Genomic DNA, 56585 nt, shown 5'->3' with positions numbered 1-56585 from the left:
CACTATTTTGCCGCTCAGGACTGCCAGCATATATTGAGCCATGCTAATATTCGAAAGCCCCGCGACAATATTTACGACTGCCGAAGGAGTAAACGGAAAACAGAGCAGGATGAACAATGGCCCAAACCCATGCTTTTCCACCCATTTCATAAGCCTCTGTACCTGCTTATGCTTCTTCAAAAAACGGAGTATTCGTTTCTGGCCATATTTCCTGACGAGCAGGAAAACGAGCAGCGCTCCTGCGACCGCGCCGAGCCAGGAGTATAAGAAACCCAGCCAAAGACCAAATGCACTCGCATTTGCCATAACAAACAAAACCAGGGGCAGAAAAGGCAAAAATGCTTCTAGCATTGGAAGCAGTATACCGGGAAGCGGCCCAAATGAACGATATTCCCGAATTAAATCCATTATATGATCCAATGTAAACCAATCTTTGAACAGTTCAAAATCCATTTAGTATCTCCTTGTCCAATATGCAGCAAAATCCTATTAGTTCGATTATCATGAAAGGGAAGTTTCCCCTAGTTTTACCACTTCCCCTTTTATTGTACACCTAATCCGCCAAAAACTGTGTTTCTAACTTTTTATTTCGAAAGAAACTCATGGATTGCTGATTTGTTCGCCTCTTTATCTATGCCTAATACAGCAGCACCATTAATTCTCTGGTTTTCAAATGTTCCATCAACAGGAACACGAAGAGTCTCTACATTTCTGTTATCCTTAGATAAGAAATCTTTCCCAATATACAGGATATCGCCGGTATTCATATTGGTATTTACAAAAGGAGTCACCACCCCGATGAGTTTTGGAAGCTTTGTAATGGTCTGAAGGCTTGTAAACTGGCTTGCTACTTCTTTCATTACCTTCTGCTGGCGTTCTACTCTTCCAAAATCGCCTACGGCATCCTGCCTAAACCTGACATACCCAAGGAGATGCTCACCATCAAGACGCTGCAGACCCGGTTCCAGAGTAACACCGATATTGGCAGACATTCTTTTTTCCACATCAATTTCTACCCCTCTTGGAAAAGCTTCATCAATTAAATGGACAAAGCCTTCAAAGTCAACAATTGAGTAATATTTTATATCTATATCAAAGTTTTCCTTGAGCGTCTGCCTTAATAATTCAGGACCACCATAAGCAAGAGCGGAATTTATTCTGTTTTGCCCATGTCCCGGTATGTCCACGTACATATCTCTCATAAAAGAAATAAGTTTATATGTTCCCTTTTCAGGATGATACTGGGCAACCATGATGGTATCTGCCCTGGATTTCTCTTTTCCCCTTGCGTCACTTCCAAGGATCAGGATATTTGTTCCTCCATATTTATCTTTTTCACCGTTAAATTCAAACTCTTCTGTCTGTATATTTGCCTCTCCCTCTGTCTGGGAAACACCTTGCTTGAACTGAAAATACGAATAGCCAAGGGTTCCTGCAATTAAGAGAAACAGAATCAGGAGGACGGACTTCCATTTTCTTTTCTTTTTCTTCTTTTCATGTCTATCTGATCTCATAAGAATAAGTCCTTTCTTTGCAGTAAAATTATAATTCTGCCGCGGGTATGAAAATACCTTCACCTATATTCGACTGCGGTTTCCATAAAAAAGTTTCGATATCACTGCTGGTATATCCTGTATACCCTTATACTTTGCAGATGAATTGGTTTCGTTGCAATTTATTTTAAATAGTTTCTGTACGCTGAATGAAAACTGATTTTATGTTATATCGGCAATTTTGATGTTACTTTACAGCTTTATTAGAAAAGAGGAAGCGCCTCGCCACCCCCGACAAGCACAAGACGGCCTTCCTGGCAGGTGTTCTTTGCCTTTTGGGAGGATCGGCATGTGACCTCGAGGGGGTACTGGAGCTAGACAGCTCTTGAAGTACAAAGATATAAATTCTGATATTATCAAATAAACCGCAAACCCGAAGGCCTGCGGTAACATTTTAGAGATATTCATCAAACCAGCCGGCAATGTAATTCAGGCGGCTGATTCTTAAATTCGGTTTTCCGCTTCTGGAAAGCTCATGGTTGGCTTCAGGGAACCGCACAAATTTTGCTGTTTTCTTCCGATGCTTTAAGGCTATGAATAATTGCTCTGCCTGCTCAATTGGACAGCGATAATCTTTTTCGCTGTGCAGAATCAGCAGCGGTGTATTCATATCATCCACATAAGCAAGCGGCGAATGTTTCCAAAGCTTTTCTATATCATTCAAATCACTCTTGATTTGCCAATCAGTAAAATAGTAGCCGATATCACTAACTCCATAAAAGCTGATCCAGTTGGAGATGGATCGCTGAGTGACTGCTGCCTTGAAGCGGCTGGTGTGTCCAATAATCCAGTTGGTCATAAACCCGCCATAGCTTCCTCCCGTTACGCCAAGCCGGTCTTTATCGATAAAATCGAAGTTTTCAAGCGCATAATTGACTGCATCCATAATATCTTCATAATCCTTGCCCCCGTAATCTCCTCTTACAGCGTCTACAAAATGCTGGCCATATCCATGGCTTCCTCGTGGATTGATAAATAAGACCGCATAGCCTTTTGCTGCGAGACATTGAAATTCGTGGAAATATGAATTGGCATACATGGCATGAGGGCCGCCATGTATTTCGAGCACAAGCGGTGCTTTTTCGCCCTCTTTCAGATTGGCTGGTTTCATGATCCAGCCATGCAGTTCCCAATTATCCGAAGATTTAAACTGAATTGGCTCCGCATCTGCCAGCTCAACTCCGTTCAGGAACTCTTCATTCACTTTTGTCAGCTGTTTTAATTCCCCTGATGGGACATCAAGCAAAAATAAATCCCCTGGATATGACGGCTTGCTAATGGCTACAACAGCTTTATTCATACTTCCTCCTGTTGTCAATCCATATACATGCTGCTGATCCAGCAGCGCAGGATATAACTCCCCATCTAAAGAGCCATAATAAACAACTGTATTGCCATGATCAGTTGCCAGGAAATAAAAGCTTCTGCTGTCCTCTGCCCATAGAATTCCCGGTGTTACTGCACCCTGCTGAAAATCTCCGATGGCATAATCACCAGCCAATATATCTGATTCTGCAGTCAGGCACTGCAGATTCCCAAATTCGAGATTATACACCCAGACCTTTGTATGCGTAGCATTTTCATATTCCCTTTCATGCCCGAACAATCCTATGTATTTTCCATCCGGCGACCATGTGGCGCTTCCAAAATAACCTTTTCCATTTGTAATCCTTTTCATGTCTTTTGTTTCAAGATGGATGATGTAGACATCGCTTAGAAATGAGAAATCTTTGTCTTCACTTAAATCTGCCGTAACAGCAATCCATTTTCCATCAGGTGACCAGTCCTGCAATTGGTAGTCGTGTTCTCCGGATGTCAGTTGCTCCATCCCGCCAGATTCAATATCTATTAATGCAACCTGGCTGTACCTTCCGCTCCAAAAACCCTGGGCGTCTGTTTTGTGCTTCATTTTTTCAATTTCAAGCGGAACGGGCTTGTCTGCCTGTTTTTCCTGATTTTCCTTTGTTTCTGCATCTTCCCCAGGTTTTACTGAAAGATTGAAAACAATCTTCTTCCCATCAGGTGACCAAACAGGATTTGAAGCGCCATTTGCACAGTGTGTCAGCTGTCTGGCTTCTCCGCCTGCTTTGCTCATCACATAAATCTGTGATTTTCCGTCTCTGTCGGATACAAATGCGATTGACTCCCCATCAGGAGACCAGCGGGGTGAATGATTACGGTGTTTGCCGTAAGTCCACTGAACCGGCATATTGCCTTCAATGGTGTTTAAGTAAAAAATATTTGAACTATATGTATTTTCCTCATCAAGCATTCTGGTCTCAACAAAAGCTAAGTCATTTCCATTCAAGGATAGCTGCGGATCAGCTACTGATTTTAACAGATAAAGGTCTTCCGGTTTAATTGTATTTTTTTGCGTCATTTATTCCATCCTTCCTAACTGTGCTGTTCTACTTATTTCGACATCAGAAATAAAATCCCTTCTCAATAAGCTGCTGGCTGAAACTTTTTTTAATTATTGGAAATGATGAAGAATAACAGCGTTTCGACAAATATAGGCTCTTGCAAGAAAAAACATTCCTTTGTAAAATTAAACAAGAACACTTGTTCTGTAATGCTGACAGGATACTATTGATTAAGGGAGCAGAAAAAACATGACCAGAATTCCTGAGGAAGACCGTAATATCATGGAACAGGCTATTTATTTGCCAATGGTGCTAACCATTTTAAATCGCGACTCCATCGTCATTAATAAAAGCCCATTTAAACTAAAACAGCCTTATCTTGATTTGGTTGAAGAAACAATGAAGGTCATTCAAAGTGAACTCTCTGAGGTAAAACGCTATATGAATAAACACCAGCTTAAGGTCCAGGAAATAAAGAGAGATGAGGCATTTACTATGTTCATGTTCCTTTACAAAGGATATGAGGAGCACCATAATTACTTTAACCCCCGCATCCGCAATAAAGTCCAGGAGCTGATGACATATTATCTTATTAAAAAACCTATACCTGGACCAGGAAAAAATCTGAAGGCAAATTAATATTTGTAATAAGAAAAGCCTGCAGCTAATAATGTAATATACACACGGAAAACAGAAGCATGAAATTCCGCATGCTTCTTATTTATCCTTTCCCTTCTCTATTGGTAGGCTCCAGTTCTCTCCGAAGCATTCATTATTTTGGAACCATTCAAAAAGTACAGTGCCTTTCTCTCTGAATCCTCTATCCTCCTTATCAATGTCGTTTTTAGTAAAGCTGTTCTGAGCACCTGATTATTAAGAGTAGTATAAGATACTGGAATGATGAAGCTTTGCTTATTCTTGAAAACCACTTCAGTATGTGCGTTTTCCGCTCGCTTAAAATAATTGATATGATCCAATGCAATCCAGATGCATTCAGGATTGTTTGGAGAAGCCGTCGGGAAAAAATAAATGAAATTTGTGGGGTCGATCGTTATTGGAGCTTTATGGGTAATGCCGGTTAATTGGCGTGTACCCTCTTTTCTGCCTTCATAGCTTGATCCAAAATATCTGCAGCTGCTTTTAATTATATCGATTGGCTTAAAAGGGGAAGTAACCTCATCATCAAGCTCCCAGATTTGCGAATAAACTTTCAGCCCATAAGCGAGGGGTTTGATAATCATTGTATTTGGATTGACTTCATACTCTTCAATCATTTGGGTATTATGGCTCATAAATTTTCATCTCCTTTTCTATTTCGCTCTCGCTTTTCCATATTAACACCAATTTATCTAAAAATTACTAATTTATTTAATAGTTTCTAATTTGTTCACAATTTCGGCATCCCGAAAATATTTTCTAAAAATTTAAAAAACTTAGTTGAATATTTAGAGGCAATTCCATATAATATTAAAAAGCTCAGGGGTGATTTCCATGAAGGAAAAATCATACACCGAATTGATGAAAACCAATGGGATGAAACGGAAAAACCATAAGGATTCTTTTGTTCTTGATCTTTATATTGATATGCTTGTTTCCGAGATTCTGCTGAATACCGAAAAAGAAAAGCTGATGAATAAAATAGACGCAGCGATTGATGAAAGAAATAAACCGTCATTTATGCATTTATCAAAGAAGTACAAAGAACTTTCCAAACGTTTTGGCACTTAGTAAACCAGTTTGCCCCCGCCAATTGGCGGGGTATTTTATTTTTATAAGGCAGGAGAAAATTTATGGACAGCAGGCATTTATTTTTAATGGGCGGAAGCCCTCCATTCGGACAAAGGCTTGGAAAAAAGTTTACAGAGCTGGCTTCCGGAGCTACTGGCAAAATAGCTATACTCTTTTTGGAAAGGGAAGGCTGGGAAGGCTATATGAATAAGTATACTGCTGCCTTAACTCAAAATGGCGCAAGGAATTTCTGTTATCTTCCGCTTTCCCCTGCACCATCAGAATCTTTTTTTCAAGAGTTGGTGTCCTGTTCCGGCATCATCATTGGAGGCGGTGAAACGGAAAAATACAGAAGTTTTATTGTGGATACTAAAGTGGGAGAATACATTGGCAAAATGTATATGAACGGTATACCGGTAGCAGGTTTTTCGGCAGGTGCCCTAATCATTCCGGAGCATTGCATAATTCCCCCTATTGATACACCTGAAAAACAGCATCTATTTCTAAAAGGTATCGGGTTAATCAGGGATTGTGTCATAAGTGTCCATTACACTAAATGGAATGAAGGGGAAAATTTAAAGAGGGCAGCCGGGAAAACCAATGTCGCGGCTGGTTATGGAATTGATGATGATGCAGGCATTTATTTTTATAATGAAATTCAGAATGTTATTGAAGGCCGCATACATATTTATAAGAATGAAATATAAAAAAGCAAGCCACATGGCCTGCTTTTTTCTCATATTTTTGTCAAATCAGTCTGCCGCCTGCTTCCTTTCATTTTGCCTCTGTTCCATTTCAAATTCTTCAAGCATGGAAATACGCTCCAGCATGGTGGGATGTCCATACCTGAATATTTTTACGAGAAGAGGCGGATTAACCTGGCTTAAACCGGCACGTGTCAGCTCCTGAAATGATTCTATTGCTGCTATTGAGTCCTTCGTCATTTCGATGGCATAGCGGTCTGCCCTTGTTTCCTGATAACGTGAAACAAAATTGGAAAGAGGGCTTGAAATAAAGAGCAGCATCGAAAGAATCATCAAAAACAGCGGCAGGGACCTAATATCATTTACCGCAGGAATTTTTAGCGCCCTTCCCCATTTATCGACTGCTTTCTCCATTAATTTGGCTGTCAAATAAAGTCCCAGCAGGGAAAGCAGCAAGTAACCGCCAATTCCGATATATATATGCTTTTCCACGTAGTGGGCCATTTCATGTGCCATTATAAACAGGATCTGATCTTCAGTTAATTTATTCAGGGTTGTATCCCATAGAACAATTCTTGAATTTGATCCGATACCTGTCACATATGCATTCAGCGCATTTGTTTTCTCTGCCATATCGACTTCAAAGACATGTTCAGCAGGTATTTTAGCCTGACTTGCCAAATCAAGAATTTTCGTTTCAAGTTCCTTGTTTTTCAAAGGATAGAAATCATTATACAGAGGGTCAATGACAACCGGCTGCAGGAACATCATAAATAAGGTAAATGGAACAGACAATAGCCAGGCATAAAGCCACCATCTCTTCCTGCTCTTATTAATCAGCCAGTACAATACAGACACAATGAGAACCATCATTCCATAATTAATCCAAAAATCAATGAGCTCATCCTTCATCCATCCGCTGAAGCTCTGAGTTGAGATATTATACGTTTTGGAAAGTGAAAAGCTGATATAGCTTAATGGCATAGTGGCAATAAACGCGAAAAAAGAAAGCCAAATCAAATAGATCGCCGTTTGCAGGAATTTATAAGGTGCAGTCTGCTCAGCCCACTTCTTAAAAGCCTTGGATAAGCCAAATAAAAGAATGAATAGATAGAAAATCCATTCAAAAGGTGTAGAAATAAAAAACAGCAGGTTTCTTATTTTAGAATATTCCTCACTGAGCATCAGTTCCCTTCCGTTCAGGAAAGTAGCCGGATCTGCCCGAGAGCCTTCATACTCAAAGGGCAAACTGCTGTCAGCAAAATAGAATAAATACCAATAAAAAAATAAACCGTATACGAAAAAGGCCAGCGCCCCGTAAAAGCCTAATTTTCGCGCCATATGATCCCCCCTTATGGTACAACCTTTCTATATTTAGTTTAGTATAAAAATCTGAAATTAGAACTATTTTGATGGGACAATCCAAGTTATTAGCCTATTACAGCAGTTCTATTGAAAAAGCCGGTTCTAGAAGGAACCGGCTAAAGAACATCAATAATAATCTTTTCTAAAATAAGAAAGAATATACAGATAACACAGCAATCGACCCTAATACAACAACAATCACATTTGCACCTAAAAAGGCTGCCAGAAAAGCAGCAGCTGCCCCGAGCAGCCCAAACCAAATATCCTCATTTATAAACAGAATGCCTGGAAAAATGAGTGCCCCTAATGTCGCATACGGCACATTCTTTAATATCCCCTGAACAAACCCGGGAAGCTCCTTCCCCTTAAAAAGCACGAAAGGCAGCAGCCTTGGGATATATGTAACTGCTGCCATCCCAACAATCATCCACACGATATGGCTACTCATGCCGCTGCCCCCTGTGCCTGTTTTTTACATTTTCAATCCATTCTACTATTACAGCTGATAAAAGCGTGGCCAGTACAATTGCCCAGCCAGTCGATAGCGTATTAGTCAAAGTGAAAATTGTGTTAAAACACGCTGCCAGTGCCGCAAGAAATACAACTTTTGCACTCTTTTTCATAGACGGAACGAGAAGGCCGACAAACATGGCATAAAGAGCAACAGACATGCTTTCCTGCAAGGTTTGCGGAAGGCTCGCACCAATTAGGTGCCCAAGCCCCGAGCAAATGACCCAGCTTGCATAGGAAACCGAGATAAGCCCAAGCATATAACCGCTTGTTACCTTTTCTTCACGTACTGCTGCAACTGAGAAAGTTTCGTCCGTAATCCCAAAAGATAAAATTACCTTGTTAGCAGCCTGCTCATCATCCCACGTTTCATTAAGAGAGGTTGACATCAAGAAGTGCCTGATATTCACGATAAAAGTTGTCAAAACAATTTCAAATATGCCCGTTCCCAATGAAAGAAGGCTCAGGGATATGTACTGTGCTGCACCTGCAAATACGAGCAAACTCATTAAAGCTGTTTCACCAATTGAAAGACCAGTTGCTTTGGCGAGCAGCCCAAATGTTAGAGCGATGGGTGCATATCCTATCGCGATGCTGATTCCCGACTGCACCCCTTTCCTATACTCCCCGGAAGGCTTGCCGACTGCAAGTTCTGCCATAATGCTCACCGCCTTAAAAAATATAATAGCAGGCCTGAAAATTATACTATAATAGACTTAATATTGAAGAATGACGCGTTGATATAATATATTATACATTTGTGCGTTATATTACACAATAAACTTGGAGGATATAATGGAGAATATTCAAAAAAGCATTGGGGAAAACCTGAGGAATATTCGAAAAACAAGAGGTTACAGCCTGGATGCAGCGGCAGAAATAACCGGGGTCAGCAAGGCTATGCTGGGGCAGATTGAGCGGGGGGAATCCAACCCGACTGTCACCACCCTTTGGAAAATCGCGAGCGGCCTTCAGGTTTCATTTTCCTCACTTATTCACGAGGAACCATCAGATGTCCAGCTCATAGAATTGAAGACTCTAACTCCAATAATGGAGAGCATGGGCAGCTACAGGGTTTATCCCGTTTTCCCTTTTGACCCCCGCAAGAAATTCGAAATCTTCACAGTCGAAATTGAACCGGGATGCCAGCATACATCTGATAAACATAATGAGGGTGTTGAAGAATATATCACTGTCATGTCCGGAACGCTTGAAATAGAAATCGGAGACCAGCGAATCACTGTCCGCCCCGGCAATTCAATAAAATTCTCAGCAAATAAAGCGCATACGTATAAAAATATCGGAGACGAACTGATTCGCTGCCAGGCAGTTATGTATTATCCATGAAAAAGCTGGCATATCGCTGCGGGCGGTAGGCTTTTTTACTGGAATATTTCCAAAACAAACAAGCCGGACAAAGCCAAAAGCCTTTTGTCCGGTCTCCCTTTAGATTAATACAGCCTTATCGCTGCTCATTTTCTCTCCACGTATTTTTTGGAATTCTTCAAGCAGTTTTTCGACAGTCAACTCTTTCTTTTGGTCTTCATTTGTTTCAAAAATGATCTGGCCCTTATCCATCATGATCAGCCTATTTCCCAGGTCAAGTGCCTGCTGCATATTGTGGGTCACCATTAATGTGGTAAGTTTATATGTTTCCACAATCTCTTTCGTAAGGCTGGTAATCAATTCTGCACGAGCTGGGTCCAAGGCAGCGGTATGTTCGTCTAAAAGCAATATTTTAGGTTCTGTGAAAGTCGCCATCAACAGGGATAACGCCTGCCTTTCCCCGCCTGACAACAGTCCGACTTTTGCCGAAAGCCTGTTTTCCAATCCAAGATGCAGCATTTCCAGCTTTTCCCGGAAAAAGTCGCGTCGTTTCTTGGAAACTCCTTTGCTAAGGCCACGCGCCATAGTTCTCGAATAAGCAATGGCAAGATTTTCTTCAATCGTCATGGAAGGGGCTGTTCCTGCCATCGGATCCTGGAAAACACGTCCAATCAGTCTGGATCTTTTATGTTCTTTCACAAGAGTGACATCAGTGCCATCAACCAGCACTTCTCCTATATCAGGAATCAATTTGCCGGAAATCATATTCATAAGAGTAGATTTTCCCGCTCCATTACTGCCGATAACCGTCATGAAGTCTCCTGGCTTTAAATGAAGATCGATTCTGTGTAGTGCTGTTTTTTCGTCTGGAGTTCCCTCATTAAACACTTTATGAATCTGATTTAATTGCAGCAAGATGTTCACCACTTTTCCCGTAAGCATTAGTTTTTTTTGCTTCCGCTAATCTCCGCCGCTTTCTCTGCTTTTCTTTTTGCTGCTGAATAAGCTTTGGCAGAATAAGCGCACCAATCACGATTACTGCTGTGATTAGCTTCATATCTCCCGTTTCAAGGAATTCAACTCTCAATGCAAGAGTGACTATAATACGATATAAAATGGCTCCTCCAATGACAGCCAGTGTTGCTCGTACAATTGTTTTTGCACCAAAGATTGCTTCTCCAATGATTACGGATGCAAGTCCGATGATAATCATCCCGATTCCCATTCCGACGTCACTGAATCCGTTATACTGTGCCACTAATGCTCCAGAAAAAGCAACCAGTGCATTTGAAATGCCCAAGCCAGCTATCTTCAGAAGATCTGTATCAGCAGAAAAGCTTCGGATCATTGTCTCATTGTCGCCTGTTGCACGTATAGCCAGTCCAATATCTGTCTTTAAGAAAAGATCAATCAATACTTTCGCAGCAAAGGCTAGTATTAACATTAAAATCAGAATACCCCAGGTCTTTGGGATGAAACCCATTCCTAATGCCCCAATCAGGCTTTGAATAGCCTGGTCAATCCCAAGCTCCTGCCAGAATGCTGTAAGCTTTGTGATAGCCGTTTCCTCAGACAGCAGCGGAACATTTGACTTGCCCATAATCCGGAGATTGATAGAGTATAATGCGATCATCATTAATATTCCGGACAAAAGGGCATTAATTTTTCCTTTTGTATGAAGAAGGCCTGTAAGGCAGCCTGCTGCAAACCCCGCAAGCAAAGCTGTCATTGTTGCCAAAAATGGATTGTATCCTCCTACTATCATGACAGCCGCTACAGATGCGCCCGTTACAAAGCTTCCATCCACCGTCAGATCGGGAAAATCCAGTATTCTGAATGATAGGTAAACCCCTAATGCCATTAAGGCATAAATTGCTCCTGCCTCAATGGAACCAAAGATCGCTGTTGGCATAGTAATCTCCCTTTCTATTAGAAAAGCGCAAGCGCTGGTGGTTATTTAAAGGTATTACTCCACAAACTCAGCAAGATCGCTCCATTCCTCTTTTAAGTCAATGCCCATTTCTTCTGCAGCCTTTTTATTGATTACCAGCTTTAGATTCTGCGGATATTGGACAGGAAGTTCGGATGGCTTCTTGCCGTCTTTTAAAATTTTTGCAGCCATTTCCCCAGCTTCATATCCGATATCTTCATAGTCAAATCCGTAAGCAGCAAAGCCCCCGCGTTTAACAGAGTCCAGCTCTCCCACGAAAAGCGGGATGTCATTGTCGTTTGAAACCTGAATGACGGATTCCAAAGCGGAAACGACAGTATTATCCGTAATAATATAGATGGCATCAGCTTTTCCGACAAGCGATTCTGCAGCCTGTTTCACTTCAGAAGAATTGGATACGGTAGCTTCAGCCAATTTCATATCTGTACCTGAAAGAGCTTCCCTCACCTTTTCAATCTGCACCTCTGAATTTTGTTCTCCAGAATTGTAAATAACACCCACTGTGCCTGCCTCAAACTGTTCATCTATAAATTTAACCATGTTGGGTATCGCATCAGGATGCGTATCTGTTGTACCTGTTATATTTCCTTCAGGAGAATCCATTGATTTTACTAATTGCGCACCCACTGGATCAGTTACTGAAGTAAATACAATTGGTATATCCTTCGTTGCATTCAGTGCACTTAATGCACTGGGGGTGGAGTTGGCAAAGATCAGGTCTACTCCATCTCCAGCAAAATTGTTGGCAATGGATTGATTATTATTCTGGTCCCCTTGTGCAATCTGGACATCGTAGCTTGCTTCAATACCAGAATCCTCTAATGCCTTCTTAAAGCCCTCGAGTGCCGCATCTAACGAGGGATGCTCGACAATCTGCGTAACTCCTATGTTAAATGATTCTTCCTTTTCTTTCTCAGAAGAACCTGCATCTCCATTTGTACTTTCACTCCCGCAGCCGCTTAGCAGCAATGTTCCCATAAGACCTGCTGCAGCTATTCCTTTAAATGATTTTAATCTCTCTAACATACTAGATGATCCCCCTTTTATCTCTATCTTTCCACTTCATTACTTTTACGCTTTTATGCTTTTATTCACTAAATTATATAGTTATTAGCCACACTATTCAAGATATTTTTTAATAATTTTCTAAAAATTTATTATTTTAATAGAAAAGACACAGCCAAATAATGCCGTGTCCCAATACTAGCTTATTCATTTTATTTCCCTTTAAACTCAGGTTTTCTTTTTTCAGCAAAGGCCGCAAGAGCTTCAACTCTATCTTCCGTTGGGATAATGACTTCATATGCCTTCCTTTCAATCTGCAGCCCAGTCTGCAAATCAACACCCATGCCCTGTTTTACAGCAAATTTAGCCTGCTGCAGGGCAAGCGGCCCGTTATTAAGCATTTGTCCGGCAAATTCATAACAATCATTTAAGAGATTATCTTTTTCAGTCACTTTTGTAAGGATGCCGTATTCAAGCGCTTCTTCAGAAGTAAGCCTTTTCGCAGTCAAAATTAATTCCAGGGCTTTGGCCTGGCCTATCAATCTTGGAAGTCTTTGAGTGCCGCCTGCTCCTGGTATTATGGCTAAACTTGTTTCTGTAAGTCCCATTGAAGTACCTGAAACAGCGATGCGGAAATCGCAGGCTAGGGCTAACTCCATCCCGCCTCCGAAGGCAAAACCGTTAATGGCAGCAATAGTAGGCTGCGGAAGCTGATCAACCAGTGAGAATACCTCACCTATTTTATATATATTTCTGCGGACTTGCTCTTCAGATAGTGTTCTGCGCTCTTTTAAATCTGCACCAACACTGAATGCTTTTTCTCCAGCCCCTGTAAAAATCACTGCACGAACATCAGGGCTGGTTCGCAGTTTCTCAACTGATTCCTGAAGCTCCGATAAAGTATCAAAATTAAAAGCATTCAATGCATCAGGGCGGTTAATCGATACGACCGCAATATGGCCTTTTGTTTCGACTGCAATAGAACTCATATGTATCTCTCCTCTTTCAAGTACTATCTAATAATTCGACAAATTTAGTGAAAACCCTTTCAAAATTAGTCATTTTGAAATCGGAATAGAAAAGGACAGACACATCCCATGCCTGTCCATAAGAACCTATTTAGTCTGTAATACCTGATTCCTCAATGCTCTCCGCAAAATTTTACCAGTTGTGTTCTTTGGCAGCTCCTCTAAAAACTCAATCGATGACGGCACTTTATATTTAGCCAAATGCTCAGCACAGTATTCAAGCAGTAACTCTTCTGTCAGCTGAGGATTTTTAGATACAACATAGCACCTCACAGCTTCTCCCAGATTTGGGTCAGGCACGCCCAATACAGCAACTTCAACTACATCCTCTTGATTATAGAGCACTTCTTCTACCTCCCGCGGGTACACATTATATCCGCCGACTAAAATAAGGTCCTTTTTACGGTCAACAATATAAAAATAACCTTCCTCATCCTGTTTTGCGAGGTCTCCTGTATAAAGCCAGCCATCGCGAATAGTGGCCGCGGTTTCCTCGGGCAGCTTGTAGTAGCCCTTCATCACGTTGGGCCCGCGTACAGTCAGTTCACCTACTTCGCCAACGGAAACTTCCTCACCCAGTTCATTTACGACCTTATTCTCAACATTCATAATAGATTGCCCGATTGAGCCTGCCTTGCGCGGCTTATCAAGCGGATTAAAGCAGGTAACCGGTGAAGCCTCTGAAAGACCATATCCTTCTGAAACAATGACATTGAATTTTTTTTCAAAGCCGTGAAGAAGTGCAACAGGCATGGCAGCACCGCCCGAAATGCAAAGCCTTAGCGATTTAAGATCTTCCGGATTGCCATCATCAAACTGAAGAAGGAAATTGTACATGGTCGGTACGCCGGCAAAAACAGTAGGTTCATATGTTTTAGCGAGTCTAAATATTTCTTTCGGGCTGAATTTTGGATCTATTAAAATAGTAGCCCCATTCATCAGCGGTGCATTAAGAGCAACCGTTAAACAGAAAACATGAAACATCGGCAAAGTAGTGATAACCCGGTCTTTTTCGTTCATATGCAAATAGTCGCTGACATCCTTTGCATTGCTGTAGAGGTTTTTATGTGTCAGCATGGCACCCTTTGGCTTGCCTGTCGTACCTGAAGTATATAGGATAACGGCTGTTTCATCTTCTTCGAGCTCAGGGCCTTTAAAATCTAAATCTCCTGAAGCTATTACTCGTGTAAACGATTTCATTTTTGAGAAAGCTGATAATGCAGTTGGGTCCGCCTTTGAAGCCTGTCCCTGCGGGGTTTCACAAATAATAAAGTTTTCCACCTTTGGAAGAGCCTGATGCATCTTCTCAATCAAAGGCACTAATAGGTCAAGCGTAACAACCGCTTTTACGTCACCATTATTAACAATGTAGCCAATTTCATCCGGTGTATAGATTGGATTGATTGGTATAACAGTTGCTCCAACCCTCAGTGCTCCATGCAGGCCAATGACAAAATGCGGTGAATTCCCGAGTAAAAGAGCAATATGATCTCCTTTTTTCACTCCCAGCTTTGAGAGCCCATCTGCAAATTTAGTCACAGCACCATCAAGCTCCGCATAGGTACTGGACTGATCCATAAAATAATAGGCAGTCTTGCTGCCCATCTTGATTGCCGTTTCATGGAGCTGCTCTGTTAAATTCATTTACACTCCCCCTATAATGAATGAATAGTCATTCATTTTTATTAAATAAATTTTCTAAATATATTATATTGAAAGAAATTTTTGTATTCAAGTAGGAAAGCGAATTGTTCACAATTTCTTTTTTATAGCGGACTGCCTTTCGCAAGACTTTATATAAATATAAGAAAAGCCGGCATGATGCCAGCTTTCCAGTAAATTCCACATTAATAAACCAGGTTGATAAATTCGGTCTTTGTCACATTTCCGAAGTAATGCTTAATGTCCACTCCTTCAAGAGCACATTCAATCTCTTTCTTTTCATAGCGAATTCCTGTAAGCTTGTTTTCAATTTCGCTTACATCGCCAACCCCAAAGAAGTCTCCATAAATTTTACATTCCTCAATTTTTCCTTTTGTGACATTAAGTCTAATATCAATTTGCCCCACTGGAAAACGATGCGAGTGCTGAAGATCAAATTTGGGAGATTTTCCATAATTCCAATCCCAGTTTTGATAGCGCTCCTTGGACAGCTGGTAAATTTTTTCCCAATCATCATTCGTAAGCTTGTACTCTGGAATTTCATCTAAATCACCAAAAATATTCTTAAGCAGCAAAGTGCGAAATTCTTGAATTGTGATTTTTTTATCCAGAAACTCTAAGATATTAGCAACCCGGCTTCGAATAGATTTAATCCCTTTCGATTCAATTTTATCTTTCTTTACCTTTAGTGCCGAAACGACACTTTCTATTTCGGAATCAAACAAGAGGGTGCCATGGCTAAACATTCTGCCTTTAGTAGAAAACTGGGCATTCCCGGATATCTTTCTGCCTTCTGCCATCAGGTCATTTCGGCCGCTCAATTCAGCATTAACTCCCAGCTTCTGCAAAGCTTCTACCACTGGTTCTGTGAACTTTTGGAAGTTATGAAAGCTTTCTCCATCATCTTTTGTGATAAAGCTGAAATTGAGATTGCCTAAATCATGATAAACAGCTCCTCCGCCAGATAGCCTTCTGACTACATGGATACCATTGTTCTCGACATATTCAGTATTAATCTCTTCAACGGTATTCTGGTTTTTTCCAATAATAATGGAAGGTTCATTAATATAAAAAAGCAAATAGGTTTCTTCAATATCAAGATTTTTTAGTGCATATTCCTCAATAGCAAGGTTAATTCTGGGATCTGTGATTCCCTGGTTGTCAATAAAAAGCATCTGTTTTCCTCCTCAAAAAGTATGGGACCATTGATAATCCGCAATAGAAATAGGACCGGTATATTTTGTTGAAGCCTCTTCCTTCAGCTTTCGAAGTTCACCATAATGAGGCAAATGTGTCAGCAGCAAATTTTTCACCTTTGCTTTGCTGGCCAATGTTCCAGCATCCAAGCTTGTCATATGCCCTGCATTTTTTCCATTTTGATGACCATAAAAATTGCATTCGCAAACTAATAAATCAGCATTTTCGCTAAATGCTGCCAGCTCTTCTTTATATGAGGTATCAGCCGTATAAATAAGTGTTTTGGCGTCTGCTTCAATTCTCATTGCATAGCATGGCACTGGGTGATTAGTCTTTAAAAAGCGAATTTGAAACGGCCCTGCAGAGAGAGTGACATCAGGATCATAGCAGACTCCCTTTGTGATATCCTTGTATGTAAATTTGGCAAATTCATGCTGATCAAGGGAATGACCATAAATTGGGAGTGTACCTGTTTTCCTTCCTAAAAAACCCTGAATGAGCCTGGCATGCTGCAGAACCCCTATATCCGCAATGTGATCTGGATGGTAATGCGAGATAATTACTGCGTCTAATTCTTCCGGCTGAAAAAAATTCTGCATTTTTGAAAGAACGCCGCTTCCACAGTCGATCAGCAAATGAAACCCATCATGCTCCAGCAAATACCCAGAACTGGCCCCATCAGCTTTAGGATAGCCGCCCCAGCTCCCAATTACAGTTAACTTCATCACGTTTCCTCCTTGTTAAAAAAGCGTAAGCTCCTACGCTATGACTGATAACCAGACTCGCCAAGAATGGCCCAGCTTTACTATGTCCAATATACTCGATTATGCCTATTTTTTCACTTTTTTAATATTGTATTGAAACAGAAGTTGACATACCGATACTGTTATAATACAATTAACTTAAATAATCAAACTATTTAGAACAAATCCACAAATCAGGAGGCTTCAACATGATTCAAAACATTATGGAGTTTTTCAAAAACCTGCCGGCAAAACAATGTTCAGAATGCGGGAAGTCTATCGAAGAGCAGCATGAATGCTACGGAAACAAGTGTGATAAATGCATGGGAATAACAGATTTATAGAATAATATTTTAAAAGCCAGCCCTGTGGGCTGGCTTTGTTTTTTGCTTATAATCAATCAGCCTGCCCTGCAGCAGCTGCAAATCTTTTCTTGTGCATGGCAGTAAAGTAAACAAAAGTTCCTGCAATGAACAGGGCAGCGAAACTCAATAGAATGACTGTATTCTCCCACATGAAATCAAAATTCCCGCTAGAAATAACAGCCTTTAGCCCGGAAACAGAATAGGTCATAGGCAAGTATGAACTGAATGGCTGAAGTGCATTAGGAATCAGCTCAAGCGGGAAAGTACCAGCACTTGTTGTCAGCTGGAGAATTAATATGATAATGGCAACAAACCTGCCAGGATCACCCATGACGGTGACAAAAAATTGAATTAGCGCTATGAACGTAAGGCTGGTTATGATGGTAAACAGAAGAAACAAAGGTACACTCTGCACTTCCAGGCCAAGTCCCAGCAATAGAATCATGGCTGCAATGAGCCCCTGAATAACGCCTATTCCTGCAAGAATCCCAAACTTGCTTGCAAACCAGCTAAATCCTGACCGCGGTACGCCAGCCGGTTCACGAAGCGGGAATACAATAGAAAGAAGCAGAGCACCTACGAAAAGTCCAAGAGACAGAAAATAAGGCGCGAACCCCGTACCATAGTTAGGAACTTCAGTAATCTTCTCATTATCTATTTCTACCGGATTTGCCATCATATTATAAGTTTTATCGCTGGCATTTACAGATGAAGCATTTTCAGCGCCATCCGCTAATTTATTTGCCAACTCAGAAGATCCTTCATAAATTTGTGTATTACCTTCAGCTACTTTGCCTGCGCCATCTTCAAGCTGCTTTGTGCCATCTGCAAATGCTGCTGAACCTTGGGTCAGTTTGCCAAGGCCTCCTGACAAATCTGCTGCACCGCCTGATAGCCTGTCTGCTCCGGCTTGGGCTTCACCAAATTTCTGAGCAAATGTTTGCATCCCAGCACTGAAATCTTTATGGCCCTGTACTAGCTGCTGCGAACCAGCTTCCAGCTCGGATGCCCCTTGGGCTAGCTGATTTATTCCCTGCTGGAGCTGCAGCTGTCCTTCATTTAGCTGCCCCATTTTTTTGGACAATTCGGCTCCTCCCGCAGATAGTTTACCAGCTGACTCAGCAAGCTGGGCTGATCCAGCCTTCAGCTGGGCAAGCACAGTCTGAAGCTCAGCTTTTTCAGGAGATCCATCAGGAAGCTGCGAAATAAAGCCCTGCAGTTTTTGCTCTAAAAGAGCAGTGCCTCCACTGAGTTTTTGTGCCTCCGTTTGCCATTGTTCCAAAGATGAAGATAAGGTTTTCGCTCCATTTTCCAGCTGCTCAGTTCCATCAATCATAACAGGAAGTTTTTCCTTTACTGTAACAATCCCTTCTTTTGTTTGTGTAACACCTGCTGAAAGCTTTTGACTTCCAGATTCCAGCTGATCAGAAGCTTTACTTAATTCTGATTGGCCTTCAGCCAATTTCCCTAAACCCTCTGAAAGGGATTTAGCACCTTCTGACATTTCTTCTGAACCTTTTCTTGCTGAGCTTACACCATTATTGAACTCAATTGATTTATCGGCCAAAAGCGCCAGCTTCTCATGCAGCGTGTTAGAACCAACCTTTAAATCTGCAGCTCCTTCACTGATTTGAAAGGCCCCGTCACTTGCCTGTCCAATGCCATCTGCCAATTCCCCTACCTTATCGAACATTGTTTCAGCATATGTTTCAGTCACTTTTTCTGACAGAGACGCTTTTATTTTTTCTACAGCTGTTCCGCCAATTTGAGCTGATAAAAAATTGTAGCTCTCATTTGGAACGTAAATCAGGTTCATTTTCTCCGGATTGTCTTCCAGGAGAGTGGTTGCATTCTTGGAAAAATCCTTAGGGATTTCAACAAGCATATAATATTGCTGATCATTTAGATCTTTATATGCTTCCTCTTTATCAACAAATTGAAAATTAAAGTCCTTGCTTTCCTTTAATTTATCAACAAGATCATCGCCCAGATGCAAGTCATTACCTTCAAATGCAGCACCTGCATCCTCATTAACGATAGCAACAGGCAGGTCATCTAGATGATCGTATGGATCCCAAAATGCCCAAAGAAACATTCCGCTGTATAAAATAGGAATGAACATTACTGCGATAATAGGAATCAGCAGCTTTTTGTTTTTTATAATTGCTGAAAACTCCTTCAAGAAAAGTTTGTTTTTCATCGTAAATCCCTCCGTTATAACTTAATGACTAAATCCCTCATTTGGTCATTTTTCTGAAAAAATTTAGGACTATCTAATTCGATAATCCTTTCATAATGTATTGTTCAAACAGCATAGCTATTTTTTCTTTTTCCAAAGGTTCATGACGCTGCTCCCAATCAAATATGAGAGCAATATAAAGCTTCAGCATCACAAAAGATGTCAGCTCCGGATCGCATTCCCGGATTTCTCCTTTTTCAATCGCTTGTGCAACTTTTTCTTTTACATAATTTAATATCGCATCCTCTACTTTCCCAATTACCTCTGTAACAGCAGGAGTTCCCATTTCCTTTGCTTCCTGGAAAAGCTTGATGGTCAGCTGATGTTTCATGCGGAATTCAAGTATTTTATACAATCCCCGATGAACATTTTTATGAAAAGGCAAAGAAGGATCAAGCGCTTCATCAGCTGCGCTTTTCATTTCCACGATGAGCGTATGGATAATTTCATCAAACAGCTCTTCTTTATTTTTAAAGAAATTATAAATAGTGCCTTTTCCTACATTTGCAAGCTTTGCAACCTGATCCATAGTGGTTGCTTTATATCCAAAAAGAGAAAATGATTTAGTGGCCGCCTCAATAATTTGCTGTTTCCGATCTGCTGACATGAATTCACCTCATTAGGAAATGACTAAATGAACAATTTGGTCATTAGTACAAAAAGTAATTTATCATACTCCAAATGAAAAAGCAACCTGAAATGATGCCAATATAAAAAGCTGTCACACACGGACAGCTTTTTGCTTGTTGCTTTTCAAGTATTCAACTGTATTTCGAACTGCCTCTTCTGCCTGATCTATGCAGTCAGGAACGCCAAGACCTTCAAATGAACTTCCTGCCAGAAAAATGCCCGGCAGCTTTTCCTGTGCCTGCTTCTTTGCCAGCCCGACTCGTTCTTTATGTCCTACAGTATACTGTGGCATTGAATCCTTCCATCTTGTTACATAAACAAAGTCCGGAATCATTTTAATATTCATCGTTTTATTTAAATCATCAAGTACAACTTTAACAATTTGATCATCTGAGAGATCCACCACTGCTTCATCGCCGGCTTTGCCAACGTAACAGCGCAGAAGCACTTTTCCTTTTGGGGTCGAATGGGGCCATTTCTTATGTGTCCAGGTACATGCAGTAATGGTGAAATCACTATGGCGTGAAACAACAAAACCGGTTCCGTCAATATCCCTTTCAATCGCTTCCTCCGGAAAAGCCAGCGCTACAGTTGCCACAGAAGTGGACGGCATGTCTTTGAACTGCTCAAAAATTCCCCAGCCAGAGAAAATGCTGCACAGAGCATGATGGGGAACAGCCATAACCATGCAATCTGCCTGAAGGTTTTCTCCGCCATTCATTTCAATTGTATAGCTTCTGCCAGTATTCTTGATTGATTCAATTCGATGGCCTTTCAGTACAGTTCCAGGTTCAAGCTTGTTCTCTAGGGCATCGACAAGCGATTGAAGCCCCGATTTGAAAGTAAGGAACATCCCCTCTTTGCTCTTGCCGTTTGCGGCCTGTTTTGGCTGAGAGCCTGTGGACTTTTTCATTCCCAGAATTAAACTTCTATACTTCTGCTCAACCTGATAAAACTGCGGGAAAGTGGCCATAAGGCTTAATTGATCAATATCGCCAGCATATATTCCAGAAAGAAGCGGATCAATCAAATTATCGACGACTTCGTCACCAAGCCTTCTTCTAAAAAAGGCACCCAGTGACTGATCATGGGAAGGATTGGAGCGCGGCAGCACAAAATCTGCCGCAGCTCTTGCCTTCCCTGCGGGAGAGAATAAGCCGGTTGTAATAAAGGGAGCAATTTGGGTAGGGATGCCCATGATTGATCCGCCCGGCATTGGAAATAGACGCTGTCTTGCAAGCACAAAGGACTTACCGGTTGTATTTCTCACAAGCTCTTTTTCCAACCCTGCTTCCTTGGCAAGCCGGGACGCACTTTGTTTACGGGCCAAAAAGGAATCTGGCCCTCTTTCGATTACAAAACCGTCCCGTGTTATTGTTTGAATCTTCCCGCCAAGTCGATGTGAAGCTTCTATGAGCTTTACATCCAGGGCCATTCCTTTTTCTTTGGCTTCCTTCTGCAGATAGTAAGCTGCAGCAAGACCAGTAATTCCTCCTCCGGCAATAACAATTTTCTGTCTCTCTCCCTGCACGGTAAATCGCCTTCTTTTCTAATTTTTTGCTTATCTATTCAGCAATTTAAAAATGGCATCTGACATCGCATCAATAAACTCTGGCTTAGAATTTGGCATTTCGGGACGGTAATAGCTTGCACCAAGCTCATCAGTGACAACTTTGCATTCATAGTCATTGTCGTACAGCACTTCAAGATGATCTGACACAAAACCTACAGGAGTATAAACAAATGCCTTGTAGCCCTTGTTTTCAAAAAGGTCTCTTGTCAAATCCTGTACATCAGGGCCAAGCCAAGGCTCAGGTGTGTTTCCTGCACTTTGCCAGCCAACGGCATAGTTTTTAACATCAGCCTGTTCGGCAATGAGGTCAGCTGTTTCCTGCAGCTGATGCGGATATGGATCTCCTGATTTCAGAATTTTCTCCGGCAAACTATGCGCAGAAACAATTAACACTGCAGAATCTTTTTCTTCAGCAGGCATTTTATCGAAGGTTTCCTTTACGCGATCGGCCCAATATTTGATAAACTTAGGCTCTTGGTACCAGCTTTCAACTGATTTTATTACAGGACCGCCAAGCTTCTCAGCCTCTTCTTTGGCTCTGCCGTTATATGATTTTACACTAAAGGTTGAGAAATGAGGTGCAAGAACAATGCTGACAGCCTCTTCAATCCCATCCTCATGCATTTGTTTAACCGCATCTTCTACGAAAGGTTCAATATGTTTTAATCCTAAATACATTTTAAATTCATAATCGTCCTGAATTTCATTTAAATGCTGTTCAAGTTTTTCAGCCTGATCTATAGTAATTTCTGCAAGAGGAGATATTCCGCCAATCGCTTCATATCTGCTTCTTAAATCTTCAAGCATTTCCTCCGAAGGCTTTCTTCCCCTGCGGATATGTGTATAGTAACGCTCAATGTCTTCTTCCTTATAGGGAGTTCCATAAGCCATTACAAGTAAACCAACTGTCTTTTTACCCATGTCTTCCACCTCAAATAGTTTTGTCTCCAGTCCTTATTGTGCCAAAAATTAAATTGATTACCAAAACTAATGCTCAAGCAATGTGCCAAACCGTTTGCCAGACATTGCATAAGGCCGTCTAAAAGGTTACTTGTTTAGTTTGGAAGCAGAGTACTCATGAATGAAAGCAGTTAATTTCTTTAATGTGTCCGGATTAACCTCCGGGAAAACACCATGCCCAAGATTAAATATATAACCAGGCCGGGCCATTCCCTGATCGAGAATAGCTTTTGCTTTTTCCTCTATAACCTCCCATGGTGCGAGGAGAATAGCCGGATCAAGATTGCCCTGGACTGTTTTGGTGATGCCTTTTGCCCTTGCTTCCTGAATCGGAAGTCTCCAATCCAGCCCCACTACATCAAGCGGCAGATCATGCCACTCCATAGCCAGGTGGCTAGCGCCAACTCCGAACATAATCAGCGGGACATTCTCTTCTTTTAAGGCAGAGAAAATGCGATTCATTGCTGGCTTAATAAAATAGCGGTAATCCTCCACATTTAAGGCGCCAACCCATGAATCGAAAATCTGGATGGCTTTTGCACCTGCTTTGACCTGGGATTTCACATATGTAATAGTCATTTCCCCAAGCTTGTCCATTAAAGCAAACCAGGCTTTAGGTTCTGCATACATAAATGCTTTCGTTTTGTTGTAATTCTTTGATGGCCCGCCTTCAATCATATAACTGGCAAGAGTAAATGGAGCCCCTGCAAAACCGATTAGTGGCACAGTCAGCTGTTCTTGAGTAAGAAGCTTAATAGTTTCCAGGACATATGGAACGTCCTCTTCCGGATTGATTTCCCCAAGCTTCTCTACATCCCCTATGGAACTGATTGGATTTGAAATAACAGGGCCGATTCCTGATTTAATTTCCACATCAACCCCAATGGCAGGAAGCGGTGACATAATATCTTTATAAAGAATGGCAGCATCATTGTTATATTGCTCTACCGGCAGCCTTGTAACATAGGCACAAAGCTCAGGCTGGTGTGTAATTTCAAATAGGGAATATTTTTCTTTTATCGCTCTATATTCCGGCTGCGAGCGGCCAGCCTGGCGCATATACCAAACAGGAACATAATCTGTCTGTTCCCCCCTAGCCGCCTTCAGAAATGTATCATTAAATGAGTTTGTCATTAAATTTTATCCACCTTTCAAGACTTGTCTGCGTATAATTGTAATATATATATACCAAAATTAGAAATCGCCAGTATCTATCCTTTATGACTATATCCTGTTTTCTCTGTTTTTGTATAGATTTGAAGGCTAAATGTCAAAAAATTGACGTTTTTAACTGTCTAAATGAGGGAAAATTAAAGATTGTAAGGATATTAGCACATTAAAAATTTCAATTTATGAATGAAGTGTTTATAATGAATTTTCTTTCAAAAAACACTATAAAACTTTTCCAAGTGGAGTGAGAAAAAATGAAGATTTATATGGCCAGAGGAACTTACGATTTTTTGAAAAAAATTGAGGAAAAGCACTCCGATGAAAATATGGTTACAATGCAGAATACAGAGAGCGCCTTATTAATCCATGAAACAGCAGGAACCTCCATTTTTAAAGAACCCCGTTCCTATGAAGTAATTGATTCTGCCGGGGTATTCACGGATGCAGGGTTTGCAGTTCTGAACAATATACCTGTTACAGATGAAGGCAGGCCGCTTTTTGAGCACCGATTTAAAAACAGGGCAGGGCTTATTGAAAATGAACCGGGTTTTGCGGCCATCCGGGTTTTGCGGCCTCTTGAATCAAACACATATATCATTCTAACATTATGGCGGGATGAAAAATCCTTTAAGAATTGGCAGAATTCCAAAGCATATGAAAAAGCACATGAAAAACGCGGGACGGAAAGCGGCATCGATAAGACACCGAATATATTCTCCAGCCCTTCATATGTGACCCAATATTATATCCCTGAAGAAGAGTAATAGAAAAGGATGGGCTGCAGCGGCTCATCCTTCTTTATGCCTGCTTTTTAATTATACCATTTCGATTGGCATAAACTGCTGCCTGTGTACGGTCAGTAACGCCCAGTTTACCGAGGATATTGCTTACGTGTGTTTTGACTGTTTTGATGCCAATGAACAATTCTTTACTTATTTCCTGGTTTGTCATCCCTTCCCCAATGCAGAGCAGGACATCAAACTCCCTTTCCGTTAAATCATCATGAGGCTTTTTTTCTTTTTCTCTAAAACGGCTAACCATTTTCCCTGCAACCTTTGATTCAATAACGGGCTCTCCTTGTGCAGCTTTCTTAATTGCATTCACAACCTCGGCCGCATTTGCTGTCTTAAGCATATAGCTGAACGCACCCGCTTCAATTGCCGGGAAAACTTGTTCATCATCGTAATAACTGGTTATAATTATAATTTTGCATCCAGGATAGCTTTTTAAAATCTCCCTTGTCGCTTCAATTCCGTTCCCATTTTCCATAAGAAGATCCATCAGAACGATTTCCGGCCGTTCTTTGAGTACTAGCTTTACAGCTTCACTTCCGCTTTCTGCTTCCCCAATCACCTCTATGCCAGCTTCCGTTGCCAAATAAGAAATAATCCCCTTTCTTACCATTTCATGGTCATCCACTACAGCAACCCTGATCATTTCAGCCTCTCTCCTTTTGCCGGAATTTTAATATCTATATAGGTTCCTTCGTTTTTCTTAGAACGTATTTTGAATATTCCGCCAACTTCTTCGCAACGTTCCCTCATTGTCTTCAGCCCATAGGAGGTTATCCTCTCTTTATGAGGATTAAAACCTTTTCCATTATCAGCAATAAAAAGATAAATGTAATCGTCTTCTTCCGTTAAGGTAATTTTTATATTCCCTGCATCAGCATGGCGTAGCACATTGGATAGGGCTTCCTGCACAATCCGAAACAAATGCTCTTCTGCTGCTTTCGAAAGATTTTCGATCTCATCAATGCTTGCGTGAAAATCGATGTTTGTCTTTGCCTTTAACTCCTGTATCAGCTTAATAATTCCATCGCATAGCCTGTCATCACTCAGCTGCACAGGCCTCAAATGGAGCAGAAGCGCCCTCATTTCCCCCTGCGCTTTCGCTGCGATGTCAGAGATTTCATTTAACTGCTCCCTTGCTTTATCACTATCCAAATCAAAAACTCTCAGGGCAGCAGAAGACATCATACTCAAAGCGAAAAGCTGCTGGCTCACTACATCATGCAGATCCCTTGCCAGGCGCTGTCTTTCTTCCATCACAGCAGCAGAATGGGCTGTTTGTGCCAGGAAAGACTTTTCATCAGCAAGGCGCTGCATGGAAAAAACCTGCTCCTGGATATTTTCCGCCAGCTGATTCAGTTCATCTGAAATTAACCCAATCTCATCTTTTTCATAAGATTCCATCCGATCAGCATACTTGCCGCTCCTTAATGTTGAAACAAATAATAAAATATCACCGAGCCTGCCTTTAATTAAGTAGCTGCCCTTGAGCCCAAAGTAGGCTCCTGTAAGCAGTAAAATGGTTAAAGCATACAAAAAAAGCCAGAAGGTGCTCTTTATCGTCATTGGCGATACAGGATTATAAAATAGATACACCTGTAATCCGACAAAAAAGATTAATGAACTTATAATGGCCATCATAATAAAACTCTGTACAAACCAATACCTGATTCCGGTTTTTCTCATTATATACACCTATACTTTATCGATCCGGATGGATCCAATTTTTACTTGTACAGCGATTCTCAGCTTTCTTGATGCTTCATCATATCCGGGTGACTTATATTGAAGACTGCGGTTAATGTCACCTGTCTTTTGATCAAAAATGCGAATGTCTCCTATATTAATATTTGACTGGATCATCACCGGAATGTTTTCAGGGATAATCATTTTTACATCCCCAATCCACCCTCTTACAATGACAGGTGTCTCTTTCTCCGGGATGAAAGCCTTGCTGAAATCAATAAAATAATCACCGATCATTGTATATAAATCCATTGGCTCCAGAGACCAATTTGGCTGTTTAAAATCCACATCGCCAATCGAAAAACCTCTTATATTTTTAAGCGGCTGCGGGCTTTCGTATTTTGAGATATTAATAACCTTTTTCTCTGCTGCTCCTTTGTTTTTTTCATATATATCCGCTGGGAAATCCTGTTCAAAATGAATCTTCAAACGATCTCGTTTCAATAAAATATTAATGCCGAAAAAAATAAGAAACAGGGGCCAGAGTTTCCATATTTCCATAAACCTAAATTCAATTACTTCGAAACGATCAAGGATTAATAGAAATGAAAATACTATTAGAAATAACCCGGGAAACATTCCGCTCCGGCTTTTCTTCAACATATATGACAGCAGGTAATGGCATCCTGCAGCCAATAGAATATAGGGGTAAATTACGACAAATACCTCTTTTATTTCCAAGGAAATGACACCTATGTTCATAAGGAGAAGCAAAACTCCAATTGCTGATAAAGTTACCGCGAAGATTATCTGATTAACTGACCTGTATCTCATAGGCGTTCCCTTCCTTCTTTTCTCCTATTCTTGTATTCGCTAAAATAGAAACCTTTTCCTCCAACATATTCATTTTATCACTCTGCTATTTTACCGAAACATTCCACAGAGTGGTTCAGCCTCAGTCTTCGGACGGATGCAATCCATATCACCATTTAATTCTTTCCATCATATTCTGTACTACATTCCAAATCGGGTGATTCGCCTAAATCGGGGCTTCTCTTATGGAATTATGAAAGGGGGAAATTATAAATGGGAGTTGAACTAACAGTTATTCATTGGATTTATGTTCTTTTTATTCTGTTTATTATTGGTTTCATGATTATGAGGAGAGATACAACCCTTGTCTGTATTGCAGGCATCTTTTTAATTGCCATAACGGCTACCGGCTCCTTAAGCAGTTCAGTCAGCAGTATTTTTACCAGTTTTATATTTGCCATTACAGAACTCCTTTCCACTATACTGGTCATTTCGATAATCGTCGCCATGAGCCGGATACTGACCATAACGGGAATAAATGATGTCATGATCTCTCCTTTTACCAAATTAATCAGAACACCTGCACTTGCTTATTGGACTATTGGGATTTTGATGATGGTCATATCATGGTTTTTTTGGCCATCTCCTGCAGTTGCATTAATGGGCGCAGTACTTCTTCCAGTAGCCATTCGGGTTGGATTGCCTGCATTGGGAGTGGCAATGGCCATGAACCTGTTCGGGCACGGCATTGCACTATCTGGGGATTTTATAATCCAGGCTGCACCGAAGTTAACTGCCGATGCAGCCGGGCTTCCTGTCGGGGAAGTCATATCAGCCAGTATTCCGCTTGTTATTATCATGGGAGCAGTGACAACTATTACAGCTTTTTATCTTATAAAGAGAGACATGAAAAGCGGAAAGCTGACTGCAGCAACAGGACTCACCGTGGATACCCCGGCCGAACTTCAGTCTGACGCCAGTCAACAACATTTGCTATCACTTAATCAAAAGCGTTTTTTTGCCCTATTCATTCCTGTTTTATTTGCTGCTGATGTTGCTGCCATGTTTGCACTGGACCTCCAGGGCGGTGACGCAACAGCTTTAGTAGGCGGGACATCGATTTTCATCCTTCTGATAATTACGCTCTCTGCACACCGCAATAAAGGTCTTGAAAAAACAACTGGCTATTTAGTTGAAGGCTTCCAATTTGGTTTTAGGGTATTTGGCCCTGTAATTCCAATTGCTGCTTTCTTTTATCTGGGGGACGCTGGATTTACACAAATGATAGGAGACTTTCTGCCAAAAAACTCTCATGGAATCGTTAATGACCTTGGAGTTGGCCTGGCTTCGGCTGTACCTTTAAGCAAAGAAGTAGGCGCCATTACATTAACAGTGGTTGGCGCCATTACCGGCCTGGATGGATCTGGTTTTTCCGGCATATCTCTTGCCGGCTCGATTGCAAGCCTGTTCGCAGCAGCCATAGGCACAGGTGCGGCAACCCTAACAGCTCTAGGCCAGGTAGCCGGAATCTGGGTAGGCGGCGGTACGCTTGTTCCTTGGGCCCTCATCCCTGCAGCAGCCATCTGTAATGTAGACGCTTTTGAACTGGCTCGGAGGAATTTGCTTCCGGTAACAATTGGTTTAATTGTGACAACTATTGCAGCCATGTTCCTCCTTTAAAAGCAGCAAAGAGACTATCTGCGATAGTCTCTTTGCTTTTATGCCGATTCTCTCTTGTGTGAATTTCTTCTGAACATTGACTTTAGTGCTGCGTAAAGTGAAATCGAAATAAATACCCAAATATATCCTGCTGCAAATCCCGCTGCAATATCTGACGGATAATGTACCCCCATCACAATCCGGCTGATTCCCATTAGAAAAATCCATATGCCAGCTAAAATCGCCGTCACCCATTTGGCAGGCTTGGACTTTATTTCGTTAATGATAAAATAGGCGATAACCGTATACAGGATCATCCCAATCATAGCGTGTCCGCTCGGAAAGCTGAGACTCGCCACATCAACCAGATGTTCCTGATCAGGACGCGGCCTGCCAATAGCCTCTTTAAGCCACTTATTTACCTCATTTCCCGCTGCAACAGCAAAAACAACTGATGCCATCGCTTCAAAATTCCTATATTTAAACAAAAGTATCAATAAGAATGCCAATGTGATGATTCCAACACCGGCTTTATCCCCCAAACTGTCCATAGCTTCAAAAAATGGATAGGTATTTTCTGAAAACAAACCTGTAAAAAACTTTGAAAAATAACGATCAAATTCCAGGGATGTTCCGATATTAACAGAAGCCAAAAAATAAAGAAAAACTGCCGCTGATACAGCCAGGCAAAAATATGCCCATTTAGATTTATGCATTTCCAATCTTACTAATACCTCCCATTTAGCCTTTTAATTTATAGTATCATCTCTTCTTCACTTGTATTATGTTAAGTTTGAGAAAAAAAGAATTTCTCCTTTAACCTATTAAAGAATGTTATAATAATGAAAAAAATTATACAGATAGGAGAGGGAATCATGTCCGAAACATTATTTAAAAAACTGGAAAACTATTACGATGAAATGGTCTCCATCCGCCGCTATCTTCACCAGAACCCTGAAGTATCCTTTAAGGAAGAAAAGACGGCTCACTATATCAAAACCTATTATGAAAATCTGGGGATTGAAGTCCGGGGGCAAGTAGGAGGAAATGGAGTTGTTGCTAAGATCCATGGCAGCAAACCAGGAAAAACCATCGCTTTAAGAGCCGACTTTGATGCACTTCCTATCCAAGATGAAAAGGATGTCCCATATAAATCATTGGTACCAGGTGTTATGCATGCTTGCGGACATGATGGGCACACAGCAACTTTGCTTGTGCTGGCAAAGGCACTCAATGAACTTTCCGGCGAATTAGAAGGTACATATGTCATGATTCACCAGCACGCCGAGGAATATGCCCCAGGCGGAGCGAAATCGATGATCGCAGATGGCTGCCTTGAGGGAGTCGACGCCATTTTTGGAACTCACCTATGGGCATCCGAACCAACAGGGAAAATTCAATATCGAGTCGGTCCATTTATGGCGGCAGCAGACAGATTTGAAGTTTCCATACAAGGAAAAGGCGGACATGGAGCACAGCCTCACAAAACAAAGGATGCTATTGTAACTGCGGCCCAGCTGGTCGTCAATCTCCAGCAAATTGTCAGCAGAAAAGTAAATCCCATTGATTCTGCAGTTGTAACAGTTGGATCCTTCGTAGCTGATAACGCATTTAATGTAATTGCCGATAGAGCAAAATTGGTCGGTACTGTCCGCACATTTAACGAAGTCGTCCGTAATAATATCGAAGCGGAAATCGAGCGTATAGTAAAAGGAACATGCTACACAGCAGACAGTGCATATGAGTATCAATTCCATAGAGGCTACCCTGCTGTTGTGAATCATAGAAAAGAAACCGAATACCTGGCTGAGCTGGCAGGGAAAATTAACGAAGTCAAATTGGTTGAAGAGACAGACCCTGAAATGGGCGGCGAAGATTTTGCCTACTATCTGCAGCATGTAAAAGGCACCTTCTTCTTTACAGGTGCAAGACCGGAAAACACAGTTGAAAATTACCCGCATCATCATCCAAAGTTTGATATCGATGAAAAAGCGATGCTGATCGCAGCCAAAACATTGGGAACAGCAGCTTTAAACTATCATAGTTTTTATGAAAGCAAGGATTCTGTTGAGGTAAGGTCGTAAGAGGAAATATGAGATTGGGCCAGGCGACTGGCCCATTTTTTGTGGTGGTGTGGACCTTTTTATCAGCGGATTTTATGTTTGGCGCTAAAACCATTTTTATTTGCTCAATCAATTTCTCTTTTACCGGATACCTCGGACAAATTGGTGCAATTAACTCACTTGCCTCAATCAAAAATTGCAAAAAAACTGCCCCAGGCCTAATCAGGCCTCGGGGCTGTCTTTAATATCCGCAGACGATAAGCATTTTTTGCGGTTTCTCCTAAATGGTCAAGCAAATTATAGTTAGCATACGCTCCAACAGCAGCACCTATACCGGGCACCAGCTGGAGCATCTTAACGAAGTCTATATAATCACGGTATTCCTGCTGAAATACCTTCCAGTCCATGTCAGCCAATGCTTCCTTCCTGTCATCCCATTCTTCAATCAGCTTCAGTGTTTCTTTCCTTTTGTCATCACTGGAAAATGCGAGCTGAAAGACGTGCAGGAGAAACAGGCGCTCTTCATAATCATTTGTATCAAATCCATATATGGCTGCAGCTTCAAAAAGAAATTTCATCTTTATGCTCAGCAGTAAAGGAAAATCAGCCAGACCAAGGAAAATTCCACCTGCCCCGGTCCCGGCACCTTCAACCGCAGCTGTTTTGCGGTAGGTCGAAACCTTGTCTTCTAGCATGTGATCCATTACTTCAAGTCCGCGGCTCGCAGATTGCTTTTTTCTGGTCGTTGCATTTGATCCAATCAAGGTTGCCTTCACCATATTTTTTATGCTGTCTGTAATAATTTGATGAGCTTTTTCGGGTATTATACTATTTACCTTTGTTTGAGCTTTTTTGGAAAGGCGATTCAGCATACTGGAACGCTTGTTTATTCGCCTCTTCCACTCTTCAATTTCGTGATACGCTTTTAATTCATATTCCCTCATTTTCATACCTGCCTTCATTCAGGATGACTATATATACGTATGCAAGACAGCAATGGTTTCATTTTATGTCCTGCTGCCCGCCAGCCGTTTCTGAATATAGAAATGAGTATAAGCATATGCAAATAGAATCCCTAATGCCAAAGACAGCAGTGATGCCATCCAGCCGCCATTTGCCAGGACAGCCAGCGATAAGAGGAGTGCCTGAACATATAGGATGCCTGTAAGCAGCTGTTTGAAGGACTTCTCCTTTATGTCCCCTTTAACCGGGTATAAATTCACCCACAGCTTATCCTGATGATGATTCCATAAAGGCAGGAGCTGAAAGCCTGTTAAGTACATGAAGAGCGGTACAAGCAGTATTTGTCCCATTCCATACGAGATTAAATAAATCGCTCCAGCACCAATGAACGTTAAACGAATGAATATACCGAAGTAATCACCAGAACGGAGAAACGTTCTAACAAAAAGGTTTTTAAAAGTCGCTTCCTGTTTGAAAGGAATGCCTGCCATCAGCCAATCAAGCCATTTCCGCCTTTTCACGCGATCTTTCAGCTTCGGAACATCTGTAAACATATTGGCAAGCCTGTAGAAAGAAGTCATTCTCCTCTCTTCTTGTTCAATCAAAATCTCCCATTTTAGTCCTTTATCCCTGGATTTCATGCTGAAGAACAAGTATAACAGAATCAGCAGCACACCTGCCGCCAGCATAAAAATGGGGGAGGCACCGCTAAAAAGGAAATATAGAAAAACAGCGTTTACTGAATAACGGACACATGCATCCAGGATATGTACGCTTGTTTCGATGTAATATTGAATCTTCCAGCGGATCAGCAAATTGATAATTTTTAACGACAGCAGGATAAGCAGAAAAGGTAAAAACGTATTAAAATTGCCATCATTCACTCTGGCATACAAGGGCATAAAAATTCCCAGCCCCATTACCAGGATGTATGCATGCACCAAAAAGCTGACTGCCAGCGAACGTCTAAAATAACCTGAAAGCCTATCTTCAAGCGGCAGAAGAAAAATTTTGTCTGCCTCAGAAAAAAATGTATAAATCGGGCTGTATGTAACCAGAAGAGCTAAAATAATTGCCATTACCGCTGCAGCAGGAAAGTGATTGGGAAGCGTCTTTATCCACTCCTGATAATAAAAAGCGGCAGTGCCCAGAAGAAACACCATGACAATGACAATATGGCCATTAAAAATATAACGCAGATAGCGGGAAAGCTCTTTGACTGTCCTCCCGAATCTCTCCTTCCATAACTGTTTTTCATCAAACATAATCTTCTTCCTTTGTGAGCTGGATATATAAATCATCAAGAGTTGCTCCCGGCATAGCAAATTGCTGCTGCAGCTCTGCTAAAGTCCCCTTTGCCCTTACTTTTCCTTCATGCAAAATCACAAAACGATCACAATATCTTTCAGCAGTTGCCAGTATATGGGTGGACATAAGAATGCCTGCACCGCTTTCTTTCATTTTTTTCATCAAATCAAGAAGTGATTGAATACCCAGCGGGTCCAGACCTACAAACGGTTCATCAACTATGTATAATGACGGCTGCACCAGAAAGGCGCACATAATCATTACCTTCTGTTTCATCCCTTTAGAAAAATGGGCAGGAAACCACTTCAGTCTTTTTTCCATTCTGAATTCCTTTAGGAGTGTCGCCACTCTTGATTTATAGTCTGCTTCAGGCAGGCCGTATGCCATGGCTGTTAGTCGCAGGTGTTCTTCCAGTGTTAATTCATCATATAATATCGGCGTTTCCGGAACAAAGGTGAATTGCTTGCGGTACCCTTCCTTATCCTTAAGGAATTGCATGCTATTGATCGTAATTTCGCCTTCCTTCGGTTCCATTAAACCAATTACATGTTTGATTGTCGTACTTTTTCCGGCTCCGTTAAGACCGATCAGGCCGACAATTTCTTTTTCTGCCACATCAAAGGAGACATCCTTCAAAACCGGGTTTCTTGTATAGCCGCCGGTAACGTTTTTAATTTCGAGCAGCGCCATTTTCAACGTCCTTCCTACTATATATGTAAGACCATTGTAAAAAAAGCCAAAGGATATTGTCCAGTTTGGGGAAAATCCCTGCATATAAATCCCGAATCCGGACATTCTAATCTTTGAAGGGGAAACAAATCATTTGAACAACATTCAGATGATCAAAACTTGAAATGAGGTGTCTGTCGCAGACAGTTTCCTTTCAGTATAAGCTTCAAACGTTCCTAATAGGGGGATGGTTGCATTGCATATGAAACCTGATGATCTTAAACACTTGATCGCTTCACCCGAAAGTGGTCACTAAGTCATTTTATAAATGAGGTGTTTGTTAAAGACTATCATCCATGCTTTATACGCCCGTGAATGCATATAAAGAAATAAGGGGATGGTCCGATTGAACAAAGATCGAATTTCTCTAGATATAAACACAATTCATTCATAAATGAGGTGTTTGTTAAAGAGAATTTACCTGAAGTAGAAACGTTCCAATAGAAGCTTCCCCTTCACCGAAGGCAGGATTCCAAGCGGATCCTGCCTTTTTATTTTATGAATAGGACAATGCAATCATCCCTTCTCCCCAATAATATGTTTCACTTTTTTGTTTTTTGGCGGATATGGTAGAATTGTGTAAAAGCATATTTAGTTAGGAGCTGACATAATGACCGATTGTATATTCTGTAAAATAATCAATGGCGAGATTCCATCAGCCAAGGTTTTCGAAAACGAGCATGTGGTGGCGTTTCTGGATATAAGCCAGGTCACTAAAGGGCATACACTTGTCATCCCGAAAGTACATAAAGAAAATTTATATGAAATGGATGCGGAAACAGCCCGCAGCTATTTCGAATCTGTTCCGGAAATTGCAAGAGCCATCAAGGCTGAATTTGATCCAATTGGCATGAATCTAATTAATAACAATGGTGAACAAGCCGGGCAGACCGTTTTCCACTTTCACTCTCACCTTATTCCCCGTTATGGAGAAGGAGATGGCTTAGGAGTTGTGTGGAAATCACATCAATCGGAATATTCAGCCTCAGATCTTAAGGAGATCTCTGAGGCCATAGCAAAACACATGTAACTCTCTCATCCTCCTGATCTGCAGGAGGAATTTTTTTGCCTTCTTTATCCCCCAATTTTCAAAATGTTCATTTTTTTCTCTGTACAAATCAGTAAATTTTGTTAACATATTAAATATCTTTATTTCTTTACAGCGTTATAGTGGATTGATTTTATATTTTTGGAGGGAGAAAAATGTACCGTGCTCTAAATTTTAATGCAGGTCCCGCAGCCCTGCCGGAAGAGGTCTTAAAAGAAGCGGAAAAGAATTTATTGAACTTCAGCAATACGGGAATGGGCATAATGGAACTAAGCCATAGGAGCAAAGAGTATCAGGCAGTACATGATCAGGCAAAAACACTTTTGAGAAACCTGCTGGCCATTCCGGATGATTATGAGGTGCTATTTATCCAGGGAGGTGCAAGTCTCCAGTTTTCAATGATTCCGATGAACCTGCTGGGAAAAGATCAAGAAGCCCATTATATCCTCAGCGGCTCCTGGTCGGAGAAAGCTTTAAAAGAAGCAGATAAAATTGGCAAAACCGTTATTTCTGCCTCAAGTAAGGATCAAAAGTACCGCCTCATCCCAGAATACAATCAAAATGACATTCCTGACAGTGCTGCCTATCTTCATATTACCAGCAACAATACAATTTACGGCACACAATGGAAAACCTTTCCTTCGAATAAAAAAACACCACTTGCAGCAGATATGTCCAGCGATATTTTAAGCCGTCCATTGGAAGTGGAGCAATTTGATTTGATCTATGCAGGCGCCCAGAAAAATCTCGGCCCTTCCGGTGTAACAGTAGTCATTATCCGCAAAGATCTATTACAAAGATCATCAGAAAAGCTCCCTGCAATGCTGAATTATAATACGTTTGCCAATAATAACTCTTTATATAACACACCTCCCACTCTGGCTATTTATTTGCTTTCCCTGGTGCTTGAATGGGCGGATAAGAAAGGCGGCCTTCAGCAGATTGAAAAGGCCAATGAGAAGAAGGCGAAAATGCTTTATGATGCAATAGATGAAAGCGAAGGCTTTTACATAGGACATGCTCATAAAGACAGCAGATCCTGTATGAATGTCACTTTTAATCTTCAAAATGAGGACCTCTCCAGGGAATTCCTGCACAAGGCACAAGAAGCAGGGTTTGTTGGGCTCGGAGGACACCGTTCCATAGGCGGCTGCCGCGCTTCCATTTACAATGCTGTGCCAGAACACCATGTTGAAAAACTGGCCGCATTTATGAAAGCCTTTAAGAATAATAATTAAAAATATAACACCTTTTCAACCCAGGGATATGTGTTATAATGAGTTAAAGTTTTTCGCTGCAGGCAAAGAGTGCACTGCAGGAGAGACGAACAGAGCTTAGTCTGAGAATAGCAGAGGAGAGATGAGAAATGAATACAAAAAATTTAGTGGCCTTATCCCTATTAGTCGGGATGGGCGCAGTGCTTCATGCCGTTGTACCAGGGTTCTTTCTTGGGATGAAACCGGACATGATGCTTACCATGATGTTTTTGGGCATAATCCTTTTTCCAGACAGCAAAAGCGTTTTGCTTTTAGGTTTGGTTACAGGCCTGATATCCGGGCTTACCACAACTTTTCCTGGAGGATTAATCCCGAATATTATTGATAAGCCTGTTACAGCATTTATCTTTTTTGCTTTGTTCCTGATCTTAAAGAAATTCCGGAAGAATATCATCAGTGCAGCTGTCTTAACAGCAGCAGGAACAATTGTATCCGGAATTGTGTTTTTAACTTCCGCATACCTGATTGTCGGATTGCCAGGACCATTCACTGCATTATTTGCAGCAGTTGTACTTCCTGCAGCTGCAGTTAACACGGCTGCAATGGTTATCCTTTATCCAGTAGCACAATCAATTGCAAACAGAACAAAGCTGACTCAGCAGACGTTCAGCCAATAATAGACAAAGCCCGCAAAATAAGCGGGCTTTTTATATTTACATTATTGGAAGCTCCCTACAATCATTCCCAGCAGGAACAACAGTACACCGCCTGCCGCTAAAGCAGCTGCCCTCTTTTTCAGAACATACTTCGGAGGATAGACTCCCGGTTTCTTTATTGAAAGAAAAAAATGAATACCTCCTAAAAACAGAACCACACTCAATGCAAAAATTCCAGCCGCCGCTCCGGACAATCTATCTCCCCCTTTCGCTTTATATCCCTCTACTGAATTGTATGCCTGTATGCCGGGAGCTATGAGGATATGGTTTACCCTTCTAATTTTTGTGATATAGATATAGAAACGGTGACTTTTCATTTTCCGCTTTAGAAAAATGAGTAATGTAGTAAAATAGACATATAAACAAGATTTTGAGGTGATGGTTATGAAAGCCAAATCGTTATTGCTTGGACTATTAGCTGGCGGCGCTGCAGCCGGCATATCAACCCTATTGACTGCACCTGCTTCAGGAAAGGATACAAGACAGCAGTTAAAAAATACGACAAACACCCTGAAGGAGCAGCTGACCGAATTAAAATCTGAATTGCTTGCCATAAAGGAATCAGCTTCATTTGCTTCGAAGGAAGGAAAAACCGCTTTAAAGGAATTCTCAAACGACATCAAATATTCCATCAGCAATTGGAAAAACGAAATCCTTCCACATCAGCACAAACTTCAGAGAGAATTGCAGGAAATTGAAGCAGCCATCCATGAACTTGAAACAAATTTAAATAAAAAGTGAATAAAAAAATCCTTCTTTTTTCTTTGGTTAAAAAGAAGGATTTTTTTGTTTTTGAACGAAAACCAATATATTATGAAAATGCTTCAAATTTTTATAAAGCTTTGAACAAGCTCTCATCCCTTGTCCTTAAGCCTTTTATAGAAATATCTAATTATATTTCTAAAAATTTTGTAAATTTATATCTTTATTAATTTTTGTTTTATTGGCATAATGATACTATGAAAAGAAAATAAACTTCTGGCTGTTTGACCAGAAAGACTTAATTTTACAAAGTAGGTGAATTTTTGAATGTCGGATAAACCAATTTCTATGAAGGAAGCAATGATCTTCAGCCAGCGAGTGGCACAGCTGAGTAAAGCCCTGTGGAAGTCTATAGAAAAAGATTGGCAGCAATGGATAAAACCCTACGATTTAAATATTAATGAACACCATATTTTATGGATTGCCTATCATTTAAACGGAGCATCGATTTCCGATGTTGCCAAGTTTGGCGTAATGCATGTTTCTACTGCATTCAATTTTTCCAAAAAGCTTGAAGAACGAGGCTTTCTTCAGTTTTCTAAAAAAGAAAGCGATAAAAGAAATACCTATATTAAATTGACTGATGACGGCGAAAAGGTGTTACTAAGTCTTATGGAAACCTATTCACCCGAGAAAAATGCCGTGTTCTCAGGTGCGTTGCCATTAAGGGATCTGTATGGGAAATTTCCAGATATCATTGAGATTATGGCGATAGTCCGCAATATATATGGTGACGATTTCATGGAAATTTTTGAAAAGTCCTTTGCTAACCTTGAAAATCAATTTGATGAAGATGAGGGCAAATTAAAGAAAAAAACAACAGCTGAAAAGGAACTTGTTTAAATAGATAGAGTTCCACTTATCATTATGTAAACCCTTACAAAGCGAATGCATGCTATTCGCTTTGTATTTATGAAATCAGTTGCTCATAGTTTCACATATGTTTTATTATATAAAAATTTTTTTCGACAAAATGTGTTAGTTTTCCCTATTGATTTTTTCATTTATTCATCGTAAAGTATCTTAAGTGAGTTTGAAAGATTACTATTTTACTCCATTTGGAGGTATTTTTATGATGAATTGCTGGAAGACGATTAACTTCACGAAGCAATATGGATCGCAAAGACTTTTTATACTGTCTTCCTTAACCATGCTGGCTACTTTCATATTTACATATGTTCCTGCAACATATGTATTTGTGCCGGGTTCCTTTTACGATAATTATTTTATTTTCTTTGCAGCCGGCTTATGGCTGATGTATCCTGTGCACAAGCTGCTTCACTATCTGCCTGTTGCACACCTTGGAAGTATTGTTAAAAAACAGCTGAAGATTAAATATGGCTTTATGCCGATTATATATATTCGAATAACGGAGCCTATTTCAAAACGGCTATTCCTGTCTGCCACTTTGGCCCCTATGTTTATTTTAAACAGTGTGCTTCTGGCAGCTTGCTTTATTTTTCCGCATTATGTTCATTATTTAATAATTCTGTTTGCATTCCATGCAGGCTTATCTTTTTCTGACATTGTGTGCGCCAAAAATGTGCTGAATGCCCCAAATCAATCTTATGTTGAAGAAAATGAAGATGGGTTTGAGATATTGCTTCACTCAAACCAGTAGCATAAGCATAAATCCCGGGTATCCTGACAAAGGATACCTTTTAGTTACCGGACAGGCAACCTTTAATACTATCTTTTTTTTGTGAACTTTGTTATTGTAAATAACAGACAAAACATGTAAAAGCAATCATATGACTGCCCAAGGAGGGAATCTTGGATGATCTCCATCTTTATTATTTTTGCCGTTTTTATCTTATTTTATATCAACAAGATGACAAATTCGCTTTGTCTCCAAAAAGAGATTCCTGAGGAACGGCAGCCCAAAGTATTCAGAACCATTAACATTCTTATTACCATATTGCTAATCTCTTCTTTTGTAGAAATCTTGTATGCTTAGGATATCCTGAGAGCTCTTAAACATGAGCAAAAGCGGCGGAAATTTTCCGCCGCTTTTTATATATATTAATAAGTTTCAAATTTTGAACGTCGATAACTGTCCAGCCCAGCGCCTCCCCCCCCCCGAGGTCACAAGCTTGTCTTGCGGCGGTTCCTAGGGACTCGGGGGCATAAGCCTTTTCCTTTCAGAAGGAAAAACACTTTCTTACAGGAACCGTCTTATGTCTGGCGTCCCTGGGCACCCGCCTCCACATTTCGGACAATCCCCCAAAATGGCAAAGAACGCCTTTCTGACAGGCTCGACTTGTGCTTGTGGCCCCCAGAATGGGGGCATGCATACGTTGCCCCAGGACGTGGCGTTTTTAGTCTGCGTTCCTCAGTGGGCAAGGCGCTTCCGCTTTTCTGTTTATCATCTTAGTAAAGCCAAGATGCTCCAATGATGATCAGCAAAATGAATAACACGACAATTAACGCAAAACCTCCGCCGTATCCGCATCCTCCGGACATATGGAATCCTCCTTTCAATTTAAGGCACAGAGCCCACAATGGACCCTATACCCAAACTAGGCTTACAGCCAAGCTGCGCCTACAATTATTAATAAGATAAACAATACAACGATTAGCGCAAAACCTCCGCCGTATCCAGCACCCATGGATAACACCTCCCCTTCAGGTTGCTACCATATCCTATTCATTTGCCTCTGTGGTCGGATAGGCTTATATCCCGGCTACCCTAACTTTTTTTAGGTGTTTGAACCTCCCATCAGAGGATTCCATGTATCATATGTACAATTGTCCTGAATGGGATGGGCGAATACCCAGATTTTTTAAAAAACGCTGTGTTTATCGACCAAACAGTACTTTCTTCTTTTGTTATTTTTTACATTTATGGTATAGTAGGGATTGTGATAAATACAGGCTCTGTGAAGAAAATTGCTGTTTTTGAGGAGTCTAAAAATTCCAGTTCCAGCTCACCAGAGCCGAATTGAAAATTAATTTAGGAGTGTTCAACATGAAAAAATGGATGCTATCCCTCTCCATTGCAGCCGGAGTAATTGGATTAAGCGCATGCAGCAGCACCGGCGGGGAATCAGGAGATGTTGTCGTTGAAACAAAGAGCGGAAACATTACGAAGGACGAGCTTTATGAAGCAATGAAGGAAAAATACGGCGAACAGGCGCTCCAGGAGCTCATTTACGAAAAAGTTCTTTCTGATAAATACGAAGTAACAGACGAGGAACTTAACGAGAAAATCGACGAATTAAAACAGCAGCTTGGCGCAAACTTTGAGATGGCGCTTATGCAATATGGCTATAAGGATGAAGAAGATCTAAGGGCAACTTTCAAAACAGGCTTGCTCCAGGAAAAAGCAGCTATTAAAGATATTGAAGCAACAGAAAAAGAAGTTAAAGAATACTACGATAACTACAAACCGGAAATTAAAGCACGCCATATCCTTGTAGAGGATGAAAAAACTGCTGACGAAGTAAAGAAAAAGCTGGACGAAGGCGGAAAATTTGAAGACCTGGCAACAGAATATTCAAAAGACCCAGGATCTGCTGCAAATGGCGGAGATTTAGGCTGGTTCGGCCCAGGTAAAATGGTTCCTGAATTCGAGGAGGCTGCTTATGCCCTTGATGTGAACGAAATCAGCGCTCCTGTTAAATCTGAGCATGGTTTCCACATTATTCAAGTAACAGAGAAAAAAGAGAAAAAATCATTTGATGAAATGAAGAAGGAAATGGAATATCAAGTGAAAGTGTCCAAGCTTGACGGCGAAAAAATTCAGCAGGCAATGGATCGTGAATTAAAGGCTGCTGATGTTGATATTAAAGATAAGGAATTAAAAGGAGTTCTTGAAGAACCGGAAGCTGGGGCTGAAGGGGAAGCAGGAACTGAAGAAAAATAATGATTAACGGGACTCCAGGCTTGAGTCCCGTTTTTTATGTTTATTTAGACGGATTCCAAATCAGCCTGCAGATTGCTGAGTGGATTTCCGCTCCTCTTTTTCCCTTTCAAGACGCTTCATATATATTTCACCCTCACGTTCAATGCTGTCCTGCTCCACCTTTTTCTCTTCCCTGCCCGTCGTCACCGCCATATATGCACTTACAACGATTCCGGCTGCAACAAAATATATCCAAATTGGAATCATCAGTTTCCCCTCTTTCTTTTCATAATGGTTGTCCACTTACTATAAATGTATGTTAAACCAGGAAAAATATGATAGACAGAAAATAAAAAAGCCATCCTTTCCATTAGGAAGGATGGCAGTTATTATTTATGAAAACTCGGCTTATAGAATGAACGGTTATCCAGAGCAAATACCCGCTCGGAGAACTCTCCCGGTTTCACCCTCTCAAGGGCTCTATCAAGCATGTTCATTTTTGCATCAATATTATCAATGTAATGAAGAATTTCTGCTTCCTTGATAAGCGGCGGTTTTGGACTGCCCCATTCCGCTTTGCCGTGATGGGATAAAACCATATGCTGAAGAATCATAATTTCTTCACCGCTAATTCCCAGTTCCTCAGCTGCTTTACCAATTTCATTGATCATAATGGTAATATGTCCAAGCAAGTTTCCTTCTATTGTGTAAGAAGTTGAAATCGGTCCAGACAGTTCTGTAATCTTTCCTAAATCGTGCAAAATGACTCCAGCGTACAATAAGTCCTTATCCAGGCTTGGATACAAACCTGAAATTGCCTTTGCCAAATCCAGCATGGAAACTACATGATAGGCAAGACCGGATACGAACTCATGATGATTCTTCGTAGCGGCCGGATATTCAAGAAAGTCCTTTTGGTGCTTCTTCAATAAATGGCGAGTAACCCTTTGGATATTCGGGTTTTTCATTTCAAATATATATTGAGTAATTTTACTCATCATTTCATCTGTACTTAATGGCGCTGTTTCAAGAAAGTCTGCCAGCTTGACCGGGTCTGTTGGGGACGCCGGCCGAATTTGGCGGATTCTTAGCTGATTGCGTCCACGGTAATTTAAAATATCCCCTGTTACTTTTACAATGGTTTCAGGGCTGTAGTTTTTCGCATCATCATCAGACACATCCCAAAGCTTTGCTTCAATTTCTCCGCTTTGGTCCTGGAAAATTAGGGTCAAAAACGGTTTTCCATTACTTGCAATCCCTTTAGCTGCACTTTTGATTAGCAGAAAAAGCTCGATTTGTTCTCCTACTTCGTAATAAACAATTCCTTTTGACATACGCGCACCGACGCTCCCTTCACGAGGTTGTTTAAAAAGGGCACTAAGAACCAGACAGTCTTTGGCAGCCCTTATTAAACATGCAATTCTATTAAACTAGTATACCACACAGATCCTGCACTCTCCTAAATTAATCCGTCATAAAAACCCATTCACGTTTTCATGAATGGGTTTTTGTGGTATTTGAAGGTTACAGCAAAAGCAGCAATATTGGAATGAATAACGAAAGGATAATTGCAGAAGTTGTCATGGCTATACACCCCATGGCACCTTCTTCCTCTCCCCACATAAGTGAACGGCTGGCTCCCAGCATCTGTGCTGAAGTGCCCATTGCCAATCCTTTGGCGGCTTTACTATTTATTCCAAGCCACTTCAATAGGTTTGGGCCCAGCATAACGGAAAAAAGACCAGAAAATAGCACAAAGAAAACGGTAAAGGCTGTAGTCCCTCCTAAGCCATCAGAGACCGTTAAGGCTACCGGGAGTGTTACTGATCGTGGAATAAGAGATGCAATAATCTCCTGATTAAAGTGAAAAACCTGTGACATGATGTAAACTGAAAATATGCCTAAGGAGGTTCCGGCAAAGACTCCTGAAAATATTTTCTTAAGATGTCTTTTCATTAAGGGCCACTCCTTATATAAAGGAACAGCAAAAGAGACAACCGAAAGCTGGAGGAGCAGTTCAAACAGACTGCTTCCTTTTTGATAGACTGATAGAGGGATGTTGCACAATAAAAGAATGGTAACCAAGAGCGCAGTTCCGGTGTATAAAGGATTTAACCAGCTCTTCTTAAACTTCCTGAAAACTTGCAGGCTTGCGATATAACTGGCAAGAGTCATCAAGATGCACCCTATACTATTGAATAAAATAGAACTCATTTTTGGCGCCTCCTTTTTATATTCTCATACATTTGAACAGAATACGCTGTGCCCAATAAACAGCAAAAGCTGCTTAGAATCAGGACCAAAAGGAAATGAAAATTCAATAGAGGAATAAAATTTGGAGATAAAAATAATCCAATGACAAAGGGGATAAACAGCAGGGACATATGTTTAATTTGAAAAGATGCTGCTTTCTCTATCCATTCTAATTTAATAGAATTGGTTACCAATAGGATTAGTAACATAAGCATCCCTATGACACTTCCAGGAAGCGGAATATGAAAGAACGCAGCCGCAAATTCCCCTGCAATCAGAAAAATAGCGAGTAACAATACTTGAATCAGCCAGGGCAATTTTTTTTCTCCTTCCTAACCGCTTTTTATCATCTTACTGAATAAGAAAAGAAAAGACATGATATTTGTAAGGTTCCTTTACACACTTTTTTTAAATGCTTGTGAGTTTTTGTAAGATTTGCTTACTCTACATAATAAAAAGCTGCCTGTTATAATTAGACAGACAGCTTTTCCTTTGCAACGGATTGTATTTGTTCTTCCTGAAAATGCGACAGAAGATGCTTATGACAGGTGAAAAATAAAATTTGCCTGCCTGAAAGGTTCTTTAACAGGTTAATCATTCTTTCAGTACGGACATGATCAAAATTCACGAAGCTATCATCTATAATAATGGGGAAGGGATACTTGCCATAAATGGTCATGGCAAGTGCTAGCCTAAATGATACGTAGATCTGTTCAGCAGTCGCCTGGCTCAGTTCTTTTGCTTCAAAAACTGCTCCTGTCTTACTTTCTATAAGAAACCCGCTTCCTTCTTCTTTAGGAAAAATCCGTACATAACCGCCATTGGTTAAAAAAGAAAGAAATTGCTCTGCCTTTCCCAGCATTTTAGGCAAACGCTCATTTTTAAAACTGTTTATCGTTCTATCTAATATATCCTTGGCAGCAGCATATTTTGCCCACTCCCTTGCTTCTTCTTCAAATTCAGATTTCAGCAAGGCAAACTTATGAAGGAGTTCCGCATAGGTTCCGCCCTCTTCAAGGATTTGAATTTCATATTTGACCTCAGCAAGTTTTCTCTGCACACCAGGGATGCTTTCCTGAAGCAGAGCAGCTTCTTCACTGACAGCTTGGATTTCTGCTTCTGGTTTTGTCACATTGGAATATTGATTGATTTCTTCCTGTGAAAAAGAGTTAAGATTAATATGCTTGCGGACCTGTTTAATCTTTTCTTCTAGTTCTGCTAACTTCTGTGCTTCAGCAGCTTTTTCCCTGTATTCTTCAGCTGCATCGGTTCCAGCAAGGGAAAGCTGATATTCGTATTCTTTTTGAAAGTGGCTAAGTTCGGCCAGCACTGTGCTGTGTTCTAGATTTAACTCATGAAGCGCCGCTTCCCTTTCACCCTGCTTAATATGCTTTTCCGTTTCTTCTTTCAGTCTAATTTTCAATTGATAGCCAATTTCCTGTACACTTCCCGGCTCACTATCCAATAAGCCCTTTAGCTTATGAAAAGTATGGAGCTTCTCATTGATTCCCTTTTCTGCTGATGCCTTTCTTTCTGCAGTGTATTTCTTTTCCCTATAGAGGGCTTTTAACTGTTCAATCAGATTAAAAGCTTCACTCAAAAAGGTTTTGGAGATGTCATGAGGTAGAAATAGCTGTTTACCCAGATGCAGCAGTTCATTTTCAAGTTCGGCACATTCATTCTCCCATTTTTCAAAAGAGGCAATGACCTTTTCGTATTTTTCATTTGCCTGTTCAAGCTGAAACAGCAAGTGGATAAGCTGATTTTGCCGGTCGCTGTCTTTCTTCAGCTGTGCCTCCAGGCTGGCTGCATGCTGAATGTCAGGCTGCTTTAATTTATCAAGCAGTGAGCGTTCTTTTTCACTCAGAGCTTTTATCTCATTCTTAATAAAGCTGTCTTGCCCCTTAGGCTCTCTTTTATTTGCAATGGCAAAACAAAAGGCTGCGCCTATAAATCCTGCACCTGCAATCACCCATGATTGGCTAAAGATTCCCCATCCGAACAAAGCAGCAAAAAGGACTCCCAAGAAAAACAGCTGCCTTTTCTCCTGGTATGTTTTTTGCCGTCTTGTTTCCTGCTCCTTTTTTTCTGCTCCCTGAAGGAACTGAAGCCTTTCCTGTGTATCCTGCAGTTCTTTTTCGATATTATGCTTATCTGCAGTGAAGCTTAATGTTTCCTTAATGGCTGAACGTTCCTCTTCCTTAAGAAGCTGTTCTTTCAATTCGCCAATTTTTCGTTCTATGTTCTCCAGCACTGATTTTTCATCGTTAAATCGATCATCCAATTCCTGTTTCATTGCTTTAAGACGGTTACGGCGGTTGTCCGCATTATTAACCTTTTCCTTCATAAAAACACTCGTATCAACTTGTTCAAGCTGCTGTTCGTCAATTTGGAGATGAAGTCTTTCCTGAAGATTAACTATTTCTTCTGTAATACTTTCCAGCTTAATTGATAATTCTTTTTCTTCTTGGTTTAACTTTTCCAAAAACGGCAGCCCCTCCACCGCTGCATTGATGTAATGTTCTTGCTTAAGGAGCAAATGATCGGGCTGATTACTTTCCAGCTCTTGTTCCAGGTTGATTATTCTCGATTCCAGACTAGCTCTTCGCCCTTCAAGGGGCTGAATCACACTTTCAAGTTTCTCCAAAAGAGCAAGCCCATTTGCCGGGAAGGAAATGTCTGAAAATTTTTCCCGTTCTTTAATCAGTTCATGCTCCTCTGCTATTAATGGATATAGATCCTGCCATTCTTTTAAACGGAAAAACTCCTGCTGAGCTTGTTCCAGTCTCTGATGTAATCTGTTTAAATCGTTTTCAAGATTCTCTTTTTCACGCAGCAATGTCCAATACTTCTCATTATTTTGCTCCGCTTTTTTCAATTCCTGATGCAGCTGCTTCATCTCTTTTAGCTTTACATTCAGGGATGGCTTTTTTCCGTTTGGCTTAAAGCGGCTTTCCAATTCCTTCTGAAGTATATTTTCCGCAGAAACCAGATGATCCGTTCCGAGTGAACCTGCTGAAAACAAATATCTCCCCAATTCTTCGCCCTTCATTTGATTTACATTTTGCAGCCCATGAATGTTAAAGGAAAAAATAGATTGATACAGCCCTTTATCAATGTGGTGAAGGAGATCGTTTAAAAGCTCTTCCCCTCCCCTTGTTCCATCCTCGAGCAAGACACTGACATCTCCGGATGCTTTACCTTTCACACGCTCTATAACTGCCTTCCCTCTATCAGGAAAAATCGCGGTAAGACTGCCGCCATATTTTGCTCCTTCCTTGGGTTCATACCTTAATTCCGATTGGATCTTTGCTGGAAAGCCAAAAAGAATACTATGGATAAAAGACATGATTGTAGATTTGCCTGCCTCATTTTCTCCGTAGATCACCTGCAATGATTGAACATCAGTTAGCCTAAAGTCAGTAAGCTTTCCATATCCGTAAATATGTATATCTGTAATTTTCAAAGGTCCACCTCCATTCAATGTCCTTCAGCTTTGTATAGAAGATCCACAAGCAGTGCTTCGGCTTCCTCTGCAATTCTCTGTTTTTCATCCTTAGTGAGCTCACCCATAAATCTTCTTGCCAGGGGATGTGCATACAAGATCAGAGCACTTTCACTGCCCTCTGCAAAATGACCCGCAGTTTTAAAAAGCTCACTGAAAAAATCCGATTCATGTGCCAGCTTTTCTTTATTCCACATTCTTTTTTCATTTACAGCAAGACCGGATATCCATACAAAAGACTCCTCTTCTGCCTCTTCCTCCTGCAAAGATTCGAGCAGCTCACCATTCGTTATGCTTCTGAACTCGTGATCAGGCAAGCCTACATCGTTGAGTGTCAGGTTTATGATTGTCCCCTTTCTGTTTTGGCGCTTTTCTTCAATCAAACTTAAGCAAAGTTCATAAATCTCCTGATAGCTTTCCGATTTTGAAGCATCTATTTCTGCATTCTCCCATATAACAGGAGCAGCCTCCAGAAACTCCGTCTTTGCACCAGAATTATCCAGATCAACTAAATAGCATCCTTTGGGACCAGTTTCTTTCCGGTTCCTTCCCTGTATATTACCAGGGTAAATGACGGGTGGCTGGGAGATTAAGATTTCTCGTTTATGTATATGTCCGAGAGCCCAGTAATCAAAGTCCTTTTCAAGCAAATCATTTATTCGGAATGGGGCATATTGAGCGTGATCACTGCTGCCTTCAAAAGAACCATGAAGGATTCCAATGTGCAGGTCAGCTCCATTTTCCCTGCTATATTGATCGATCATCCGTTCCGCCACATGTCTTTTAGGGTAGCTGAAACCATAAAGGTGAACGGATGTACCATTTTCAGCAATATGCTTCGCCACTTCAACTTCATGGGAAAAGATATGGACATTTTCCGGCAAAGGCAAGTGTGCCCATCTCCCATCCATATGATCATGATTTCCATGGACTGCATAAACAGTAATCCCGCATTCAGCCATCCGCTCCATCTCTTTCCGAAAACGTGTTTGTGCCCTTATACTTCTGTCTTCACCATCAAACAAATCTCCGGCTAAAATGATAAAGTCCACGTTATGGAAAATGGCTAAATCAACTATTTTCGTAAATGCTTCAAAAGTACTTTCCTGGAGCTTCTTAAAAATGGATGGGGGCAAATGCTTCAAACCGGACATTGGACTATCCAGGTGCAAATCAGCTGCATGAATAAACGTAACCCTTTTCATGTAAACTTCCTTTCATTCCTTTTCTCTCATTTTACCTCATCCAAAAAGCGAATGCACGTTCCTATTCGAAATTAAATTGCTATATATGCCCATTTGTAAATTTTCCTGAAGTTTGTTTTAGACTGGGAAGCATGTGCATAAAAATGTACAAGGACTCTTTCCTAGAGGACAGGTTTGCAGCTTCAAGGAAAATTTAAAGGGCGGAGTGGTGTATTGGGAATTGGAATTTATTTAAGTTATGTGTTTCTCGGACTATCCCTGGCAGCTCCAATCGGGCCGGTAAATGCTGTCAGGCTTGAAAAGGGATTAAAAAATGGATTTTGGCATGCGTGGATTGTTGGAGTTGGCTCCATGTTTGCTGATGCCTTTTATATGCTGGTTGTATATCTTGGTCTTGTCCATTTTTTGGACACCCCTATCGTACAGATCTTCCTGTGGCTTTTTGGTGGATTTATACTCTTATATACAGGGATTGAGAGCATTATAAATGCCAATAAAATTTCAATAAGCCATGTGCGAAGCCGGGATTCATTGTTTAAATGCTTTTTTTCCGGATTTATTATGTCTATATCAAGTCCTCTTTCCATTCTGTTCTGGCTGGGCATCTATGGATCAGTTCTCGCTAAAACAGCAGCAGCCTATGGAAAAACAGAGCTCTTTTTATACAGTACAATGATTTTTCTGGGTCTCATGCTCTGGGATCTGTTTGTAGCTGGACTGACCACAGGGTTTCGTCAATTCCTAACTTCAAAAGGAATTATCGTTATCTCGATTCTTTCAGGAATATCACTGATTGGATTTGGGCTTTATTTTGCATTTGAAGGATTAAAGGCATTGTTTGCTTAATAACCCCCATATAAAAAAGCTCCGTTTCTAAAAGACGGAGCTTTTTTCAATAGGGCTATTCTTATAGATAGTAATTTTCCTTATAAATTCTGTCCTTTGATTTCCACTGCAGGCACTTGCTTTCCGTGGGGGGTGCGGTGAGCCTCCTCGACGCTCTACGTCTGCGGGGTCTCACCTGACCCGCTGCTCCCACAGGACATTGAATAATCTTCCCTGAATCAGCGGCGCACGAAGAAAATGCATATGCATTTTCGAGGATCAAGCGCCCTCCGCTCCAATCAACTCAGTCGTTAAACTAAACTAACTGTCTTAAAGCAAAAACTTGAACAACAGCCTGTTTATTCGTTTTTTGTAAGCTGTAAGGCTTTTTTGATATCTTTAAAGGAATTCGACTTTCCATACATCAATACTCCGCCCCTGTAGACTCTCGCTCCAAAGACAGCCAGTAATATAATGGCAGCCAGCAGGATCACGATTCCGAGAATTGGCTCCCATACAGGCAGTGACAGCATCCCCACTCTCATGAACATGAGCATTGGAGTGAAGAATGGAATATAAGAGGTGATTGTTACAAAAGATGCTTCCGGCTGGCTTAAGCCAAACATAGCAATCATAAAGCCTGCCACAACCATCATGGTCATTGGAGTAATCATCTGCTGGATATCTTCAATCCTGCTTACCAGCGAACCAAGAAAAGCAGCCAGTGTGGCATAAAGGAAATATCCAAGAATGAAAAAGGTGAGTGCATAAGCGATGGTCGAAGCTGGAATGTTTCCAAAGCCGAAGAATTCAAAAAAGCCGCCTTCCATCGTATCAAGATTTTGTTTGACTGAAAAATAGCCTACTAATAGAATAAGTGCCATCTGTGTCAGGCTAAGCAGCCCAACTCCCAATATTTTTGCGAACATCTGCTTGATTGGAGAAACACTGGATATTAAGATTTCCATGACACGGGAAGACTTTTCTGTTGCTACTTCCATGGCAATCATATTGGCATATAAGATTACAGCAAAATAAATGATGAATAATAGAACGTAAACAAGCCCTCTTGCCTGATTCAGTTCTTCTTCTGTTTTGGCGTTTTCTTCTAGAGCGGTCTTATCAAAAGGTACCGGCTCATATAGCTTGCTTAATTGCTCTGGACTAAGATTAATTTGAGTGGCAGCCATTTGTGTTTTCAGCTGCTGCAGCCCCCCCTGCAATTCGGAAGGGATGGCTGAATCTGCTATGCTTCTGGCTTTATAGGCCGCTTCCGGCAGTTCATCTGTGGTAAAGGATAACAGTAAAAGTCCTTTATAATCTCCATCTTTAACAGCAGTTTCCCCTTCTGCCTCAGACCCTTTATATGCAATTAAAGTTATCTTGTTATTCAGGGCATCCATTTGTTCCTGAAGTGGAGTTAACAGCACACCAGTCTCATCGATCACTGCAACTCTTTCTTCATCATCCTTATTAAAATAATCAATAATACTTGATAAGTTGGCAAGCCCTGCAACAATCACCACAGTAATAAGGGTCGTTGCAATAAATGACTTGGTCTTCAGCTTGCTTAAGTAAGTATGAAGAAGGATCGTCATAAAATTACTCATAGGAAGCACCAGCCTTTTCTATAAAAATATCATTCAGGGACGGCTCTTCCAGTACAAACTTACGGACAAAACCCTTCTCTGCAACCACCCTGAAAATGTCTTCAGCTGCTTCTTCTCCGGAAATCTGCAGCTGAATTCCCTCAGCTGTCTGTCTGGCTTTCACCACTCCCCTGCTATCAGCCAAAAAGCTTAAATCATAGTCTGCATGGATAACAAGATTCTTCCTGCCAAAGGAACGTTTAATTTCTTTTAGAGACCCGTGCACAACAGGCCGTCCTTTTTGCATGATGCATAAATGCTCACAAAGTTCTTCTACATGTTCCATCCTATGGGAGGAAAAAACAATCGTTGTTCCGCTATCCTTCAAATCCTGCACAGCATCCTTCAGCTGTTCTACATTAACCGGATCCAGCCCGCTGAATGGTTCATCCAATATTAATAGCTTAGGCTTATGTATAACTGCAGTAATAAACTGGATTTTTTGCTGGTTTCCTTTTGATAGCTCTTCAATTTTTTTATTGGCATATTCGGGAACCTTAAAGCGCTCAAGCCAATATGTTAATTCCTTTAAACAGTCCTGCTTTGCCATCCCCCTCAGCTTAGCTAAATAGACTACCTGATCCTTAACCTTCAGCTTTGGATATAAGCCTCTTTCTTCGGGAAGATAGCCTATCAGAGGACTAGTTGAATAATCGATTGGATTTCCATTCCATGTAATCTTTCCCCCGCTGGGATCCAATAGCCCCAGTATCATTCGGAAGGTAGTCGTTTTACCGGCGCCATTCGCCCCCAGAAACCCAAACATCTCACTTTCTGGAATAGATAGAGATAAATCATCAACTGCAGTAAACTTACCAAAACGCTTTGTTACATGTTCAAGCTCTAAAGCCATATCGAACTCCTCCTTTGCCTAATTGGTAATACGGCCATAACATAAAAAAGGTTCACTATTTTTTAAAATTTAGCATTTTAATTTACGGCATTTCTTTTAAAAAATATTTTGCACATTTATAAAAATTATGCAAGAATAATAGTAACTATCTGAATTTTATAATAAAGGAGTATCTTATTATGAAAACATACAAGCTAACTGCATTTGAACAGGACGGAGAAAAGATATTGGATGAATCATTCCAGGCAGCTACAGATGACGAAGCTAAGAGTGTGGGAGAAAACCTTCTTAAGGAAAAAGGTTTGGATGAAAAAACGCACCGCTGCACCTCTCCGGCCGGAAAGCTGATTTTGTTTCATAGATAGTAAGAAAAGCGGAGGCGCCTTGCCACTGAGGAACGCAGACTAAATGGCAACGTCTGCATGACCCCCATCCTGGGGGCCTCAAGCTCAAGGCGAGCCTACCTGAAAGGCGTTCTTTGCCTTTTTGGGTGGATTGTCCGAAATGTATGAGGCGACTGCTCAGGGATGCCATGCTTAAGACGGTTCCTGTAAGAAGGTGTTTTCTTTCTAAAAGAAAACGGCTTATGACCCCGAGTCCCTAGGAACCGCAACAAGATAAGCTTTTGACCTCGAAGGGGAGGCGCTCCTCCTAAAAGCTAATGCTCTTAGTCGTGCGATGAAGATGCTATCGAAGCGTTCCATGTGGAGCTGGACAGTTATCTGAGTTCAGCGATGTACATTCTGATTATATAAAAAAGCAAAGGGCTCAGCTCTTTGCTTTTTCTTCGTTCCATCCTTATTTGCCCTTAAACACAGGCGTTCTTTTTTCAATGAAGGCCTGGATTCCTTCTTTGTGATCTTCTGTTTGCCTCATTTTATGCTGGCCGAGCTTTTCAAGCTCAAGTACTTTCAGCAGGAGCGGCCGGTTTTTATCTGCAAGAATTTTTTTTGTCTTAATCATTGCTTCAGTTGGGCTGTTAAGCCATTTGCTCAATTTTGCATCAACTGCTGTACTTAAATCAGCTCCTGCTATTTCGTGAATCAGCCCCATTTGTAAAGCATCATTTGCAGTCAGCACTTTTCCTTCCCAGATTAAATGCTTGGCTTTATCCTCGCCAATTCGCTGCTGCAGGAAGAAGTGAGACCCTCCATCAGGAATTAATCCAATTCCAATAAAATTCATGGCAAGCTTGCTGTTCTTGTCTGCCAAAATATAATCAGTGGCCAATGCCAGACTTAATCCCAAACCAGCTGCTGCGCCTGTAACAGCACTGATTGTCAGCTTCGGCATGCTATAAAGAGTCACAACGAGCTCGTTGATGCAGTCCATCACAACCGGGAAGTCGCTTTCATTTGTTTCCAAAAGCATTGTTTTAATATCCCCGCCTGAGGAAAATGCGCGGCCCTTTCCTTTTAATACAACTATATCCACCTCATCCATTTGGCTGATATCCTTCATAGCAGTCAGGAGCCCCTTAATCATCTCCACATTCAATGCATTCAGTGATTCCGGCCTGTTCATCTCAACTGTGGCCACTCGCCCATCAAGCTGTACGCTGACAGTATCTGTTACAAAGTCTGTTGTCAAAATCCTTTCCCTCCTTTTTGTGCTTCTTTTATTATAAAGAGTATTATTATATTTAAAAAGTGTTTTGTCTAAAGATTTTTAATTTTGTCACTTATTAAAGATTTGTGCTGTATTCCAAAACCTGCACTAAAAAAACAGCATCCGCAGAAGGATGCTGCATTATACCTGCTTTGCATTACCTGTATATTCTTTTTGGACCTGATCTCTTAATGCCATTTTGAGGAATTTTCCTACAGAGGTTTTTGGTATTTCTTCAAAGAAAAGAATTTCATCCGGAAGCCACCATTTTGCAAATTGCGGCTTCAGAAATTCATAAAGTTCTTCTTTTGTTGTCTGCCCTTTAAATGGCTCTTTCAGAACAACGCATGCCACTGGCCGTTCCTGCCATTGCTCATGCGGGACAGCAACAACCGCTGCCTCAAATACCGATTCATGAGCCATCAGGGCATTTTCGATATCAACAGAAGAAATCCATTCTCCTCCGCTCTTAATCAAATCTTTTGTCCGATCAACAATCTTCATAAACCCTTCTTCATCAATGGTTACGACATCACCCGTGTAGAGCCAGCCATCACGGAACGCCTCATTGGTCCGCTCGTCCTTGTAATATTCGGAAGCAATCCATGGTCCTCTTATGGCGAGTTCCCCCATTTCCTTTCCGTCCCATGCTGCTTCGCCATCCTTGCCGGCAATCTTCATTTCCAATCCTGGGACAAGTATGCCCTGCTTGGCTTTTATGTCCAGCTTCTCATCGGCTGACAACTCTTCCTGATAGCTTTTTAAAGTCGAAATAACAACAAGAGGGCTTGTTTCGGTCATTCCGTAAGCATGCATGAATGGAATATTGTGTTTTTGCTCGAAAGCTTTAATCATGCCTTTTGGTGCAGCCGATCCTCCGCACAGAACCGATCGGAGTGAACTCATGTCATATTGATTTTCATCAAGTTCTTTTAATAGTCCGAGCCAGATTGTCGGCACTCCGGCTGTTATGGTGACTTTTTCTGATTGGATAAGCTCAGCCAGGAGTTTAGGTGTAAAATACGGTCCCGGCAGCACAAGAGCCGTTCCAAACCAGACAGCAGCAAAAGGGAGTCCCCATGCATTTACATGAAACATCGGCACTACCGGAAGTGCGATATCTTTCTCGCTTACCGCTGCACTATCTGCCATACCCAGTGCCATACTGTGAAGGACGATGCCCCTGTGGGAATAGACGACACCTTTAGGGTTGCCTGTCGTTGCAGAGGTATAGCACATTCCAGCTGCTGAATTTTCATCCAGATCATCAGGATATTCATATGCACCGCTTGCTTCATTGATAAGCGTTTCATAGTGATAAACCGGCGAAAGAGAAGTCTCCGGCAATTCATCTTCATCCGTCATAATAATGAACGCCTTGACCGTCTTCAGTTCATCCTTAACCTTCTCAATTAGGGGTACAATGTCAGGATCGATCAGAAGCACTTTATCTTCAGCATGGTTAATTATATAAGTAATATGCTGGGGTGACAGACGAATGTTAATCGTATGGAGCACAGCTCCGCTGCATGGAATGGCAAAATAAGCCTCCAGGTGGCGATGATGGTTCCACGCAAGGGTCCCGACCTTGTCCCCTCTTTTCACTCCTATGTTTTGCAGGCTTTCTGCCAGCTTCCTTGTCCGTTCTGCAACCTCCTTATATGTAAATCTCTGAATTCCGCCTGCTGTTCTTGAAACGATTGTCTTCCTTGGAAAATATTTTTCTGCACGCTTTATCATTTGCGTCATAGTCAAAGGTGTCTGCATCATCATTATAATTCCCCCTTTTTAGAAAGCGCTCACATTTAGGTTCATAGACTTCTATGATCTTTATTACCTATTTCATTCTCTTTATTTTCAGGAATTCCTTTAATATATTTCTAAATTTTCTAAAAATATATTTTTTTAAAAAATCCCCGCCTATTCGGCCAGGGATTCGTGTTTATTAAAAAGTTCTTTTAATATTTTCAATTTCTCATTTGCATAATGCTCAAAACTGTCATTATACGATTTAGGATCCTTCGGGTTTGCAAAATGAGTGATTTTCCCTGTCTGAGGATCAATGAACTTACTGGAGGCCCCGCATCCAAGCCCGATGATTGTCTGCTGTTCTTCCATAATCATGATGTTATAGATGCTTTCCTGATTCGGAAGGGCATAGCCGACATTTTCAAGATTGCCGAGAATATTTTTCTGACGGTAAAGATAATAAGGATGGTAATTATGCTCTATTGTCCAATCCTCAGCCATGTCCATCATTTTTTCAATTTCTTCCCGCTCGGCAACTTTATATTTTTTCTTGTTCTTCGTCATTTCCGAAGCTCGTTTAAAGGATAAAGTATGAACTGTCAGGGATTCCGGCATTAGTTTCTCAGTTTCATCCAAAGTATGCGAAAATTCCTGCACACCTTCTCCTGGGAGCCCAATGATCAGATCCATATTGATGTTATTCATTCCCATATTGCGAGCCAGATGGAACTTATCCACGGTTTCTTCCACTGTATGGTGGCGGCCAATGGCTTTCAGTGTCTCCTGAATATAGGACTGGGGATTGATGCTGATGCGGTCAATATTCCATTTTTTCAGCACTTCAAGCTTTTCAGGTGTGATTGTATCCGGACGGCCGGCTTCCACAGTGACCTCCCGTATGTTTTCTACATCTGGAAAAGAGTCATACATTTCCTCATAAAGCATATCCATCTCCTCCGCCGTAATGCTTGTCGGAGTCCCTCCACCATAATAGACAGTAGTAATTTTCACATCATTTTCTTTCAGCCACTCGCCAATTTTGCGCATTTCAAAATGCAGACCGCCAAGGAATGAGTTTACTGAACCCTGCCTGCCATTAATCGCATATGCAGGAAAAGTGCAGTACGCACATTTTGTCGGGCAGAATGGGATACCAATATATATGCTGACTTCATTTTTTAAGTCATAAAGATCCGGTACGACAGCAAGCTGCCTGTCTACGATATTCTGCATAAGCTGGATTTTTTCATCTGTAATCAAATACTCT

Annotated in this window: 58 protein-coding genes (2 of these 58 running past the window's edge); 18 read left to right on the top strand and 40 right to left on the bottom strand. The window is 41.1% G+C overall.

Annotation, left to right across the window (positions count from 1 at the left end):
- The 3 genes from ACR42H_RS07155 to ACR42H_RS07145 form a co-directional block, all read right to left on the bottom strand.
- Positions 1–453, bottom strand: the 5' portion of a protein-coding gene (locus ACR42H_RS07155; RefSeq protein ID WP_113883402.1) for a TVP38/TMEM64 family protein. 171 nt of this gene lie to the left of the window's left edge; 453 of the gene's 624 nt are visible here — the first part of the coding sequence; it begins with the start codon at positions 451–453; its stop codon lies beyond the left edge, outside the window.
- Positions 454–584: 131 nt separating this feature from the next.
- Positions 585–1514 carry an LCP family protein gene (locus ACR42H_RS07150; RefSeq protein ID WP_243856201.1) on the bottom strand — a complete coding sequence of 310 codons (930 nt, stop codon included), beginning with the start codon at positions 1512–1514 and terminating at the stop codon, positions 585–587.
- A gap of 433 nt (positions 1515–1947) precedes the next feature.
- Positions 1948–3933: a S9 family peptidase gene (locus tag ACR42H_RS07145; protein WP_436375280.1), complete on the bottom strand. Its 1986-nt coding sequence runs from the start codon at positions 3931–3933 to the stop codon at positions 1948–1950.
- A gap of 232 nt (positions 3934–4165) precedes the next feature.
- Between ACR42H_RS07145 and ACR42H_RS07140 the strand changes: the two genes are divergently transcribed.
- Positions 4166–4555, top strand: coding sequence for a hypothetical protein (locus ACR42H_RS07140; RefSeq protein ID WP_113883405.1), 390 nt, complete (start codon positions 4166–4168; stop codon positions 4553–4555).
- 98 nt (positions 4556–4653) lie between these two features.
- On the opposite strand, the gene ACR42H_RS07135 is transcribed toward ACR42H_RS07140, so the two are convergent.
- Positions 4654–5208: a competence protein ComK gene (locus tag ACR42H_RS07135; protein WP_436375278.1), complete on the bottom strand. Its 555-nt coding sequence runs from the start codon at positions 5206–5208 to the stop codon at positions 4654–4656.
- A 199-nt stretch (positions 5209–5407) separates the two neighbouring features.
- Between ACR42H_RS07135 and ACR42H_RS07130 the strand changes: the two genes are divergently transcribed.
- Both ACR42H_RS07130 and ACR42H_RS07125 read left to right on the top strand, forming a co-directional pair.
- The gene (locus tag ACR42H_RS07130) at positions 5408–5644 is read left to right on the top strand and encodes an IDEAL domain-containing protein (protein WP_113883407.1); all 237 of its coding nucleotides are present in this window, start codon (positions 5408–5410) and stop codon (positions 5642–5644) included.
- Between the two features lie 62 nt (positions 5645–5706).
- Positions 5707–6351, top strand: a complete 645-nt coding sequence (locus ACR42H_RS07125) for a Type 1 glutamine amidotransferase-like domain-containing protein (RefSeq protein ID WP_113883408.1) — start codon at positions 5707–5709, stop codon at positions 6349–6351.
- Positions 6352–6396: 45 nt separating this feature from the next.
- Here ACR42H_RS07125 and ACR42H_RS07120 read toward each other — a convergent pair whose 3' ends face one another.
- The 3 genes from ACR42H_RS07120 to ACR42H_RS07110 form a co-directional block, all read right to left on the bottom strand.
- Complete coding sequence (locus tag ACR42H_RS07120) at positions 6397–7689, bottom strand: M48 family metallopeptidase (protein ID WP_436375276.1); 1293 nt, start codon at positions 7687–7689, stop codon at positions 6397–6399.
- Between the two features lie 166 nt (positions 7690–7855).
- Entirely contained in the window at positions 7856–8161 is a 306-nt protein-coding gene (locus ACR42H_RS07115) for an AzlD domain-containing protein (protein WP_009331384.1), read from the bottom strand.
- A complete protein-coding gene (locus tag ACR42H_RS07110; RefSeq protein WP_436375273.1) occupies positions 8154–8882 on the bottom strand; it encodes an AzlC family ABC transporter permease in 729 nt (242 codons plus the stop codon). Before ACR42H_RS07110 ends, ACR42H_RS07115 begins: the two co-directional genes overlap by 8 nt.
- A 136-nt stretch (positions 8883–9018) precedes the next feature.
- Between ACR42H_RS07110 and ACR42H_RS07105 the strand changes: the two genes are divergently transcribed.
- Positions 9019–9570: a helix-turn-helix domain-containing protein gene (locus ACR42H_RS07105; protein WP_113883411.1), complete on the top strand. Its 552-nt coding sequence runs from the start codon at positions 9019–9021 to the stop codon at positions 9568–9570.
- Between the two features lie 99 nt (positions 9571–9669).
- On the opposite strand, the gene ACR42H_RS07100 is transcribed toward ACR42H_RS07105, so the two are convergent.
- The 7 genes from ACR42H_RS07100 to ACR42H_RS07070 all read right to left on the bottom strand — a co-directional run bounded on the left by ACR42H_RS07100 (position 9670) and on the right by ACR42H_RS07070 (position 17117).
- Positions 9670–10464 carry an ABC transporter ATP-binding protein gene (locus tag ACR42H_RS07100; protein WP_113883412.1) on the bottom strand — a complete coding sequence of 265 codons (795 nt, stop codon included), beginning with the start codon at positions 10462–10464 and terminating at the stop codon, positions 9670–9672.
- Positions 10439–11461: an ABC transporter permease gene (locus tag ACR42H_RS07095; RefSeq protein ID WP_113883413.1), complete on the bottom strand. Its 1023-nt coding sequence runs from the start codon at positions 11459–11461 to the stop codon at positions 10439–10441. The genes ACR42H_RS07100 and ACR42H_RS07095 overlap by 26 nt, the downstream gene beginning before the upstream one ends.
- Before the next feature lie 54 nt (positions 11462–11515).
- Positions 11516–12526, bottom strand: coding sequence for an ABC transporter substrate-binding protein (locus tag ACR42H_RS07090; RefSeq protein WP_436375271.1), 1011 nt, complete (start codon positions 12524–12526; stop codon positions 11516–11518).
- Positions 12527–12717: 191 nt separating this feature from the next.
- A complete protein-coding gene (locus ACR42H_RS07085) occupies positions 12718–13494 on the bottom strand; it encodes an enoyl-CoA hydratase-related protein (protein WP_113883415.1) in 777 nt (258 codons plus the stop codon).
- A gap of 126 nt (positions 13495–13620) precedes the next feature.
- Positions 13621–15177, bottom strand: a complete 1557-nt coding sequence (locus ACR42H_RS07080; protein ID WP_113883416.1) for a fatty acid--CoA ligase family protein — start codon at positions 15175–15177, stop codon at positions 13621–13623.
- Between the two features lie 203 nt (positions 15178–15380).
- Complete coding sequence (locus ACR42H_RS07075; RefSeq protein WP_113883417.1) at positions 15381–16370, bottom strand: lipoate--protein ligase; 990 nt, start codon at positions 16368–16370, stop codon at positions 15381–15383.
- A 12-nt stretch (positions 16371–16382) separates the two neighbouring features.
- Complete coding sequence (locus tag ACR42H_RS07070) at positions 16383–17117, bottom strand: MBL fold metallo-hydrolase (protein ID WP_436375268.1); 735 nt, start codon at positions 17115–17117, stop codon at positions 16383–16385.
- Positions 17118–17344: 227 nt separating this feature from the next.
- Between ACR42H_RS07070 and yhfH the strand changes: the two genes are divergently transcribed.
- Positions 17345–17479 carry a protein YhfH gene (gene yhfH, locus ACR42H_RS07065; RefSeq protein WP_436375266.1) on the top strand — a complete coding sequence of 45 codons (135 nt, stop codon included), beginning with the start codon at positions 17345–17347 and terminating at the stop codon, positions 17477–17479.
- A 52-nt stretch (positions 17480–17531) separates the two neighbouring features.
- On the opposite strand, the gene ACR42H_RS07060 is transcribed toward yhfH, so the two are convergent.
- The 5 genes from ACR42H_RS07060 to hemE form a co-directional block, all read right to left on the bottom strand.
- A complete protein-coding gene (locus ACR42H_RS07060) occupies positions 17532–19700 on the bottom strand; it encodes a YhgE/Pip family protein (RefSeq protein ID WP_436375264.1) in 2169 nt (722 codons plus the stop codon).
- A gap of 73 nt (positions 19701–19773) precedes the next feature.
- Positions 19774–20346, bottom strand: a complete 573-nt coding sequence (locus tag ACR42H_RS07055) for a TetR/AcrR family transcriptional regulator (protein ID WP_113883420.1) — start codon at positions 20344–20346, stop codon at positions 19774–19776.
- A gap of 114 nt (positions 20347–20460) precedes the next feature.
- Positions 20461–21900, bottom strand: coding sequence for a protoporphyrinogen oxidase (hemY, locus tag ACR42H_RS07050; RefSeq protein WP_436375262.1), 1440 nt, complete (start codon positions 21898–21900; stop codon positions 20461–20463).
- A gap of 30 nt (positions 21901–21930) precedes the next feature.
- A complete protein-coding gene (gene hemH / locus ACR42H_RS07045) occupies positions 21931–22863 on the bottom strand; it encodes a ferrochelatase (RefSeq protein ID WP_436375260.1) in 933 nt (310 codons plus the stop codon).
- Between the two features lie 126 nt (positions 22864–22989).
- Positions 22990–24036: a uroporphyrinogen decarboxylase gene (hemE, locus tag ACR42H_RS07040; RefSeq protein WP_436375258.1), complete on the bottom strand. Its 1047-nt coding sequence runs from the start codon at positions 24034–24036 to the stop codon at positions 22990–22992.
- A gap of 290 nt (positions 24037–24326) precedes the next feature.
- On the opposite strand from hemE, the gene ACR42H_RS07035 reads away from it, so the two are divergent.
- A complete protein-coding gene (locus ACR42H_RS07035; protein ID WP_436375256.1) occupies positions 24327–24836 on the top strand; it encodes an antibiotic biosynthesis monooxygenase family protein in 510 nt (169 codons plus the stop codon).
- A 34-nt stretch (positions 24837–24870) separates the two neighbouring features.
- Here ACR42H_RS07035 and ACR42H_RS07030 read toward each other — a convergent pair whose 3' ends face one another.
- Genes ACR42H_RS07030 through liaF form a run of 3 tightly spaced genes read right to left on the bottom strand, consistent with a single transcriptional unit; the run spans position 24871 to position 27383 of the window.
- The gene (locus tag ACR42H_RS07030) at positions 24871–25509 is read right to left on the bottom strand and encodes a response regulator transcription factor (protein ID WP_113883425.1); all 639 of its coding nucleotides are present in this window, start codon (positions 25507–25509) and stop codon (positions 24871–24873) included.
- Entirely contained in the window at positions 25506–26549 is a 1044-nt protein-coding gene (locus tag ACR42H_RS07025) for a sensor histidine kinase (protein WP_436375254.1), read from the bottom strand. Before ACR42H_RS07025 ends, ACR42H_RS07030 begins: the two co-directional genes overlap by 4 nt.
- A 9-nt stretch (positions 26550–26558) precedes the next feature.
- Complete coding sequence (liaF, locus tag ACR42H_RS07020) at positions 26559–27383, bottom strand: cell wall-active antibiotics response protein LiaF (protein ID WP_113883427.1); 825 nt, start codon at positions 27381–27383, stop codon at positions 26559–26561.
- 252 nt (positions 27384–27635) lie between these two features.
- Here liaF and ACR42H_RS07015 point away from each other — a divergent pair, with 252 nt between their 5' ends.
- Positions 27636–29042, top strand: coding sequence for a hypothetical protein (locus ACR42H_RS07015; protein WP_436375251.1), 1407 nt, complete (start codon positions 27636–27638; stop codon positions 29040–29042).
- 38 nt (positions 29043–29080) lie between these two features.
- Here ACR42H_RS07015 and ACR42H_RS07010 read toward each other — a convergent pair whose 3' ends face one another.
- Positions 29081–29737, bottom strand: a complete 657-nt coding sequence (locus ACR42H_RS07010; RefSeq protein WP_436376869.1) for a phosphatase PAP2 family protein — start codon at positions 29735–29737, stop codon at positions 29081–29083.
- A gap of 159 nt (positions 29738–29896) precedes the next feature.
- On the opposite strand from ACR42H_RS07010, the gene ACR42H_RS07005 reads away from it, so the two are divergent.
- Positions 29897–31105: a M20 family metallopeptidase gene (locus ACR42H_RS07005; RefSeq protein WP_113883430.1), complete on the top strand. Its 1209-nt coding sequence runs from the start codon at positions 29897–29899 to the stop codon at positions 31103–31105.
- Positions 31106–31302: 197 nt separating this feature from the next.
- On the opposite strand, the gene ACR42H_RS07000 is transcribed toward ACR42H_RS07005, so the two are convergent.
- From ACR42H_RS07000 to ACR42H_RS06990, 3 genes are all read right to left on the bottom strand, one after another.
- Positions 31303–32028, bottom strand: coding sequence for an EcsC family protein (locus ACR42H_RS07000; protein WP_113883431.1), 726 nt, complete (start codon positions 32026–32028; stop codon positions 31303–31305).
- A 63-nt stretch (positions 32029–32091) separates the two neighbouring features.
- Positions 32092–33312, bottom strand: a complete 1221-nt coding sequence (locus ACR42H_RS06995) for an ABC transporter permease (RefSeq protein ID WP_436375249.1) — start codon at positions 33310–33312, stop codon at positions 32092–32094.
- Complete coding sequence (locus tag ACR42H_RS06990; RefSeq protein WP_436375247.1) at positions 33305–34045, bottom strand: ABC transporter ATP-binding protein; 741 nt, start codon at positions 34043–34045, stop codon at positions 33305–33307. The genes ACR42H_RS06995 and ACR42H_RS06990 overlap by 8 nt, the downstream gene beginning before the upstream one ends.
- 649 nt (positions 34046–34694) lie before the next feature.
- On the opposite strand from ACR42H_RS06990, the gene ACR42H_RS06985 reads away from it, so the two are divergent.
- The 3 genes from ACR42H_RS06985 (at position 34695) to ACR42H_RS06975 (ending at position 37026) form a co-directional block, all read left to right on the top strand.
- Positions 34695–35114, top strand: coding sequence for an HIT family protein (locus ACR42H_RS06985; protein ID WP_113883434.1), 420 nt, complete (start codon positions 34695–34697; stop codon positions 35112–35114).
- A 173-nt stretch (positions 35115–35287) separates the two neighbouring features.
- Positions 35288–36370 carry a 3-phosphoserine/phosphohydroxythreonine transaminase gene (serC, locus tag ACR42H_RS06980; RefSeq protein ID WP_436375245.1) on the top strand — a complete coding sequence of 361 codons (1083 nt, stop codon included), beginning with the start codon at positions 35288–35290 and terminating at the stop codon, positions 36368–36370.
- Between the two features lie 128 nt (positions 36371–36498).
- Positions 36499–37026 carry a tryptophan transporter gene (locus ACR42H_RS06975; protein WP_113883436.1) on the top strand — a complete coding sequence of 176 codons (528 nt, stop codon included), beginning with the start codon at positions 36499–36501 and terminating at the stop codon, positions 37024–37026.
- Positions 37027–37067: 41 nt separating this feature from the next.
- On the opposite strand, the gene ACR42H_RS06970 is transcribed toward ACR42H_RS06975, so the two are convergent.
- Positions 37068–37259, bottom strand: a complete 192-nt coding sequence (locus tag ACR42H_RS06970) for a hypothetical protein (protein WP_113883437.1) — start codon at positions 37257–37259, stop codon at positions 37068–37070.
- A gap of 190 nt (positions 37260–37449) precedes the next feature.
- Here ACR42H_RS06970 and ACR42H_RS06965 point away from each other — a divergent pair, with 190 nt between their 5' ends.
- The 4 genes from ACR42H_RS06965 to ACR42H_RS06950 all read left to right on the top strand — a co-directional run bounded on the left by ACR42H_RS06965 (position 37450) and on the right by ACR42H_RS06950 (position 39784).
- Positions 37450–37806, top strand: coding sequence for a YtxH domain-containing protein (locus tag ACR42H_RS06965; protein WP_113883438.1), 357 nt, complete (start codon positions 37450–37452; stop codon positions 37804–37806).
- Positions 37807–38094: 288 nt separating this feature from the next.
- Positions 38095–38670, top strand: coding sequence for an HTH-type transcriptional regulator Hpr (locus ACR42H_RS06960; protein WP_113883440.1), 576 nt, complete (start codon positions 38095–38097; stop codon positions 38668–38670).
- A gap of 229 nt (positions 38671–38899) precedes the next feature.
- Complete coding sequence (locus tag ACR42H_RS06955) at positions 38900–39448, top strand: DUF3267 domain-containing protein (protein WP_436375242.1); 549 nt, start codon at positions 38900–38902, stop codon at positions 39446–39448.
- Between the two features lie 156 nt (positions 39449–39604).
- On the top strand, positions 39605–39784 hold the full coding sequence (locus ACR42H_RS06950) for a hypothetical protein (protein WP_009331432.1): 180 nt from the start codon (positions 39605–39607) through the stop codon (positions 39782–39784).
- Between the two features lie 413 nt (positions 39785–40197).
- On the opposite strand, the gene ACR42H_RS06945 is transcribed toward ACR42H_RS06950, so the two are convergent.
- Both ACR42H_RS06945 and ACR42H_RS06940 read right to left on the bottom strand, forming a co-directional pair.
- Positions 40198–40290: a YjcZ family sporulation protein gene (locus tag ACR42H_RS06945; protein ID WP_076261102.1), complete on the bottom strand. Its 93-nt coding sequence runs from the start codon at positions 40288–40290 to the stop codon at positions 40198–40200.
- Positions 40291–40352: 62 nt separating this feature from the next.
- A complete protein-coding gene (locus ACR42H_RS06940) occupies positions 40353–40436 on the bottom strand; it encodes a YjcZ family sporulation protein (protein ID WP_064503397.1) in 84 nt (27 codons plus the stop codon).
- 359 nt (positions 40437–40795) lie between these two features.
- On the opposite strand from ACR42H_RS06940, the gene ACR42H_RS06935 reads away from it, so the two are divergent.
- Positions 40796–41692: a peptidylprolyl isomerase gene (locus ACR42H_RS06935; RefSeq protein WP_436375240.1), complete on the top strand. Its 897-nt coding sequence runs from the start codon at positions 40796–40798 to the stop codon at positions 41690–41692.
- Between the two features lie 60 nt (positions 41693–41752).
- On the opposite strand, the gene ACR42H_RS06930 is transcribed toward ACR42H_RS06935, so the two are convergent.
- From ACR42H_RS06930 to ACR42H_RS06905, 6 genes are all read right to left on the bottom strand, one after another.
- Complete coding sequence (locus ACR42H_RS06930) at positions 41753–41938, bottom strand: sporulation YhaL family protein (RefSeq protein ID WP_113883444.1); 186 nt, start codon at positions 41936–41938, stop codon at positions 41753–41755.
- 122 nt (positions 41939–42060) lie between these two features.
- Complete coding sequence (yhaM, locus tag ACR42H_RS06925) at positions 42061–43005, bottom strand: 3'-5' exoribonuclease YhaM (RefSeq protein WP_113883445.1); 945 nt, start codon at positions 43003–43005, stop codon at positions 42061–42063.
- 190 nt (positions 43006–43195) lie between these two features.
- A complete protein-coding gene (locus tag ACR42H_RS06920) occupies positions 43196–43885 on the bottom strand; it encodes an LrgB family protein (RefSeq protein ID WP_113883446.1) in 690 nt (229 codons plus the stop codon).
- A complete protein-coding gene (locus ACR42H_RS06915) occupies positions 43882–44220 on the bottom strand; it encodes a CidA/LrgA family protein (RefSeq protein ID WP_258549824.1) in 339 nt (112 codons plus the stop codon). Before ACR42H_RS06915 ends, ACR42H_RS06920 begins: the two co-directional genes overlap by 4 nt.
- A 176-nt stretch (positions 44221–44396) precedes the next feature.
- Complete coding sequence (locus ACR42H_RS06910) at positions 44397–47390, bottom strand: AAA family ATPase (RefSeq protein ID WP_436375237.1); 2994 nt, start codon at positions 47388–47390, stop codon at positions 44397–44399.
- A 14-nt stretch (positions 47391–47404) separates the two neighbouring features.
- Positions 47405–48634, bottom strand: coding sequence for a metallophosphoesterase family protein (locus ACR42H_RS06905; protein WP_436375235.1), 1230 nt, complete (start codon positions 48632–48634; stop codon positions 47405–47407).
- A gap of 213 nt (positions 48635–48847) precedes the next feature.
- Between ACR42H_RS06905 and ACR42H_RS06900 the strand changes: the two genes are divergently transcribed.
- Complete coding sequence (locus tag ACR42H_RS06900) at positions 48848–49480, top strand: LysE family transporter (RefSeq protein WP_113883562.1); 633 nt, start codon at positions 48848–48850, stop codon at positions 49478–49480.
- Between the two features lie 338 nt (positions 49481–49818).
- Here the strand turns inward: ACR42H_RS06900 and ACR42H_RS06895 are convergent, their stop codons facing one another.
- A complete protein-coding gene (locus ACR42H_RS06895; protein ID WP_113883450.1) occupies positions 49819–51069 on the bottom strand; it encodes an ABC transporter permease in 1251 nt (416 codons plus the stop codon).
- Positions 51062–51961: an ABC transporter ATP-binding protein gene (locus tag ACR42H_RS06890; protein ID WP_113883451.1), complete on the bottom strand. Its 900-nt coding sequence runs from the start codon at positions 51959–51961 to the stop codon at positions 51062–51064. Before ACR42H_RS06890 ends, ACR42H_RS06895 begins: the two co-directional genes overlap by 8 nt.
- 179 nt (positions 51962–52140) lie before the next feature.
- Here ACR42H_RS06890 and ACR42H_RS06885 point away from each other — a divergent pair, with 179 nt between their 5' ends.
- Positions 52141–52326 (top strand): YhzD family protein, encoded by a 186-nt coding sequence (locus ACR42H_RS06885; protein WP_113883452.1) that lies wholly within the window; start codon positions 52141–52143, stop codon positions 52324–52326.
- A gap of 433 nt (positions 52327–52759) precedes the next feature.
- Here the strand turns inward: ACR42H_RS06885 and ACR42H_RS06880 are convergent, their stop codons facing one another.
- The 3 genes from ACR42H_RS06880 to ACR42H_RS06870 form a co-directional block, all read right to left on the bottom strand.
- Positions 52760–53551, bottom strand: coding sequence for an enoyl-CoA hydratase (locus tag ACR42H_RS06880; RefSeq protein ID WP_436375232.1), 792 nt, complete (start codon positions 53549–53551; stop codon positions 52760–52762).
- A 159-nt stretch (positions 53552–53710) separates the two neighbouring features.
- Positions 53711–55339 carry a long-chain fatty acid--CoA ligase gene (locus tag ACR42H_RS06875; protein ID WP_181782346.1) on the bottom strand — a complete coding sequence of 543 codons (1629 nt, stop codon included), beginning with the start codon at positions 55337–55339 and terminating at the stop codon, positions 53711–53713.
- Between the two features lie 150 nt (positions 55340–55489).
- Positions 55490–56585, bottom strand: the 3' portion of a protein-coding gene (locus ACR42H_RS06870; protein WP_436376867.1) for a coproporphyrinogen III oxidase. It continues 419 nt past the right edge of the window; the window shows 1096 of its 1515 coding nt (coding positions 420–1515); its start codon lies beyond the right edge, outside the window; the stop codon is at positions 55490–55492.

This window comes from Cytobacillus sp. BC1816, assembly GCF_051353635.1.
Lineage (GTDB): Bacteria > Bacillota > Bacilli > Bacillales > Cytobacillaceae > Cytobacillus > Cytobacillus oceanisediminis_C.
Note: the sequence above shows the minus strand (reverse complement) of the source record. Positions and strands in the feature narration are given on the sequence as shown.

Excerpts from the sequence above, each read along its gene's own strand:
- ACR42H_RS06930 (WP_113883444.1), bottom strand. The coding sequence starts at position 41,938 with ATGATTCCAATTTGGATATATTTTGTTGCAGCCGGAATCGTTGTAAGT.
- yhaM (WP_113883445.1), bottom strand. The coding sequence starts at position 43,005 with ATGTCAAAAGGAATTGTTTATTACGAAGTAGGAGAACAAATCGAGCTT.
- hemH (WP_436375260.1), bottom strand. The coding sequence starts at position 22,863 with ATGGGTAAAAAGACAGTTGGTTTACTTGTAATGGCTTATGGAACTCCC.
- yhfH (WP_436375266.1), top strand. The coding sequence starts at position 17,345 with ATGATTCAAAACATTATGGAGTTTTTCAAAAACCTGCCGGCAAAACAA.
- ACR42H_RS06885 (WP_113883452.1), top strand. The coding sequence starts at position 52,141 with ATGAAAACATACAAGCTAACTGCATTTGAACAGGACGGAGAAAAGATA.
- ACR42H_RS06940 (WP_064503397.1), bottom strand. The coding sequence starts at position 40,436 with ATGGGTGCTGGATACGGCGGAGGTTTTGCGCTAATCGTTGTATTGTTT.
- ACR42H_RS06875 (WP_181782346.1), bottom strand. The coding sequence starts at position 55,339 with ATGATGCAGACACCTTTGACTATGACGCAAATGATAAAGCGTGCAGAA.
- ACR42H_RS07075 (WP_113883417.1), bottom strand. The coding sequence starts at position 16,370 with ATGCTTTTTATTGACAACCAGGGAATCACAGATCCCAGAATTAACCTT.
- ACR42H_RS07145 (WP_436375280.1), bottom strand. The coding sequence starts at position 3,933 with ATGACGCAAAAAAATACAATTAAACCGGAAGACCTTTATCTGTTAAAA.
- hemE (WP_436375258.1), bottom strand. The coding sequence starts at position 24,036 with ATGACAAACTCATTTAATGATACATTTCTGAAGGCGGCTAGGGGGGAA.
- serC (WP_436375245.1), top strand. The coding sequence starts at position 35,288 with ATGTACCGTGCTCTAAATTTTAATGCAGGTCCCGCAGCCCTGCCGGAA.
- ACR42H_RS06975 (WP_113883436.1), top strand. The coding sequence starts at position 36,499 with ATGAATACAAAAAATTTAGTGGCCTTATCCCTATTAGTCGGGATGGGC.
- ACR42H_RS06890 (WP_113883451.1), bottom strand. The coding sequence starts at position 51,961 with ATGGCTTTAGAGCTTGAACATGTAACAAAGCGTTTTGGTAAGTTTACT.
- ACR42H_RS07105 (WP_113883411.1), top strand. The coding sequence starts at position 9,019 with ATGGAGAATATTCAAAAAAGCATTGGGGAAAACCTGAGGAATATTCGA.
- ACR42H_RS06935 (WP_436375240.1), top strand. The coding sequence starts at position 40,796 with ATGAAAAAATGGATGCTATCCCTCTCCATTGCAGCCGGAGTAATTGGA.
- ACR42H_RS07095 (WP_113883413.1), bottom strand. The coding sequence starts at position 11,461 with ATGCCAACAGCGATCTTTGGTTCCATTGAGGCAGGAGCAATTTATGCC.
- ACR42H_RS06905 (WP_436375235.1), bottom strand. The coding sequence starts at position 48,634 with ATGAAAAGGGTTACGTTTATTCATGCAGCTGATTTGCACCTGGATAGT.
- ACR42H_RS06920 (WP_113883446.1), bottom strand. The coding sequence starts at position 43,885 with ATGAGTTCTATTTTATTCAATAGTATAGGGTGCATCTTGATGACTCTT.
- ACR42H_RS07085 (WP_113883415.1), bottom strand. The coding sequence starts at position 13,494 with ATGAGTTCTATTGCAGTCGAAACAAAAGGCCATATTGCGGTCGTATCG.
- ACR42H_RS07080 (WP_113883416.1), bottom strand. The coding sequence starts at position 15,177 with ATGAATTTAACAGAGCAGCTCCATGAAACGGCAATCAAGATGGGCAGC.
- ACR42H_RS07010 (WP_436376869.1), bottom strand. The coding sequence starts at position 29,737 with ATGCATAAATCTAAATGGGCATATTTTTGCCTGGCTGTATCAGCGGCA.
- ACR42H_RS07135 (WP_436375278.1), bottom strand. The coding sequence starts at position 5,208 with ATGAGCCATAATACCCAAATGATTGAAGAGTATGAAGTCAATCCAAAT.
- ACR42H_RS07150 (WP_243856201.1), bottom strand. The coding sequence starts at position 1,514 with ATGAGATCAGATAGACATGAAAAGAAGAAAAAGAAAAGAAAATGGAAG.
- ACR42H_RS07120 (WP_436375276.1), bottom strand. The coding sequence starts at position 7,689 with ATGGCGCGAAAATTAGGCTTTTACGGGGCGCTGGCCTTTTTCGTATAC.
- ACR42H_RS07015 (WP_436375251.1), top strand. The coding sequence starts at position 27,636 with ATGGGAGTTGAACTAACAGTTATTCATTGGATTTATGTTCTTTTTATT.
- ACR42H_RS06985 (WP_113883434.1), top strand. The coding sequence starts at position 34,695 with ATGACCGATTGTATATTCTGTAAAATAATCAATGGCGAGATTCCATCA.
- ACR42H_RS07005 (WP_113883430.1), top strand. The coding sequence starts at position 29,897 with ATGTCCGAAACATTATTTAAAAAACTGGAAAACTATTACGATGAAATG.
- ACR42H_RS06995 (WP_436375249.1), bottom strand. The coding sequence starts at position 33,312 with ATGTTTGATGAAAAACAGTTATGGAAGGAGAGATTCGGGAGGACAGTC.
- ACR42H_RS07070 (WP_436375268.1), bottom strand. The coding sequence starts at position 17,117 with ATGAAGTTAACTGTAATTGGGAGCTGGGGCGGCTATCCTAAAGCTGAT.
- ACR42H_RS06965 (WP_113883438.1), top strand. The coding sequence starts at position 37,450 with ATGAAAGCCAAATCGTTATTGCTTGGACTATTAGCTGGCGGCGCTGCA.
- ACR42H_RS06950 (WP_009331432.1), top strand. The coding sequence starts at position 39,605 with ATGATCTCCATCTTTATTATTTTTGCCGTTTTTATCTTATTTTATATC.
- ACR42H_RS06945 (WP_076261102.1), bottom strand. The coding sequence starts at position 40,290 with ATGTCCGGAGGATGCGGATACGGCGGAGGTTTTGCGTTAATTGTCGTG.
- ACR42H_RS07090 (WP_436375271.1), bottom strand. The coding sequence starts at position 12,526 with ATGTTAGAGAGATTAAAATCATTTAAAGGAATAGCTGCAGCAGGTCTT.
- ACR42H_RS07140 (WP_113883405.1), top strand. The coding sequence starts at position 4,166 with ATGACCAGAATTCCTGAGGAAGACCGTAATATCATGGAACAGGCTATT.
- ACR42H_RS06955 (WP_436375242.1), top strand. The coding sequence starts at position 38,900 with ATGATGAATTGCTGGAAGACGATTAACTTCACGAAGCAATATGGATCG.
- liaF (WP_113883427.1), bottom strand. The coding sequence starts at position 27,383 with ATGAGATACAGGTCAGTTAATCAGATAATCTTCGCGGTAACTTTATCA.
- ACR42H_RS06990 (WP_436375247.1), bottom strand. The coding sequence starts at position 34,045 with ATGGCGCTGCTCGAAATTAAAAACGTTACCGGCGGCTATACAAGAAAC.
- ACR42H_RS07115 (WP_009331384.1), bottom strand. The coding sequence starts at position 8,161 with ATGAGTAGCCATATCGTGTGGATGATTGTTGGGATGGCAGCAGTTACA.
- ACR42H_RS07060 (WP_436375264.1), bottom strand. The coding sequence starts at position 19,700 with ATGAAAAACAAACTTTTCTTGAAGGAGTTTTCAGCAATTATAAAAAAC.
- ACR42H_RS07125 (WP_113883408.1), top strand. The coding sequence starts at position 5,707 with ATGGACAGCAGGCATTTATTTTTAATGGGCGGAAGCCCTCCATTCGGA.
- ACR42H_RS06960 (WP_113883440.1), top strand. The coding sequence starts at position 38,095 with ATGTCGGATAAACCAATTTCTATGAAGGAAGCAATGATCTTCAGCCAG.
- ACR42H_RS07025 (WP_436375254.1), bottom strand. The coding sequence starts at position 26,549 with ATGAGAAAAACCGGAATCAGGTATTGGTTTGTACAGAGTTTTATTATG.
- ACR42H_RS07000 (WP_113883431.1), bottom strand. The coding sequence starts at position 32,028 with ATGAGGGAATATGAATTAAAAGCGTATCACGAAATTGAAGAGTGGAAG.
- ACR42H_RS07110 (WP_436375273.1), bottom strand. The coding sequence starts at position 8,882 with ATGGCAGAACTTGCAGTCGGCAAGCCTTCCGGGGAGTATAGGAAAGGG.
- ACR42H_RS06895 (WP_113883450.1), bottom strand. The coding sequence starts at position 51,069 with ATGAGTAATTTTATGACGATCCTTCTTCATACTTACTTAAGCAAGCTG.
- ACR42H_RS07035 (WP_436375256.1), top strand. The coding sequence starts at position 24,327 with ATGAAGATTTATATGGCCAGAGGAACTTACGATTTTTTGAAAAAAATT.
- ACR42H_RS07055 (WP_113883420.1), bottom strand. The coding sequence starts at position 20,346 with ATGTCAGCAGATCGGAAACAGCAAATTATTGAGGCGGCCACTAAATCA.
- ACR42H_RS07130 (WP_113883407.1), top strand. The coding sequence starts at position 5,408 with ATGAAGGAAAAATCATACACCGAATTGATGAAAACCAATGGGATGAAA.
- ACR42H_RS07030 (WP_113883425.1), bottom strand. The coding sequence starts at position 25,509 with ATGATCAGGGTTGCTGTAGTGGATGACCATGAAATGGTAAGAAAGGGG.